The following is a 57,671-nucleotide window of genomic DNA, read 5'->3' as shown; positions in this document are numbered from 1 at the left end:
TATTCCCGATATCGCCAATTCCGCTTCCGTCGATATACACGTTACCTGATGGAATTTTGCCAGCGACACTCGCTTCGTCACCTTTTAGTGCAAGTACTTCACCGTTATCCATGATAAAGCAGTTTTCCTCAGGAATTCCGCAATCATTCGCAAGTTTAATATGCGTTTTTTGCATGCGGTATTCACCGTGAATCGGCATAAAGAATTTTGGTTTAATTAAACGGAGCATCAGCTTTTGTTCTTCTTGTCCGCCATGACCAGATGTATGAATATTATTAAGTGAGCCATGAATAACCTCAGCGCCAGCACGGTACAGCTGGTTAATGGTGCGGCTTACGCTAATATTGTTACCTGGAATCGGTGAAGAAGAGAAGACAACAGTGTCTCCAGGATTAATCGAAATCTGGCGGTGAGTGCCGTTTGCAATACGAGAAAGAGCAGCCATCGGCTCACCTTGGCTCCCAGTACAAAGAATAGTCACTTTGTTTGCTGGTAGACGGTTGATTTCATTATGTTCAATGAACGTGTTTTTTGGACATTTAATGTAGCCAAGATCTTGTCCAATATCAATGGCAGACTCCATACTTCGTCCAAACACCGCAACTTTTCGGCCGTTGGCAACAGCGGACTCGATCACTTGCTGAAGTCTGTGAATGTTTGAAGCAAACGTAGCAAAGATAATACGTCCGTCGACTTTTCTAAAGATGTCATCAATGCTTTCGCCTACGCGTCTTTCAGACATCGTAAATTCTGGAATTTCACTGTTTGTACTATCGGATAAAAGACATAGAACGCCTTCTTTCCCGATTTCAGCCATTTTTGTTAAGTTGGCAGGTTCGCCAACAGGCGTAAAGTCAAACTTGAAATCACCTGTATGTACGATGTTACCAGGAGGTGTCTTCACGACAATTCCATAAGAATCTGGAATACTGTGTGTAGTTCTAAAGAAAGACACAGCTGTTTTTCTGAATTTAATGGTATCTTCCTCTTCATAAATGTGAAGTTTTGTTTGTCTCAAGAGACCGTGCTCTTCCAATTTATTACGAAGTAGGCCGATTGCGAGTTTGCCGCCGTAAACTGGAATATTCACTTGCTTGAGAAGGTAAGGGATACCGCCGATGTGGTCTTCATGTCCGTGAGTGATGAAAAGACCTTTGATTTTATCTTCGTTTTTAACTAAGTACGTATAGTCAGGGATGACGTAGTCAATTCCAAGAAGCTCATCTTCAGGGAACTTAATACCAGCATCAATTAAAATGATTTCATCTTGAAATTGAACGCCATACGTGTTTTTACCGATCTCGCCTAAACCGCCGAGCGCAAAAACTGCCGCCTGATCGTTTTTTACAAATTTCATTCCTCTCATAGCTCCAATACTTTAAAATTTTCACTTTCTCGTTCATAGTCTAAAAAAGCACCGTCTACAGGCTGAATGAATTCAATGTTGTAGCTATGTTTTTTCAACTTATCACGTACGTCTCTTTCAGAAACTGCTTCAACGTATAGTGAATCTGTGTGTTCTCTTACAGGTACCTCAGTAGTACTTGCCTGAAAAAATACCTTATATATCATCCAAATCTCTCCTTAAATACCGTATGTTACACTCGCTATTTCTATTATATTAAAAAAACGCGCATAAGAAAAGTCTCTGAGAAAAAAGGACCTTCAGCAAATGTGCGGAAGATCCTTTTAAGCGATCGATTTTTTACGAAGCATGTCCTTCCATTGTCTTCTAATTTTCTTGCGCAGACGACGAAGCATCGCAGGTCGCCTCCTTTCGAATTGAAGTGAGATTAGACCTTGTATTCCGTTCTCTCTTTATACTTGTATTATATGACGTTTCCATTGAATGTTACATGGTTATATGTGGGAAATGGGCGTTTTCATAGGAATTGGTTTCGAAAGCAGAAATCTTTCTGTATGATGAAAGGGAGTGGGTATACATAACAAGAGACAGGAGACGGGATATGAATAAAAAAGTCATCTTCTTTGATATCGACGGTACTTTATATGATCATGATAAAAAAATACCTGAATCAACGAAGCGAGCGGTTCGTTTATTAAAAGAAAAAGGCCATCATCTCTTCATTGCATCTGGGCGTTCGCCTTTTTTAATTAAGCCTATTTTAGAGGAATTGGGGCTTGACTCCTTTATAGCTTATAACGGTCAGTATGTCATGTATGAGGGAGAAGTCATTTACGGCAATCCGCTTAAACTGGAGCTAATGGAGCAAATTTATGAAACAGCGGATCATCATGATCATCCGCTTGTTTTCATGGGGGAAAAAACGATGAAGGCTTCTGTGCCAAATCATCCGTTTATCCATGAGGGGATTGGGACTTTAAAAACAGAGCATCCTGAACATGATTTGTCTTACTTTAAAGAAAACGAGATTTTTCAAATGCTGTTATTCTGTAAGGCAGAAGAGGAAGTCCAATACGAGGCGTTCCGCGAAGAAGTTGATCTTGTCAGATGGCACGAGCTGTCAACAGATGTCTTGCCAAAAGGCGGATCAAAGGCTGAAGGCATTAAACGAGTTATCGAAAGACTGCCTTACGAGCAAAAGGATACCGTTGCCTTTGGAGACGGTCTGAACGATCGAGAGATGATTTCGTTTGCTGGTACAGGCGTCGCCATGGGAAATGCTGTGAATGAACTAAAAAATTTGGCTGATTTTGTGACAAAGCCAGTAGATGAAGACGGCATATTCCATGCAGTGACTCATTTAGGCCTGATTGAAGAATAAAAAAAGAAGACCCTTAGATTATTGGGTCTTCTTTTTATTTTATGATCTGCCGATCGCAACAGAGTTGTCAGGCTCAGCGAATGGCTGATCCTTTTGAATATGATCATAAAACATAATGCCGTTTAAATGGTCGATTTCATGCTGAAACACAATGGCCGGAAACCCTTTTAGGCGAATATCAATGTCTTCTCCTTCAAGCGTTGTACCCTTCACCCTGATCTTTTGATATCGAGGGACAAATCCAGGAATGGCTTCATCAACAGATAAGCAGCCTTCACCAGTCGTTAAATAAGCTCTTTTGACGGAATGACTGACAATGCGCGGGTTGAAAAGGGCATAGCTGTATTCCACTCCATCTTCATCCTCACAGTGAACAGCGATCATTCGTTTACTGACATTAATTTGCGGAGCCGCGAGTCCAACGCCTGGTCTGAGTCCATACTTTTCAGCCATGTCAGCATCCTGACTATTTTTAACGAATTCAATCATGTCAGCTAATTGCTGTTTTTCCTCTTCTGTAGGCGGGAGCTCGACCGCTTCAGCTGTTTGTCTTAAGACGGGATGTCCGTCCCGTACGATATCTTCCATGGTAATCACAAATCTTCACTCCTATTTCCTTTGTATGTAAAGTATATAAAATGATACACAACATATGCAATGAAATAAAGAAGACCGGTCCTATGAGACCGGTCAGAGGCTTAAACAGCCATTAGCAGCAGCCGCCACCGCCGCCTAAGAATGCTGCGCCAACGATGATTAATAGGATGAAAAGGACAACGATTAAAGCGAATGTCCGTCCACCGCCGTATCCGTAGCCACCGCCATAACTTGGGTAACAACAGCCACCGCCATATCCACCACCGTATCCATACCCGTAACCGCCGTATCCACCATACATACTTCCATGACTATAATTAGACATACTTTTGACCTCCTTTGGAAATACACTCGGCCTCTCATAAGTGAAGGCGAAGCGTGTAATATAAACTATGTATGAATGCACTATTTGTATAGTCATGCGCCTATCACTTGAAAAAAATCTTCTTCGGCTCCTCAAAATGACCTCTTTCCTTGTCACAAACGCCTATAAAAATTATAGTGGTATGTGGAGATGTAAAGGGGGAACCTTGTGATGAGACAGATAAGAAGAAGCATGAAAGCAGGTGCTGCTTTAGCGGGGATATGTACCCTTTTGCTGGCGGGGTGCGGAGGTCAAAGTCCATTTCATGATATGCAAGATGCGATGACGAAAATGAGCGAAAAAGAGGCATCCTTTGAAAAAGAGCAAGGCGCACTGCAAAGCTATGAGAAAAAAGAGCAGCAGCTCTATAAAAAAATGATTCAAACCACAAAGGATCACACTAAAACAGTGAAAAGCCTTTCTGATCAGGCGTTAGCATCTGCTGCGAAACGAGAAGAACATTTGAAAACAGAAAAAGACAGCATGGATGAATCGAAAAAAGAATTGAAAACGGTCAAGGAATCTGCGGGACGTATACAAGATACGAATTTAAAAGAAGAAGCAGATGAAACGGTCAAATCGCTTGAGAAAAGATATGCGTCGTATGACCAGCTTTACAAGGAATATCAAAAGGCGTTGAAACAAGATCAGCATTTATATCAATCTTTAAAGAAAAAGGACTTAGGATATAAAGAGCTAAAATCCAAGCTGAAGACGGTGAACCGTTCTTATAGCAAAGTCAGAAAAGAAGGTAAAAAGTTCAATCAATATACAAAGCAATTGAATGAGCATAAACAGGCTTTGTCTAAAGTGGCAGATCAAGAGTCCAAAAAGAGCTGAAAAAACAGCTCTTTTTTTATTTTTCGACAAAAACAAACATTTTCTATTGTAGTACAGTAGTACACACTATACTAGTACAGTTCGATGTGTTTGTTAAACAGATTGATACAGCTCACCATAAAAAGTAAAGCGAATACATTTATTTAAATAAAGCCGTTAAATCAATTGACGGACTATTTTTCTTGTTGTAAACTAGTCCTTGTTAACAGAAGTTGTATTAGTTATTTGTGAACTATCGTTAATACAGTTAGAAGAACTCAAAAACGAGCGATCATCTTATGTTTCGACAACGATCCTAGTGGCTATTAAATACAGGAGTCATATGTGTATTTTGGGTTATCCTATATCTGTATGTATAAATGGATTCACGACAAATTGACTGTTAAAAGAAAGGAAGAGGTGACTTTAGAATGGCTGCAAAAACAAAAAAAGCAATTGTTGATAGCAAAAAGCAATTTGATGCCATCAAAAAGCAGTTTGAAACGTTTCAAATTTTAAACGAAAAAGGCGAAGTCGTAAACGAAGCGGCAATGCCAGATCTCTCAGATGACCAATTAAAAGAATTAATGCGCCGTATGGTGTTTACACGAGTATTAGATCAACGTTCAATTTCATTGAACCGTCAAGGACGTCTTGGCTTCTATGCGCCAACAGCTGGACAAGAGGCTTCTCAGCTTGCAACTCACTTTGCACTTGAGAAAGAAGATTTCATTCTTCCAGGATATCGTGATGTACCACAATTAATCTGGCATGGCCTACCATTAACAAAAGCGTTCTTGTTCTCTCGTGGACACTTTGTTGGTAACCAAATGCCTGAAGATTTGAATGCACTTTCACCACAAATCATTATCGGTGCACAAATCATTCAAGCTGCTGGTGTAGCTCTTGGTTTGAAAAAGCGCGGTAAAAATGCTGTTGCAATCACTTACACTGGTGATGGCGGAGCTTCACAAGGTGATTTCTACGAAGGTATTAACTTTGCAGGGGCTTACAAAGCGCCAGCGATTTTTGTTGTCCAAAACAACAGATATGCGATCTCTACTCCTGTTGAGAAGCAATCTGCTGCGCAAACAATTGCACAAAAAGCGGCTGCAGCTGGTATCGTAGGCGTACAAGTTGACGGTATGGATGCATTAGCTGTATATGCAGCAACTGCTGAAGCTCGTGAGCGTGCTGTAAATGGCGAAGGTCCAACATTAATCGAAACTCTTACATTCCGTTACGGCCCACATACAATGGCTGGTGACGATCCAACAAGATATCGTACAAAAGAAGATGAAAACGAGTGGGAGCAAAAAGATCCATTGGTACGCTACCGCAAATTCTTGGAAAACAAAGGCCTATGGTCTGAAGAAGAAGAGAATAAAGTCATCGAAGATGCAAAAGAACAAATCAAACAAGCGATCAAAGAAGCTGACGAACAGCCTAAGCAAAAAGTCACTGACTTGATTGAAAATATGTACGATGTGAAACCATTCAACTTAGTTGAACAGCTTGAAATTTACAAACAGAAGGAGTCGAAGTAAGCCATGGCGCAAATGACAATGATTCAAGCGATCACTGATGCGTTACGCACAGAACTGAAAAATGACGAAAACGTTCTCGTTTTCGGAGAAGACGTTGGTAAAAACGGCGGCGTATTCCGTGCGACTGAAGGATTGCAAAAAGAGTTTGGTGAGGATCGTGTATTCGATACACCACTTGCTGAATCTGGTATTGGCGGTCTTGCAATTGGCCTTGGACTACAAGAATTCCGCCCAGTAATGGAAATTCAATTCTTCGGATTCGTTTACGAAGTATTAGATTCTGTTTCTGGACAAATGGCTCGTATGCGTTACCGTTCTGGCGGACGCTGGCATTCTCCAGTGACAATCCGTTCTCCATTCGGCGGGGGAGTTCACACACCTGAGCTTCACGCTGATAGCTTAGAAGGTCTTATCGCACAACAGCCTGGTATCAAGGTGGTCATTCCTTCAACACCTTACGATGCAAAAGGACTATTAATTTCTGCAATCCGCGACAATGATCCGGTTGTATTCCTTGAGCATATGAAACTTTATCGCTCTTTCCGTCAGGAAGTTCCTGAAGAAGAGTACACAATTGAAATCGGTAAAGCTGACGTGAAACGTGAAGGTTCTGACCTTTCAATCATCACTTACGGTGCAATGGTTCACGAATCACTTAAAGCTGCTGAAGAGCTTGAAAAAGAAGGCGTTTCTGCTGAAGTGATCGACCTTCGTACAGTAAGCCCGCTTGATATTGAAACAATCATCGCTTCTGTTGAAAAAACAGGTCGTGCGATCGTTGTTCAAGAAGCACAAAAACAAGCTGGTATTGCTGCAAACGTAGTAGCTGAAATCAATGACAGAGCAATCCTTAGCCTAGAAGCACCAGTACTTCGTGTAGCTGCACCTGATACTGTATTTGCTTTCTCTCAAGCTGAGACCGTATGGCTTCCAAACCATAAAGACGTGCTTGAAACAGCTAAGAAAGTTCTTGAATTTTAATTAAATGACTGAGGGGAAAAGAATTTATTTCTCTTCCCCTTTATCAATTACAAGACCGTGTAAACATACACAACAAGGATTCAACAAAATCTAGGAGGCGAAAAACAGTGGCATTTGAATTTAAACTTCCGGACATCGGAGAAGGTATCCACGAAGGTGAGATCGTTAAGTGGTTTGTAAAACCAAACGACGAAATTAATGAAGATGACGTTTTAGCAGAGGTACAAAACGATAAAGCAGTTGTAGAAATTCCTTCACCTGTTAAAGGAAAAGTATTAGAATTAAAAGTTGAAGAGGGAACAGTTGCAACTGTAGGACAAACAATCATTACGTTTGATGCACCTGGTTACGAAAATCTTCAATTTAAAGGCAGCGAAGAAGAAGGCGAAGCAAAAACTGAAGCTCAAGTACAAGGTACTGCTGAAGCTGGTAACGAGCCAGAGAAGAAAGAAGTGGCACAAGAAGAAGCGGCAGCAGCAACTGGTGCAGGCGCACAAGAGCAAGTAGATGCTGATCCAAACAAACGCGTTATCGCTATGCCATCTGTACGTAAATATGCTCGCGAAAAAGGCATTGAAATTTACAAAGTTGCAGGTTCTGGTAAAAACGGACGTGTGTTAAAAGAAGATATCGACAGCTTCGTTAATGGTGGTTCTGCAGCTCAAGAAGCAGCGCCTCAAGCAGCTGAAAGTGCGAAAGAAGAAGCAGCTCCTAAAGCGGCAGCAGCTCCAGTTCTTGAAGGGGAATTCCCAGAAACTCGCGAGAAAATGAGCGGAATCCGCAAAGCAATCGCGAAAGCAATGGTAAACTCTAAGCATACAGCTCCTCACGTAACATTAATGGATGAAGTTGATGTAACGAACCTTGTTGCACATCGTAAACAATTCAAACAAGTTGCAGCTGATCAAGGAATCAAGTTAACTTACTTGCCTTACGTTGTAAAAGCTCTTACTTCTGCTTTGAAAAAGTACCCAGTACTTAACACTTCTATCGATGATAAAACAGATGAAGTTGTTCAAAAGCATTACTACAACATCGGAATTGCAGCTGATACTGAAAAAGGCCTGCTCGTTCCAGTTGTGAAAAATGCAGATCGCAAAGCTATTTTTGAAGTGTCTAACGAAATCAACGAGCTTGCAACAAAAGCACGTGATGGTAAATTGGCTCCAGCTGAAATGAAAGGTGCATCTTGCACAATCACAAACATCGGTTCTGCTGGTGGACAATGGTTTACTCCAGTCATCAACCACCCAGAAGTAGCGATCCTTGGTATTGGCCGTATCGCTGAAAAAGCGGTTGTTCGTGATGGCGAAATCGTTGCAGCTCCAGTCTTAGCTCTTTCCCTAAGCTTTGACCACCGTATGATCGACGGAGCTACTGCGCAAAATGCCCTTAACCACATCAAGCGTTTATTGAATGATCCACAATTAATTTTAATGGAGGCGTAATGTCATGGTAGTAGGAGATTTCCCAATCGAAACAGATACTCTTGTCATCGGTGCAGGTCCTGGCGGATATGTAGCTGCTATTCGTGCTGCACAGCTTGGACAAAAAGTAACAATCGTTGAAAAAGGAACACTTGGCGGTGTATGTCTAAACGTTGGTTGTATTCCTTCAAAAGCATTAATCAATGCTGGCCATCGTTTCGAAAATGCTAAGCATTCTGAAGACATGGGTATCAAAGCTGAAAACGTAACAGTTGATTTCACAAAAGTTCAAGAGTGGAAAGCTTCTGTTGTAAACAAATTAACAGGTGGAGTTCAAGGTCTTCTTAAAGGAAATAAAGTAGACATCGTTAAAGGTGAAGCTTATTTCGTAGACAGCAACTCTGTACGTGTAATGGATGAAAATTCAGCACAGACGTACACTTTCAAAAATGCAATTCTTGCCACTGGATCTCGTCCAATTGAATTGCCTACTTTTAAATACACAGACCGCGTGATCAACTCAACTGGTGCTTTAGCGCTTAAAGAAGTACCTAAGAAGTTAGTTGTTATCGGTGGTGGATATATCGGTACTGAGCTTGGTACTGCTTATGCAAACTTTGGAACAGAAGTTGTCATCCTTGAAGGTGGAGACGAAATCCTTCCAGGTTTCGAAAAGCAAATGAGCTCATTGGTTAAACGTAACCTGAAGAAAAAAGGAAACGTTGAAATCCATACAAACGCTCTTGCAAAAGGCGTTGAAGAAAAATCTGATGGTGTCACTGTTACTTTCGAAGTAAAAGGTGAAGAAAAAACAGTTGATGCTGATTACGTACTTGTTACTGTTGGTCGTCGTCCAAACACAGATGAGCTTGGTCTTGAGCAAGTTGGTGTTGAATTGACTGACCGCGGAGTTGTCAAAACAGACAAACAATGCCGTACAAGCGTATCTAACATCTATGCAATTGGTGACATCGTTGATGGACCACCACTTGCACACAAAGCTTCTTACGAAGGTAAAATTGCAGCTGAAGCAATCGCTGGAGAGCCAGCTGAAATTGATTACCTTGGTATTCCTGCTGTTGTATTCTCAGAGCCAGAACTTGCAACTGTTGGATACACTGAAGCAGAAGCAAAAGAAGAAGGAATCGACATCGTTGCAGCGAAATTCCCATTCGCAGCAAACGGACGTGCACTTTCTCTTGACGCAACTGATGGCTTCATGAAAATGATCACTCGTAAAGAGGATGGTCTTGTGATTGGTGCACAAATCGCAGGTGTTGGCGCTTCTGATATGATTTCAGAGCTTAGCCTTGCAATCGAAGCTGGAGTGACTGCTGAAGATATCGCAATGACAATTCACGCTCACCCAACTTTAGGTGAAATTACAATGGAAACGGCTGAAGTAGCAATTGGAAGCCCAATCCATATCGTAAAATAATGAACTTATTAAAACCCTCTCCATCAAGGAGAGGGTTTTTTTGAGCGCTGCATGAGAAAAACCCCTCATTTCATGAGGGGGCTATTTCATATGGATATATAAGTGCAAGGTGAAGCCATTAATTTGTATTCACGCGGTCTAAAGCGTGGCATAAAGGCGATAAAATATCCTCTTTGCTGCTGACATTTCCTTCAACCTTCACTATGACTTTTTCATTATTTACAAGTAAAATAGCCGGCAATTCGTCTACTTCATTTTTCCAGCCTTTACGATCTTCTTTCACAATCATCTTTGACATTTCCTTCGGGTATTCATTCTTTAAATCGAGGACTGCATCATAATAAGGACTTTCTTTATCAAGATTTTCTGCATCTGTAAAAAAGAGAATTCTTGGTTTTTGAATATGACTGACTTGGTCTGTCTGATTCGGTATGATATACGCAAATGAGCATGAACTAAGTACAAAGAGCATGGGGAATATAATGAGAAGTGTCCTCATAAAATTCAATCTATTCACCTCAAAATCCTTTGGGGTTGTCCCAACATTTTTAGGAGCTGGTTACCTGTTAGTCACTCTAGTGTATCATGTCCTTTTTGACAATTTTCGATTGTTACTCAATTGTTACAGAATTGATATGAAGCAAAATACAATTGAAACGTTCCCTCAATATGATGAGAAAATAGCACATATTCATAAAAAATAATTAAATGTGTCATACAATTAACCGTTGACAACTTAAATGTGACATCATATTATAGAAGTATGAAATAGATTAAACGCTTTCAAATATTGAATGAAGAAAAGGGGAATGTACGTGGGTACAATTATTTGTCAAGATTGCAATGAGACCATTGATCAATTTGAAAATGAAAAAGTGACAACACTATACGGAACGTGTGGTCACTGTCATTGCTGTGATGAAGCCTCTGAATAAATAAAAAAGCATGCAGCTCCATTTGGGGCTGCATGTTTCTTTTTTATAAAATTGGTTTCTGTTCTTTAATCACGCGGATCATCTCTAGCGTTGAATCTTCTGGTCCTTGGACAGGGAGACCAATTTCAATGTTTTTAAAGATATAGGAGATATTTTCTTCTGTGATAATCTCTCCTGGTATAAAAATAGGTATGCCTGGCGGGTACACCATAACAAACTCTGCGATGATGCGGCCTGTTGCTTCTTTAAACGGAACCACTTCTGTTGTGGCGTAAAAGGCATCACGCGGCGTCATGGCAAGCGATGGAATCTCAGGAAGCAGGACTTCAGTTACCGCTTGTGTGCCGCTCTCACTTGTAGAGGTTGCGGCAATGTCTTTCATAGCCATTATAAGCGTATCGATTGTTTCATCAGAATCTCCAGGGGTCACAATACATAAAATGTTGTAAAGGTCAGAAAGCTCCACTTCAATCCGGTAGCTTTCTCTCAACCATTTTTCGACATCATGGCCATTTAGGCCAAGGTCTTTAATTGAAATAATTAATTTCGTTGGATCATAATCATACGTAGAAGCTGAACTGAGTATTTCCTTGCCAATACACGTAATGCCATCAATTTGATTCAAACGGTTTCTCGCTGATTCAGCTAAACGGATGGCTTCATCTGCTAGTGCCTTTCCTTCAGTGGCTAATCGCTTTCGAGCGACATCAAGTGACGCCAAGAGCAAATAAGAAGTAGACGTTGTTGTCAGCATGCTTAAAATCGATTGCACGCGATCTTTTGAGATAAGCCCTTCCTTCATATTTAAAATAGAGCTTTGGGTCAGGGAACCGCCGAGTTTGTGGACACTTGTTGCTGCCATGTCGGCACCTGCCTGCATGGCAGATAGCGGGAGCTTATCGTGAAAATGAATATGCACGCCGTGTGCTTCATCGACAAGGACAGGCACATGAAATGAATGGGCAATGTCTACAATCGATTTTAAGTCTGCTGAAACGCCAAAATACGTCGGATTAATCACAAGCAGACCTTTTGCATCTGGGTGCTCCGTGAGTGCCTTTTTCGCTGATTCTGGTGTAATGCCGTGAGAGATGCCAAGCTCTTTGTCTATTTCTGGGTGAATAAAAACAGGAACTGCGCCAGAAAATACAATCGCGGACATAATCGATTTATGGACGTTACGCGGAACGATGATTTTATCTCCAGGTCCGCATACGGTCATCACCATTGTCATGATGGCGCCGCTTGTTCCTTGGATACAGAAAAACGTATGGTCAGCACCGAAGGCTTCAGCAGCTAGATCTTGTGCTTCTTTTATCATTCCTCGAGGTGAGTGTAAATCATCAAGAGGTTCTATATTAATGAGATCAATGCTTAATGCATTGTCGCCAATGAATGCTCTAAATTCAGGGTCCATTCCGGCTCCTTTTTTATGGCCAGGAATGTGAAATTGAACTGGATTGGTTGCTGCGTGTTTTTTTAGTCCAGTGTATAAGGGTGTATCATGTTGTGACAATTGCTTTCCCACCTTCATCGAAATACCTGCTATTATTGTGCCAATAACGACAGATTTCATTGCATAAAACAAAAGAATTATATTATGAACTGATCGGAATGTAAAGCATAAAATCAATCGGTTTCTGATCGAACAGATGCTATAATAAAAGTTCAAATAAGAAATGAGTGTAAAAGTGAGGGACAAGTAAATGGAATATCAATATCCAATGGACGTCGACTGGACGACAGAGGAAAAGATTGCGGTTATTTCGTTTTTTCAAGCTGTTGAAAAAGCCTATGAAAAAGGAATAGCGAAGCAGGAGTTATTAGATACTTATAAACGCTTTAAAGAGATTGTGCCATCAAAAGCAGAAGAAAAGACGCATTGTGCAGCGTTTGAAAAGGAAAGCGGGTATTCTCCTTATCGTACAGTGAAAACGGCAAGAGAAGCAGAAGAGTCCGCCATTATACGTATGTAAGAAAAAACGAGCCTAGGTGGGCTCGTTTTTTTATACAGATTGTTTTTGTGTAAAGCGGTATAGATAAGTTAACGTGCGGAAGGCATCTTCGATTTTTGATAAAAATTCTTCATTATTCATTTGAACGACTTCTTCTCTAGGCAGCTGAATGCCGCAAAGGAGCTCGGCTTTTTTCACCGTTTGCACACGTTCAAACAGCGTTTTCAGCTGTTCTGCATCGAGCTCGCTGTGACGCATGACATCTGGTTTCATATGATCTTTAGACCAAACAAAATCTTGCGGTATTTTCTTCTGAATGGTGTCTAGTTCTTTTTCAAATAGCTGACCATATTCGCCTTTCACAGGAGATTCATAAATAAGAGCAAACCATACAAAGACATGTGTTTTCCAAAGCCCAATTTGAAAATGAGGGAGTTTTTTATACCCACGCTTGCTGTTTGCAAAAGCAACCCACGTATCATTTGGCGGATTGACTGATCTTCTAGCATGCTTTGCGACGTGTACAAACATTTCGTCACCTGTAATAGAAGAAAGAAGTGGTGCAAAGTGTTCTCCAAGTGCTTCAAGCTTTGGACGGACTCTTTCTTTTAATACGGTCATTCGTTCATCTAAACCGTCAACTGTAAATGTCTCAAAATCTTCATCTCTAAAACGCATTTCACTCATAGTATGCCTCCTGTATTCTTTCGCTGATCATATTTTATCATAGCTTGGGTTAAGCTCAAAAAAAGATGCACCGTCATGTCAAAGATTGTAGAGGAAGTAGGGCAGCGTTTAAAAACAACGATTTTGTGGTACATAACAAATAGGTAAAAACACAATTTTCAGAATGTCGTTGCGGTTATGCGATCGCTTCATACGATATAAGCAAGAACCAATTCTCTTATCGATTGAATTTTTTATCAATGAAAACTGACAAGGAATGAATCATTCTCTGGAAGGGGCGTTGACCAAATGAAGCAAATCGTGAAGCAGGGGTATAGACAGGAGAAGAAGAATCGCATCGCTGTGTGGAGATTAGAGGTGGACTATGAGCTTTCTACGCTTCATGAAGCCATCGAGCAAAAAGATGACATCCAAATCGAACGCAGCAAACGAAAGCTTGAGCGCCTAAGAAAAGAATGGGAGCAGCTTAAAGGGTAAAACAAGGTGAGGTAAAAACGAACCAATTCATCGGTTCGTTTTTGTATGAAGCTGCTTTTTTCTTGCTTTTACGCACATAATATCAGTATGCTATTACAAATAGGTATTACATAGAAAAGAGGTTTACAGTCTGATGACAAACTGGGTGGAAATTGACCGTCTTGCAAAGCTTTGGGTAAAAGAAGCAGGAAGCCGTATTAAAGCATCCATGCAGGAAGGTCTATCAATTGAAACAAAATCAAATCCAAATGATCTTGTCACAAATATCGATAAAGAAACAGAACGTTTTTTCATTGAAAAGATACAATCGACATTTTCAGATCATCATATTTTAGGTGAAGAGGGACAAGGGGAAGAGGTGACCTCACTTGATGGGATCGTGTGGATCATTGATCCAATCGATGGCACAATGAACTTTGTCCATCAAAAACGCAACTTTGCCATTTCAATCGGGATATTTGAAAATGGCATAGGGAAAATCGGTCTCATATATGACGTCATTCATGACGAGCTTTACCATGCGGTCAAAGGAGAAGGGGCTTATATGAACGATATCCTTCTCCCGCCATTAAAAGATGTAGCGATTGAAAAAGCCATTGTTGGCATTAACCCGACCTGGGCGATCGAAAGCCCTTATTTTGATGCTAAACCGTTCGCCCGTCTTGTGCGTGATGTGAGAGGGACGAGAACGATTGGATCAGCTGCACTTGAGCTCGCTTATATCGCAAGCGGCAGAAGTGACGCATACGTCACGTTAAGGCTTGCGCCGTGGGATTATGCAGCAGGCTGTGTGCTTTTGGATGAAGTAGGGGCAGTCTACTCAAATATACACGGAGAACACCTAACGTTTCTAGACAAAAACAGTATCGTCGCCGGAAATCGATCCGTTTGTGAAAAAATCTTGCACGATTACATAAAAGGCAGTGGAAATAAAAAATAAACCAAATCACTTCATTCTCATGAAGTGATTTGGTTTATTTGATGAAACTTTTTAATGAAGCACAACTGGCTATCGATATGAAAAAGCCAGATGATCATTCTTTATTGGCTGAAATAAAAAACCCCCATCTGGGCGATCCAGGTGGGGGTTTTCGAGCTTAGCTTAATTTTTCTTTAGCAATTTGAATGGCATCATAGACCGATTTTAATTGCTCTTGAGGAATTTTCTTCAGCATTTGGTTAAAAACAAGTAATTCAGTAGAGCTGAATCCAATACCTTTTGCGATTTTTGAATCAATGACAACATTACCTTTTTTGTCTAGAACAAGTGCATCACCAGCAAGGTCAGCAATTCTGATCACTGATTTCAACAGTTTTTCAAATTTAGCTGCTTCTTCTTTTGTAAGACCAAGTTCAACAGCTTTCGCTGCATCAAAAACCAATTTTCCTTTTTCGTTTTTAGTGATGCTTTCACTGAAAACGATTGTCAGAACAGCTGCGCGATCTAAGAATTTCTCAGCAGTCGCCGCTTCTTCTTCAGTTAGTCCGAGCTCAACAGCTTTTTTCACATCAAATGTGTAGTTGTTGTCTTCCTCAACAAATGAGTTGATGAGAATGTTGATGACACGCTCGTTTTTCTCCAATAATTCTTTAATGACTTGCTGCTGCTCGAAAGGAATCCCTTTGAAAGTTGCAGCGCTTGCTTGCCCAGGAGCTACTGTTGTGAAAGTAAGAATAATAGCTAAAGCGAAAAATACAACAGAGCTGAGCGATTTGCTCAAAATCTTCTTCATGCTTCTTTTCTCTCCCTTTTCTGTTAAATTTTGTTGCAAGAACAGCATACCATGAGAAAGTTTGTGGAAGAATAGGAAAATTGTAACTTTGTGTTTGATTTTGGAGAACTATAAAAATTCTTGTCGAAAAATGAAGAGGTTCAGATTGCTTATATTTGCCAAGTCTACATGCTATTTTCAGTCTGATTACTCGGGTTTTCATAGGTGGTTGGTCTTGTTTTTACTCGAAATAAAAAGCCTTCTACATGTAGAATGTAAAAGGCTTTTGAGAAATTTTATGATTGCACGTTTAATTTTCTTTTTAATGTAAATCCTGTACCCATGAAAATCATGGCAAACACAATACTTAGACAAATACCCAGCACGTTTTTTTCTGCAAGAGTTACCCCAATAAACGCCATACTGACAACCGCAAGTAATGCACATAATAATAGAAGCCATTTGATTTGTTTCATTTGTCTCCATCCCTTTTTTTTAGAGTTAATATAAGTTTACAGAAAAACGATCGGCATTTAAAGGGGATTGTGATATAATATGAAAGTTATCTAATTATTTTAGGAGATGAAAATGTGAAACTTCGAAAAGATCTTCGCAACATCGCAATTATTGCCCACGTTGACCATGGTAAAACGACGCTTGTTGACCAATTGCTCCATCAAGCTGGTACTTTCCGTGCGAATGAAAATATCGCTGAGAGAGCCATGGATTCAAATGATTTAGAGCGAGAGCGCGGTATTACGATTTTAGCTAAAAATACTGCGATCCATTATAAAGATACACGCATTAATATTTTAGATACACCAGGACACGCCGATTTCGGTGGTGAGGTTGAGCGTATCATGAAAATGGTAGATGGTGTACTTCTCGTTGTGGATGCTTATGAAGGCTGTATGCCTCAAACACGCTTTGTGCTGAAAAAAGCACTTGAGCAAAACTTAACACCAATCGTTGTTGTCAACAAAATTGACCGCGACTTTGCTCGTCCGGCTGAAGTAGTCGATGAAGTAATCGACTTGTTCATTGAATTGGATGCAACAGAAGAACAGCTTGAATTCCCAGTTGTCTATGCATCAGCAATCAATGGTACAGCAAGTAACGATGCGAGCAAGCAAGATGAAAACATGGAATCTTTGTTTGAAGCCATTGTTAACCATATCCCTTGCCCAGTTGATAACCATGAAGAGCCGCTTCAATTCCAAGTGGCACTACTTGATTACAATGATTATGTTGGAAGAATTGGGATCGGCCGTGTATTCAGAGGAACAATGCAAGTAGGACAGCAAGTAGCCTTAATGAAAGTTGACGGCAGTGTGAAACAATTCCGTGTGACGAAGATTTTTGGTTTCCAAGGGTTAAAACGAGTGGAAATCAACGAAGCGAAAGCAGGAGATCTTGTTGCTGTTTCTGGAATGGAAGACATCAACGTAGGTGAAACGGTTTGTCCGGTTGAACACCAAGAGGCTTTGCCAATCCTTCGTATTGATGAGCCGACACTTCAAATGACGTTTGTTGTTAACAACAGCCCATTTGCAGGCCGTGAAGGGAAATACGTAACATCACGTAAAATTGAAGAGCGCTTAGAGCAGCAGCTTCAAACAGATGTCAGTCTTCGTGTTGATCCAACTGCTTCACCTGATGCGTGGGTTGTATCTGGACGCGGAGAGCTTCACTTATCCATTCTTATTGAGAATATGAGACGTGAAGGATTTGAATTACAAGTATCGAAGCCAGAAGTTATTGTAAAAGAAGTTGACGGTGTTCGATGTGAGCCTGTTGAACGCGTTCAAATTGATGTACCAGAAGAGCACACTGGCTCTATCATGGAATCAATGGGCGCACGAAAAGGTGAAATGATTGACATGATCAATAATGGTAATGGTCAAGTTCGCCTGATCTTTACAGTGCCTTCACGTGGTTTAATCGGATATACAACTGAATTTCTTTCATTAACTCGTGGTTTTGGTATTTTGAACCATACGTTTGACAGCTACCAGCCAATGCAGTCTGGTCAAGTCGGCGGACGCCGTCAAGGAGTTCTTGTTTCAATGGAAACAGGTAAAGCGACTGCTTACGGAATCCAAGGCGTTGAAGAGCGCGGCGTGATCTTCGTTGAGCCGGGTGTTGAAGTATACCAAGGAATGATTGTTGGTGAGCATAACCGTGAGAACGATCTTGTTGTCAACGTAAGCCGTATGAAACAACAAACAAACGTGCGTTCAGCGACGAAAGATCAAACGGTGAGCATGAAAAAACCACGTATTATGTCACTTGAGGAATCTCTTGAGTACTTGAATGAGGACGAATACTGTGAGGTTACACCTGAATCAATTCGTTTAAGAAAGAAAATTTTAGATAAAAACGAACGTGAGAAATCAGCGAAGAAGAAAAAGCTAGCAGGATTATCTTAATTCCATGAAGAATTAAAGAGATAGAACCCTGAAAGATAAGGGGAGGGAATCTTTTTGAATGATCAGGAAGTAAGTGAAAATCTATCCTTTTTCGCGATGCTGTTTCGTGTCGATGAAAATCCGCAAACAGGGATGTGGCTCCTATATGGCACCATCCTTGTTTTAGCGATTATTGTTTTTAAGCTCGGCTTTGCTAGACGTTTACCGATTTTAAAAGCGCTCGTGATTTACTTGTTTTTGATTTTTGGTTGCACGTTTCTCACATTTCTAGGAATCTTCCTGCCAGTAGCGGAAGGCCTAGTTGTGGCAGCTGCCATTTTGATTATTTATAAAATACGGCTGCATCGTGCGAAAAAAGAAGGAACAGTGAATACGTAAAAAAAGACCTGAACATGTGTCAGGTCTTTTTTTATGTCTTTTGTTCTTTTTTTCCTTTTTTCTTCTTTTTCTCTTTCGTCGCAGGATCTTGATAAAGAGAGAATCTGCCAGTCTTGATGCGTGCTTCTGTCTTTACTTTAATACGTTCCTGACAGTCATCGCACATATATGTATGAATCGGTCGATTTCTTAACCGCTTAGCAACGAGTGTATCATCATCAATGGTTTCAAGCTTCTCACATATTGAGCACTTCACTCTCATCCTTTTCACCTCACTTATTGCATTTATTATAGCATGTTTTCCAGCTACTTAAAATCAGCGTATAAAACGGCTTATATCACAGGAGATATAAGCCGTTCTCTTTATTTCTTCTGATTCATATGATGGTTTGATTGATCGTTTTGATGTTCGTCTAACTGCTTTTGATCATTTTGTTTGAGCTGATCATTCGGCTCATTTGTCGGATCTGTTTCGTGGCGATCAATTTCATTTCTCGGCATCTCTGGCATCACGCGGCCGACGATGGCGGCTAGTTCATCCATAATCCCACTGACAGGACGGCCTGCTTGTATTTCTTTGCCCATTTCTTTTAACCGGCTGACTGTATCCGGATCAGCGACCACAACAGCATTCGCACCTTCTGGATCATTTTTCAGTGCTTTTGCAACTGAATATTTAATGTTTTCTACTTTGCTTCTATCTAAATCATCTTTTACATCAATACCAACAACAGCATAGCGGCCGATGACGATCGCCGTTGCATCATTGACATCTGCTACGTGCTCTGTCACTTTGACAAGATGCTGCGCAACATCTGTAGATGACCGGGCTTGATTGGTCTTTTTCTTCGTTGAGTCTGACACCCGTACTACGTGCTGGCGTCCATCTTGCTTGTCTAGTGCCTCTGGCTTTTCTTGCTGCTGACAAGCGCCCAACAGAATGATGGCTTGAATCATGAATAATGTCAAAAATAGTCGCATCTGTATTCCCTCCTTCACAAACTGCATGATTTATTTTATTGTTGAATTAACCTTCTAACTTTATTCATGAAAACATATATTTTAACAATCGTTTTGGGAAAGACAAGGATGAATGAAACCCCGATCAGGAGGCGAAGGACCTGAGTAAAATTTATGTATTAGACACAAATGTGTTATTACAGGATCCGAATTCAATCTTTTCATTTGAAGACAACGAGGTCGTCATACCAGCCGTTGTGTTAGAAGAAGTAGACTCAAAAAAGAGATATATGGACGAGGTTGGACAAAATGCCCGGCGCGTCTCACGCCTAATCGACGGTTTAAGATCGAAAGGGAAACTGCATGAAAAAATTACACTAGAGTCAAAAGGGACGCTACGCATTGAACTGAATCACCGCTCTTTTCATGAGCTTCAAGAAATTTTTATTGAAAAAACGAACGATAATCGAATTTTGGCAGTCGCGAAAAATTTAAGCTTAGAGGAAGAAACAAAGCCTCATGGCAGGCCTGTTATTTTGGTCAGCAAGGATGTGTTAGTGCGGGTAAAGGCGGATGCTATAGGGCTTCAAGCAGAAGACTTCTTAAGTGACCGTGTTTTGCAAAATGAGGACATCGATAATGGCTATCATGAGCTCTACATTCCGACTGAGCAATTGAATACATTTTATAAGCAAAATCAATTACCAATAAAAGAGGTCACAAGCGCACCATTCAACCCTCATCAATTTGTCATCATGAAGGGAAATGAAGGTGGTTCTGCTTTAGGAATGCTTGATCAAAAGGCAGAGCATGTAAAACGTCTCGTTTATGATCAAGAGCATATTTGGGGAATCCGTCCAAAGAATGTCCAGCAGACGATGGCACTCGAGCTGCTTTTGCGCCGTGACATTCCGCTCGTGACACTGATTGGAAAAGCGGGGACTGGTAAAACATTGCTTGCACTTGCTGCCGGATTAATGCAGACAGAGGACCTCGGTATGTTTAAAAAGTTGATCGTGGCGCGCTCCATTGTGCCTGTCGGGAAAGATATAGGATATTTGCCTGGAGAAAAGGAAGAAAAGCTCAGACCATGGATGCAGCCGATCTATGACAACCTAGAGTTTTTATTTAATACAAAAAAGCCGGGCGAGCTTGATGCGATTTTGTCGGGAATTGGATCTATTCAAGTCGAAGCATTGACGTATATTCGGGGAAGAAGTATACCTGATCAATTTATTATCATTGATGAGGCGCAGAATTTAACAAAGCACGAGGTGAAAACATTATTAACGCGAGTCGGAGAGGGAAGTAAAATTGTGCTCATGGGAGATCCAGAGCAGATTGATCACCCTTATTTAGACAGCTTAAATAATGGGCTTACGTATGTGATCGAGCGGTTCAAAGGGCAGCAAATATCTGGACATGTCAAGCTTGTCAAAGGAGAAAGGTCTGGACTTGCACAGCTTGCCGCTGATTTGCTATAGTCCAGACCATCTGTTCTTATGTAATGATCAGCTCTTTGACACCTTTTATCGGCTGAGTGAGGTTGGACTGATCCGCGAAATAGACGTGGATGGGTCCTTCTTCTGTGATTGGCTTACCATGTTGGCTGAAATGAGCAATGCTTTCCATTGCCTGAGAAAGCGGCACAGCAATTGTACCTGTCTCTGTGACAAATTCGCATGTATCCGCATGTTCAAGCGGCTCAGCATTTTTTAGCATATCGCCAAGCTTCATCCCGAAGCTGCCTGTGACGAGTCTTTCCTTTTCGTACTTCTTCTCTGTTTTTAACGTAGGTGGAAGAGTTTGACCTTCTCTTATGACCCGCTCTTGGTCAAGCTCCTGATCTAGCTGCTTCTCTTCACTTGCTGCATTTTTTTCAAAGAATGAATCCATTAAAAATTTGCGGTCATCAAAAATCCATACACTTGGATCAATGGTGATCTTGTACTGTACGTTCCCCTTGATTTGAATGATGCTCATGTTCAAGACAACCCCTTTCCAACATAAATTATAGAAGTTTTCTCCCGCTTTGTCACTTTCATAAACATGCTGCACCTTGTACACACTAATCATACATGAAAGATAGGGAGTGTATGAGCATGGCATGTCGCGACAATGAAGAGCTTCAGCGATTTGTAGAAGAAGCAAAAAAAGTGGCCAAAGATGGTCAAGTAGCATCCTATATTCCCGCTCTCGGCAAAGCGGATCAGACGGATTTATCTGTGGCAGTGTATCATGTGAGTAATACGTGCCACTCAGCTGGAGATGTAGATAAACGATTTACGCTTCAAAGCATTTCAAAAGTATTAGCACTGGCGCTTGTGCTCTCAGAAGAAGGGCCAAAAAAAGTCTTTCAATTTGTTGGACAAGAACCAACAGGTGACCCGTTTAATTCAATGATCAAACTGGAAACAGCGAGTCCGAATAAACCGCTGAATCCAATGATTAATGCAGGGGCGCTCGCAGTCACGAGTTTAATCAGAGGAGCGACTCCGCAAGATCAGCTGGGCCGGTTGCTCAGCTTCATTAGAGAGCTTGCAAATGACAAAAGCATTACATACTGCAAGGAAACAGCTGCCTCCGAATTTGAGACATCGATGATTAACCGGGCAATGTGCTATTATATGAAGCAATATCATATTATTAGAGGGAACGTAGAGGAAGTCATGGACGTCTATACGAAACAATGTGCCATCATGATGAACAGCTTGGATTTGGCGAAAATTGCTTGTGTTTTTTCATTAGACGGCAGACATCCAGAAACGGGGAAGCGAATTCTTTCAAAAGATGTCGCTAGAATTTGTAAAACCTTTATGGTGACGTGCGGCATGTACAATGCGAGCGGAGAATTTGCCATTAACATCGGAATTCCTGCAAAAAGCGGTGTCTCAGGCGGGATTATGGGAGTTGCACCATATGATTTTGGAATTGGTATCTTCGGTCCGGCTTTGGATGAAAAAGGGAATAGTATTGCTGGGATTAAGCTGCTTGAGCTGATGAGTGAAAAATACGAGATGAGTATCTTTTAATGAAGGAGGGCTTCTTTTTATTTTTACAAAGCGAACTGTACAAATCTGCTTGCAATTTTGGGCGTTTCGCTTTATGATAAATAGAAGAATTAGGTACTCGCCTGGGGAACGGAGGGATACTTTTGGCGTCAGAAATTTTAGTCGATCATCGGCAAAAAGCACTGTCTTTATTAAAATTGGATGCAGATAAAATTTTAAAATTGATCCAAGTGCAAATGGACAACTTAACGATGCCGCAATGTCCTCTTTATGAAGAGGTTTTAGATACTCAAATGTTCGGATTATCGAGAGAAATTGATTTTGCTGTCCGGCTTGGATTAGTTGATCAACATGAAGGTAAGAAACTACTCGATAAACTTGAGAGAGAGCTTTCCGCACTTCATGATGCGTTCACAAAAAAATAATGATTGAAAACTCAAACTTCCTTAACATAAGTTTGAGTTTTTTTGTCCTCTATTTTCTTTTCATTGTTTCATGTCAAACGGACTTGATTCATTCATGAATGACGAACAATATAAAAGAGGTAAAACGAGATCAAACGGAGAAAATGTAGTAGAATAAAAACAGCTAAGAGGATATCAAGCAGTAGAAACAGACGTTAGGAAGAGGATTATATGTTAAAGAGAATGCTAAAATCGTATGACTACTCATTATTGTTCGCCATTATTTTAATTAGCGCATTCGGTTTGGTCATGGTGTATAGCTCAAGTATGATTACATCTGTGATTAGATACGATGCCGCGCCAGATAATTTTTTTAAGAAACAGCTTTTATTTATGATCGTTGGAGCCGTCATCTTGCTCTTTACAGCATTAGTTCCATATCAGCTGTTTTCAAATAAGAAATTTCAAATCGGTATGCTGCTGCTATCCGTTTTTTCCCTCATCTATGTGTACTTTGGCGGTCATATTGCAGGGAACGCAAGAAGCTGGATTAAAGTAGGCCCATTCAGTCTTCAGCCAGCGGAATTTGTGAAGATTGTCGTTATTATTTATCTTGCTGCTGTTTATGCAAAAAAGCAGCATTATATTGATCATATTTTACGAGGAGTCACACCTCCAATCGTGATTGTTTCGATCTTATGCGGATTTATCATTTTGCAGCCAGACTATGGGACAGCCTTTATCATTGGCATGATTGCTCTTGCGATGATTTTATGCTCAGGGTTTAGCGGGAAAACACTTGCGAAGCTGCTGGCGTTATTTAGTGCCGTGATGGTCATCGTAACCCCATTTATTATTCTGTTCTGGGATAAAATATTCACGCAAAATCGCCTCGGGCGTTTTGAGAGTTTCCAAGATCCCTTTAAAGATGCAGGGGATACTGGACATCAATTGATTAATTCCTATTACGCCATTGGATCAGGCGGCTTTTTTGGACTGGGTCTAGGAGAAAGCGTTCAAAAGTACGGGTATCTTCCAGAGCCGCACACAGATTTTATCATGGCAATCATTTCAGAAGAGCTTGGCTTTTTCGGAGTATTTTTTGTACTCGCTCTCCTTGGCTTCATCGTCGTGAAAGGTTTTTATATTGCAAGAAAGTGTGAAGATCCATTTGGAAGTTTGCTTGCAATAGGAATTTCCTCCATGATTGCGATCCAAACATGCATTAATTTAGGCGGTGTTTCAGGTCTGATTCCGATTACTGGGGTCACTCTTCCATTTATTAGCTACGGGGGATCGTCCATCATTTTACTGAGCGGTTGTATGGGAATATTGCTGAATATCAGCATGTTTACTGAATATAAAGAGCGTTACAAAAAGAAAAAATCAATGAGCAAGCCATCAGTTCAAAAAAATGGATTGCAGAAAACTTTGAATCTTTAGAAAACAAAAGTGTACAGTTTTCATTTCTTCCTTTATTATAGAGTACATATAAAATTTTAAGGGATATGGAGGAGTGAGAAATGTCACAGAGAACAATTCAAAAGGTTCTAGTTGCAAACAGAGGGGAAATTGCTATCAGAGTCTTCAGGGCCTGTACGGAGCTCAATTTACGTACAGTAGCCATTTATTCCAAAGAAGACTCGGGCTCTTATCATCGCTATAAAGCAGATGAAGCATATCTAGTTGGAGAAGGAAAAAAACCGATTGATGCCTACCTTGATATCGAGGGGATCATCGAAATTGCAAAACGAAATGATGTGGATGCGATCCATCCAGGTTACGGATTTTTATCTGAAAATATTCATTTTGCAAGACGATGCGAAGAGGAAGGCATTCAATTTATCGGTCCAACTTCTCAACATTTAGATATGTTTGGAGATAAAGTAAAGGCAAGAGAAGAAGCGAAAAAAGCTGGGATTCCAGTCATTCCAGGAAGTGACGGACCAGTTGACTCGGCCGAAGAAGTCGAAAAATTCGGTGAAGAATACGGTTACCCGTTTATTATTAAAGCTTCACTAGGCGGCGGCGGCCGGGGTATGCGGATTGTCAGAACGAAAGAGGAGCTGAAGGAAGCCTATGACCGTGCGAAGTCAGAGGCAAAAGCGGCTTTTGGAAATGACGAAGTATACGTTGAAAAACTGATTGAAAATCCGAAACACATTGAGGTGCAGGTGATTGGTGACAATCACGGCAATATCATTCATTTATATGAGCGTGACTGCTCTGTTCAAAGGCGGCATCAAAAAGTTATTGAAGTGGCGCCAAGTGTGTCTCTTACAGATCAACTGCGTGAAGACATTTGCGAAGCGGCTGTTCAGCTGGCTCGGAATGTATCATATATCAATGCAGGAACTGTAGAATTCCTTGTTGCAAATGGAGAGTTTTACTTTATTGAAGTCAATCCAAGGGTACAGGTAGAACACACGATTACTGAAATGATCACTGGTGTCGATATCGTCCAAACCCAAATTCTTGTCGCAAAGGGCTATGACCTTCACAGCAAGGAAGTCGGTATACCAAAGCAAGAAGATATTTTCACACATGGTTTTGCCATTCAATCAAGGGTTACAACAGAAGATCCTTTAAATGATTTTATGCCAGACACAGGGAAAATTATGGCCTACCGTTCAGGCGGGGGATTTGGTGTACGACTTGATACAGGGAACAGCTTTCAAGGTGCAGTCATTACACCTTATTACGATTCACTATTGGTCAAGCTGTCCACATGGGCGCTCACATTTGACCAAGCGGCTGCTAAAATGGTTCGAAACTTACAGGAATTCAGGATTCGCGGAATTAAAACAAACATTCCGTTTCTTGAAAACGTGGCAAAGCATGAGAAGTTTCTAAAAGGGGAATACGATACGTCGTTTATCGATTCAACGCCAGAGCTATTTAATTTCCCTAAGCAAAAAGACCGTGGAACGAAGATGCTGACTTATATTGGTAACGTGACCATTAATGGATTCCCTGGTATTGCGGAGAAAAAGAAGCCTCATTTTGATAAGCCTGTTGTACCGAAGCTTCCGCTCAAGCAAGAGATGCCATCTGGGACTAAACAATTGTTAGATGCGCATGGACCTGAGGGCCTTGCCAATTGGGTGAAAGAACAAAAGAGCGTCCTTTTAACAGATACAACCTTTAGGGACGCGCATCAGTCTCTGCTTGCGACCCGCTTCAGAACTCATGATTTAAAGAAAGTAGCCCAGCCGACAGCAGGTTTATGGCCAGAGCTGTTTAGTATGGAAATGTGGGGCGGTGCTACATTTGATGTTGCGTACCGTTTCTTAAAAGAAGATCCTTGGCAGCGATTAAAAGAGCTTCGCCAAGAAGTGCCAAACACGTTGTTCCAAATGCTTTTAAGATCATCAAACGCTGTCGGATATACAAACTATGCGGATAATGTGATTAAAGCATTTGTAAAGGAATCTGCCGAGGCAGGCATTGACGTGTTCCGTATTTTCGATAGCTTAAACTGGGTCAAAGGCATGACACTTGCCATTGATTCTGTTCGTGAATCAGGCAAAGTGGCAGAGGCAGCCATTTGTTATACGGGGGACATTCTCGATCCATCTCGTCCGAAATATGATCTTAAGTACTATGTATCTCTTGCGAAAGAGCTTGAATCTGCCGGTGCACATATTTTAGGTATTAAAGATATGGCGGGATTATTAAAGCCGCAGGCAGCTTATGAGTTAGTCTCTGCTTTAAAAGATGAACTCACAATCCCTATCCATCTTCATACACATGACACGAGTGGAAATGGACTGTTCACCTATGCAAGGGCAATTGATGCAGGTGTTGATATTGTCGATGTGGCCGTCAGCTCTATGGCAGGACTCACATCGCAGCCAAGCGCAAGCTCACTGTACTATGCTTTAGATGGGCATGAAAGAAAGCCAGACATGAACGTCCAATCGGTCGAACACCTTTCTCAATATTGGGATTCTGTTAGAAAATACTACCGTGAATTCGAAAGTGGCATGAATTCACCTCATACAGAAATTTATGAGCATGAAATGCCTGGCGGACAGTATAGTAACTTGCAGCAGCAGGCGAAAGGTGTCGGACTTGGAGACCGCTGGAACGAAGTAAAAGAAATGTACAGACGTGTGAATGACATGTTTGGTGATATTGTGAAGGTGACACCTTCCTCTAAAGTAGTCGGAGACATGGCACTTTATATGGTGCAAAATGATTTAACAGAGGAAGATGTCTATGAAAAAGGAGCAACTTTAGACTTCCCTGATTCTGTTGTGGAGCTATTTAAAGGCTATTTAGGCCAGCCGCATGGCGGGTTCCCTGAAAAATTGCAAAAGCTGATTTTAAAAGGAGAAGAACCGCTCACTGTCAGACCTGGTGAAAAGCTGAAGCCAGTTGACTTTGAAGCTATTCAGCAGCAGTTCAAAGAATCTCATGACCTGACGCTGACAGAGCAAGACGCGATTGCGTATGCCTTATATCCGAAAGTCTTTTCTGAATTTGTCCAAACAGCAGAAAGCTACGGAGACATCTCTGTTCTTGACACACCAACTTTCTTCTACGGGATGAGGCTTGGTGAAGAGATCGAGGTAGAAATCGAAAAAGGAAAAACCCTCATTGTTAAACTCGTGTCAATTGGAGAACCGAATCCAGATGCCACAAGAGTTCTTTACTTTGAGCTAAATGGACAGCCGCGTGAAGTCGTGATTAAGGATGAAAGCATCAAATCATCCGTTCAAGAAAAAATGAAGGCGGACCGCTCAAATCCAAATCACATTGCCGCATCAATGCCAGGCACTGTCATCAAAGTGCTCGTGGAAAAAGGACAGAAAATCTCGCAAGGTGAGCATTTGATGATCAATGAAGCCATGAAAATGGAGACGACTGTACAAGCCCCATTCACTGCGGTCGTAGATGAAATACATGTGACAAATGGAGAACCGATTCAAACCGGAGATCTGCTGATTGTTTTAAAGCCTGAATAATAAGTGAGACACATCCATCGTGATGTGTTTCAGCGTGTAGACAAACCCTCGCATTCTTTGTCAGGTCTGCGCTTCGGTGCTCACGAATGTCAAATTCGCTCCGCTCCGGTGCTCGCCCTTCCTAGACTGCAAAGGTTTTCTATCACGCTGAAAAGAAGACAAAGGGCTAAAATAAAAATCATTTTAGCCCTTTGTCTACAATCTGAGACACATCCATCGTGATGTGTCTTTTTTTGAGCGCATTAAAATGTGCAGCAGCCTGCGAGAGTGATTACACTATAGAGTGAGGTGAAGAAAGTTGGAAATTGTCGTGATTTGGTTTCGCCGAGATATGCGATTAGATGATCATATCGCCTTGTCAAAAGCGATCACTTATGCAAAAAAACACGAGTACAAATTATTGGCTCTTTATCATCTAGATCCATTCTTTACTGAAATGGAAATAGATATAAATAACGAACATTTCTTTCAAAACTTGGCGCATTTCGTCAAGGAAGCGAGAGAATCTCAAGTGTATGTTCACCTTCTCCATGATGATGTCCTGCGCGCCTTTCAGCAGGTCATGGAAGTGTATGACATCAAAGCCGTCTTTTTTAACGAAGATGAGGTGGGTATCGGTCAAAGGCGTGACAAGCAAGTAACCGATTTTTTAGAAAAGAAGGGCATTCATGTGTCAACATGGCAAGATACACACCTTCACGGTGCGCGAGATATTTTAAAAGCAGATGGGTCACATTATCAAGTGTTTACCCCATACTATCAATCATGGCGTAAGCAAGAAAAGCAGCCTGTGATAAAAGTTGACAAATCATTTTTTAGCAGCGAGCATACGATTTGTGATGAGCCACTTTCGCAAAAAGGAAATGATAAACTGCGAGAATTGATAAAGGGCTGCTCAAGGAAGTTTGATCAAATTGGCTCAGACAAAGCGATGAACACGCTTCATCAATTTATCCAAAAAAGATTAACGCGTTACCATGAGAAACGAGATATTCCGTCTGTTTTTGGAACGAGCAAGCTGTCGCGGTTCTTAAAAACAGGCACTATTTCGATTCGAACGATCTTTCATGCGATATATGAAGAAGCACTCTATGAAGACGAGGGCAGAGAGACTTTTATCAAAGAGCTGGCATGGCGTGATTTTTATCATATGATTTATGCGCATTATCCTGAGATGAAAGAAAAAGAAATCAATTCGGCGTTTCAAGGAATGGAATGGAATGAAGATGAGACGCTGTTTGAAGCTTGGTGTAAAGGAGAAACAGGTTTTCCGCTCGTTGATGCAGGGATGAGACAGTTAAATGAGGAGGGCTGGATGCATAACCGCTTGCGGATGGTTACAGCTTCATTTTTAACAAAGGATTATTTGATTGATTGGAGAAAGGGCGAATCGTATTTTGCAAAAAAACTTGTGGATTATGATGAGGCGTCAAATATCGGGGGATTTCAGTGGGCAGCCTCCGTCGGAACAGATGCGGTGCCGTACTTCCGTATTTTCAATCCGACCACTCAGTCAAAGCGATTTGATCCGAGCGGGGAATTGATTAGAAAATATGTACCAGAGCTAGAGCGTGTCGATGAAAAATGGATTCATGAACCAAGTAAAATGCCGATTGATGAGCAATTGAAATCGGGCTGTGTGCTAGGTGATACATATCCGCTGCCGGCAGTTGACCACCAGGAAAGACGCAAAAAAGCCATTTCGCTATTTGAAGAAGCAAAACAACAATAAAACAAATCCCCCATTCCATATGGAAGGGGGATACAAATTCTTATTTGAATGGTTCTTTGCTTTCATATTTAAACCGTGCAATGAGTAGACAGAAGTAACAGAGTACTCCAAACAAACAGGAAATAAAGAATGAATGAGCCAGCGCATAACCTAGTGCGAGCTGAGAATACACAGACATCACACCTGAAATCGCTTGAAGTGTAATGAGAATGGCTGAAATGATCCATCCATAATACAGCTGCTTCTGTTCTTTATAATGTTTCATGGCATGGAACATCGCAACAAATATCCAGACGAATAAAAGAAGTGCTGCTGCTCGGTGAGACATTTGCACCCACTGATTAAAGTATGCTGGAAGTGCACCGTCTTTTGAACAAAACGGGAAAACAGAGCAAGCAAGGCTTGACTTTGTATGCCTCACATAAGCACCCGTGTACACCACGATATACGTATAGGTGATCAAACCATAAATATGAAACTGCATTTTTTTGCCGATATGAAGCGGCTTCACAAGCTTTGTTTCAGATCGGGTTGCCTCAAATACAAGAAGCGCAAGCAATAACACTGAAGCAAAAGAAATGAGTGAAATACCGAAGTGCAGTGCCATGACAAGTGCGTTGGAACCAAACACGACGGCAAGAGCCCCTAACAGCGCTTGTAGCAGTAAGAATATAATCGACATGATGACCAAAAATTTGGTTTCACGGAATACTGGACTAATCTTTTTCCAGCATAAGACCGCCAGTGCCAAGACAAGAATGGTTGAAACCCCTGTTGACATGCGGTGACTCCATTCGATGATGGAAGCAGGGTTCATTTCAGGGAAGAAACGACCGTGGCAAAGGGGCCACTGCCTGCCGCAGCCAAGACCCGAGCCGGTTTTCGTCACAAGCGCACCGCCAATCAAAACGATCAGCATCACAAACGTTGTGATCACGCTCAATAACCTTAAAGCAAATTTCATCAAATTATTTCACCTTCTCTAAAAAACTTCTGATCTAATTGAAAAACCTCACATGCTCTCAAGTTTAAGCCAAATGCGTGTTCTGTTGCAATTCATAATGACCAAAGTTCACAAAAAAATGATATGTTAGTTCACAAAGTTTACAGATTTAGAGTGCTTGATCTTTCTTTCACAGTCTGATAGAAATAGAGGAGAGAATATTTCATTTTGCACCGCCTTCTGAAACACAGATAAATCCTAATAAATTCACTAAAAGTTCACAAATAACTTCGAGATTGTCGTTTATTATTTAATAGGATGTTTTTTTACAGCTGTTTATCTTGTATGATAGAGTTGTAACGAATTTACGTTTCATTGTTTGTTTGAAGGTTTGGGCAAGGGAGGTTATACACATTGGCAAATTCCAAAACAGCCGCGGAAGCAGCTATTCATGGACAAATAGAAGAAACAACAGCTTGGAAAGATTTTCTTGCTCTGATTAAAATGGGCATCGTCAATTCCAACTTCATTACAACATTTACTGGAATGTGGCTTGCTTTTTATTTTACAGGGATGAGTTTCCTTGGGAATCTTGATATTGTGCTGTTAACAATGATTGGTTCTTCTCTTATTATTGCCGGTTCATGCGCCATTAATAATGCGTTTGACCGTGATATTGATATATTAATGGAAAGAACAAAAACAAGACCGACGGTTACAGGTAAGATTCAGCCGGGGCAAGCGTATGCATTTGGTATTTTGCTTGTTGTACTTGGACTCATCATGCTTCTGATGACAACTATCACATCAGCAGTGATTGGATTTATCGGAGTCTTTACTTATGCGGTTCTTTACACCATGTGGTCTAAACGCCATTACACCATTAATACCGTTATTGGAAGTGTATCTGGTGCGGTGCCGCCATTAATCGGCTGGACAGCTGTCACAGGTACAATCGACACAACGGCTTGGGTTTTGTTTATGATTATGTTCATTTGGCAAATCCCGCACTTCCTGTCACTTGCGATTAAGAAAACGGAAGATTACCGTAAGGCAGGTATTCCAATGCTGCCAGTCGTTTATGGCTTTGAAGTCACGAAGCGCCAAATCATCATTTGGACAGCATGTCTTCTCCCGCTTCCATTTTTCTTAGGTGGATTAGGATGGCCGATTGTAGCACTTGGCACATTGCTGAATATTGGATGGCTCGTCATTGGCCTTATGGGCTTTAAAATGAAAGACGTCATGAAGTGGTCAACGCTCATGTTCGTTTATTCATTAAACTACTTAACCATCTTTTTCGTCGCGATGATTATTATTACACTATTCTAGAGTAAAATACACTTTGATCACATCAAAACAAGGCTATATCTTATAACACAACATTTTCTAACAACTATGAAAGCCGCCTGATATTCAGTTCTATTTAGGCGGCTTTCTGTTTATACATAGATGGTATTTTGAGTAAAAACATCATTTTTTTATGAAAACAGGAAATGTAAGTGCTTTTATAAGAGGCGGGGGTTATGGATGGGTGAAAAGTGATTTTATAAATAAGAGGTAAAAAGCGAAAGGCAAAGGAGATCAAGCAAAAGGGGTTGGGACAAATTATGATAAGAAAATGGCGTGTTTATTCACTGTTTCTCTTATTGACGCTCGTTTTGGCGGGCTGTGGTGAACCATACTTATCAACACTCAAACCAGTTGGGGAAGTAGCAGATAAACAATTTTTCCTAACGGTACTGAGTACACTCATTATGGTTCTTGTCGTCATTGTTGTATCGATCATTTTCTTTTACGTCATCATTAAATTCAAACGTTCTAAAGTTGGAGAAGATACGATTCCAAAGCAGGTGGAAGGGAACCGTAACCTAGAAATTACGTGGACAGCGATTCCGATTCTTCTCCTCATTATTCTCGTTGTGCCTGTTGTGGCATACACGCTTGAGCTTGGGGATACAAGCGCTATGGATAAGAAAAAACGAGATCCTGAAAAGACACTTGTTGTCAATGTAAGAGCCAGTTTATATTGGTGGGAATTCGAATACCCTGATTATGGGATTGTCACGAGTCAGGAATTGATTGTACCGACAGATCAAAAGGTCTACTTCAAGCTGAAAGCATCTGATGTGAAACACTCTTTCTGGGTTCCATCGGCTGGCGGTAAAATTGATACAAACACAGATAATGAAAACAAGTTTTATTTAACCTTTGATTCAAAACGAACGAAAGATGCAGGAGAATATTTCTACGGGAAATGTGCGGAGCTTTGCGGTCCCTCGCATGCTTTAATGGACTTTAAAGTTAAAACGCTTTCTCAAGATGAGTTTTTAGGATGGACGAAAAAAATGGCTGATTACAAGAAGCCTACATCCACAAAAGATCTTGCCCTTGAAGGTGAAAAATTATTTAAAGAGAAAAACTGCTTGAGCTGTCACGCAGTAGAGCCTGGGGACGAACGGCCGGAAGCAGCAAGGACAGCACCAAACCTTGCAACCTTCGGAGAGCGAACGAAAGTAGCTGGAATTAAAGACATGAACAAAGAAAACGTGAAAGCATGGCTGAAAGATCCAGAGAGCTTTAAACCAGGAAATAAAATGACAGGGACGTACCCTAAATTAAATGACTCAGAAGCAGATGCACTTTATGAGTATTTAAAAGGACTTAAAATCGAGTAATTTCTAATAGGAATGTGTAAGAGGGTATGTAATCGATGTGAAGTTTTTGTTAAGAGCTCCCGAATATGTCTCTACAACCAAGAAGTAGCCATCTGTCAGACACAGTCTGTGTAAAGTTAAAACATCTATATGAAAAGGGGCAAATGGGAGATAAGAGGGGGATTTCATGGTGAGTACTATAGCTAAAAAGCGGGGGTTTGGCGCTGTCTTATGGGATTACTTGACGACGGTTGACCACAAAAAAATTGCCATACTATATTTAGTGGCAGGGGGATTTTTCTTTTTAATTGGCGGCCTGGAAGCGATGATAATCCGTATTCAGCTAGCCATCCCTGAAAATGATTTTGTAAGTGCAGGGTTTTACAATGAAGTCATGACGATGCATGGAACAACGATGATTTTCCTTGCAGCAATGCCGCTTTTATTTGCATTAATGAATGCGGTTGTACCTATTCAAATTGGTGCACGTGACGTAGCGTTTCCATTTGTGAATTCACTTGGTTTTTGGCTGTTCTTTTTCGGAGGAATTTTCTTAAATCTTGGATGGTTTATGGGCGGGGCACCTGATGCAGGCTGGACTGCATACGCTTCGCTCACGCTGAATTCGGAAGGACACGGCATGGATTTCTATATTTTAGGGTTGCAGATAGCGGGTATTGGTACGCTAATTGCCGGAATCAACTTTCTTGCAACGATTATTAATATGAGAACGCCTGGTATGACGTATATGAGAATGCCGCTCTTTACTTGGACGACATTTGTCGCCTCAGCACTGATTTTATTCGCATTCCCGCCGCTTACTGCAGGGCTTGCGATGCTGATGCTTGATAGAATGTTTGATACGAGCTTTTTTAATCCAGAGCTCGGCGGAAATACAATCATCTGGGAGCATTTGTTCTGGATTTTCGGACACCCAGAAGTTTATATCTTAATCCTGCCAGCATTCGGAATATTTTCTGAAATCATTCCAGTGTTTGCAAGAAAAAGGCTGTTTGGGTATTCGTCGATGGTGTTTGCGACTGTATTGATTGGTTTCCTTGGATTCATGGTGTGGGCGCATCACATGTTCACAACTGGACTTGGTCCGATTGCCAATGCCATCTTTGCTGTAGCCACAATGGCGATTGCGGTGCCGACAGGAATTAAAGTATTTAACTGGCTGCTCACTATATGGGGCGGTAATGTGAAGTTTACAACGCCAATGCTGTATTCCGTTGCCTTTATACCGTCGTTTTTACTTGGCGGGGTAACCGGAGTCATGCTTGCAGCAGCTGCAGCAGATTATCAGTTCCATGATACGTACTTTGTTGTGGCGCATTTCCACTACGTCATTATCGGCGGGGTTGTATTCGGTATTTTAGCTGGTGTGCATTACTGGTGGCCGAAGATGTTTGGAAAAATACTGAATGAGAAGCTTGGGAAAATTGGCTTTGTGCTGTTTTTCGTCGGTTTCCATTTAACCTTCTTTATCCAGCATTTTCTCGGTCTTTGGGGCATGCCGCGCCGAGTCTTTACATTCTTGCCGGGTCAGGGGCTAGACCTTGGGAACTTGGTCAGTACGATTGGGGCACTGTTCATGTTTGTAGCTGTTGTCATCATGCTGATTAATATCATCTGGACGACAGCAAAAGGGGAGCGTGTATCGGGCGATCCTTGGGGAGATGGAAGAACGCTTGAATGGGCAGTGTCTTCACCTCCGCCAGAATATAACTTTAAACAGCTTCCGCTTGTCAGAGGACTAGATCCATTATGGATTGAAAAAATGGATGGTAAAAAAGGAATGACAGCATCTGAACCGCTCGATGATATTCACATGCCGAATAATTCCATCTTACCTGTCATTATCTCATTCGGTCTATTTGTGTCAGCGTTTGGCTTCATGTATCGTCAAGAGCATAGCTGGGGGCTTCCAGTGATTCTCATTGGTCTTGGCATTACATTTGCGACCATGCTGGTTCGCTCTCTTAAAGACGATCATGGGTACCATATTCACAAAGAAGATTTGACCGATGACGATGATAAAGGGGTGAAAGCATAATGGAACCACAAAAAATGACAGCAGAAACTTTTCCGGCTTCTCCTGAGAAAGCCACGTTAGAAGGAAAGAATAAGTTCGTCGGGTTCTGGTTGTTTCTTGGGGGAGAAACCGTTCTGTTTGCATCGCTCTTTGCCACGTATTTGGCGCTGAAAAACTCTAATGCAGGCGGAGCAAAAACAACTGATATGTTTGATCTCACGCTTGTCTTTATTGCCACGATGCTACTACTAACGAGCAGTTTAACGAGTGTGTATGCAATGTATCATATGAAAAACTTTTCCTTTAAAAAGATGCAGCTTTGGCTTGGTGTGACTGTGCTATTAGGTGCTTCATTTTTAGGGGTTGAGATTTATGAGTTCTATCATTATGTGCATGCGTATGATTTTACCATTACCAGTTCAGCTCTTGGTTCCTCCTTCTATACACTTGTAGGAACTCACGGGGCTCACGTCGCCTTTGGACTTTGCTGGATTACCGCTCTTATGATTCGAAATATGAGACGCGGACTCGATTTATACAATGCGCCGAAATATTATGTGGCAAGTCTGTATTGGCACTTCATTGATGTTGTGTGGGTCTTCATCTTTACCGTTGTATATTTAATGGGAATGGTGGGATAAGAATGGGAAATAAAAACACAAATCAGTCTAAAGTCGATCTTGTATACCGTAAAAAGAAAAATGCCGAAGAAATGAAGCATCAGCTCATTTCTTTCGGCTTGATGATTGGATTAACCTTTGTTGCCTTTTTAACAATCGCTTCTGAAGACGTAGGAAACTGGTTCGCAGTACCATTTATTTTACTGCTTGCCGTTATTCAGGTGGCTTTTCAGCTTTATTATTTTATGCACATGAACCAAAAAGGGCATGAAACACCCGCATTGTTTCTTTACTCAGGTGTGTTTGTCGCGTTTATTACCGTATTAGCCTTTTTGACCATTATTTGGTGGTAAGCCCGCTTTGCCCTTGAAGGAGGCGCAGCAATGGAGAACTTAGAAATATTCGGATTTCGGGCATTATGGAGCCCTTACTATTTGACTAGTATTGTCATAGCAGCTGCTCTTTATCTGCTTCTTGTGACAAAGGGGAAGCATCGTGCGACGGTAAAAGAGAAAACGTTGTTTCTGACGGGGCTTGTTCTGTTATACGCCGTAAAAGGAAGCCCAATTGATTTAATGGGGCATATTATGTTTAGCGCACATATGGCGCAAATGGCGGTGCTCTATTTAGTCATTCCGCCTCTCCTTATTACAGGATTACCTGCGGCCATTTGGGAGCGGATCATACAAACACCAGGCATTCAGCAGATGTTTCGTTTGTTTTCCAAGCCTTTAATTGCATTGCTTGGGTTTAACGGCTTGTTTTCGATGTACCATATTCCGCTTGTGTTTGACTTTGTGAAAACAGATCCGTTTTATCATGCGCTGATGACAGTGGTCATTTTTATCGCTGCCTTTTTCATGTGGTGGCCGCTCGTTCATAAAGTCCAAAGTCAGCCTCAGATTACAGGCATTTTAAAGCTTGGTTATATCATGGCAGACGGGATATTAATGACTCCTGCGTGTGCACTCATCATGTTTAGTGAGGCGCCGATCTATGCAACCTATTCTGATGCTGGTGCTTGGATACAGGCGCTGCATCTATGCGTACCAAGTGATACGCTGGCAGGTCTTGCGCTCACAGGTCCTGAAATGTTCCATACCTTGCCGCTGCTAGAAGACCAGCAGCTAGGCGCGATTTTGATGAAAATTATTCAGGAGATTGTGTACGGCTCGATCCTTGCTGTTGTCTTCTTTGACTGGGCAAGAAAAGAAAGAGCGAAAGATGCCGTACCAGATGCCCTGATTCCGAAATATGAATGAAAAAAGCACAGCCGGATGGCTGTGCTTTCGTTTATGCTTCTGCAGTCATTGCTTCTAGTTTTTCTTTCAGCTGTTCAAGTGTTTTTTTGCTTGATTGGATGAGAGACTTAGGGAAATCTTCGCCTTCGCCGTATTCAACACCGTGCGGATAATAATGTTTTCCGAGTAAAGGTGTGAGAAGCTGTATGTGTGCTCTTTTTGAACCTACATCTCCTTCGGTGGCGTAGCCGGAAATGCGTAAATAAAAGGTTCCCTCTACCATGTTAAACTTTCTGTCGTACGTCACACGCTCATAATCCCATTGATCGGCTCGTACAAATCCTTCACTTTCCATGATGAAATCTAATTTATTTAAGTCAGCTGCTACCTTTTCAATCCCCGTACCTTCAAACTTCACCCAAAACCCCTCCTTATAAAAATTCCCTTTACTGACAATCATAGTATGAAAGCGTTAAACTTTCAACTGTGAAAGGTATGTTCTTTTATAACCTGGTTACAGTAATAAAGAAAATAACAGATGGAGGAATCAACGTGAAAACAAAAAAAATCAAAGATATTATGACAAAAAAAGTAGTGACATGTCAGCAAGATGACAATACGTATGAAGCGGCAGTCAAAATGAGAGAAGCAGACATTGGAGCCATTCCCGTGGTTAACGGAGATCAGCTCGTTGGTATCGTGACAGACCGTGACCTTGTACTCAGAGGCATTGCAGAAAAAAAGCCAAACTCACACGAAGTAGGCTCGCTGATGACGAAGGAAGTACTGACAGCAGAAGAAGATGCAACGCTTGAAGAAATTGTCCGGCTGATGTCAGAGCACCAGCTTCGCCGCATTCCTGTTGTGAAGAACGGTGCATTAACAGGGATTGTCGCTCTTGGAGATTTATCCGTCGAAGATTTATCGAATGATCGCGCAGGAGATGCACTGACAGAAATCTCTCAGCAGGATCAAGATCATGGGCAAGGATTTCTTCATTAAGAGGGGCATATTTTAAATTCGTGTTAAATAGGCTGTATTGTCGTTGATAAATAGAGCGAGTTTTGTTTAAATGACAGTAGAAGGTACTTTTTGTACCTTGCCAATTTAACGGAGGTGTTTATTTGAAAACTGTGCTCAAAACACTCCTCATCCTCCTGATTATATCTGGAACGTATGTTCTGTTTATTCAATATGGATCTTCACCAGAAAAAGAAAACAGCAATGAACCGAAGGTGTCTAATGAAGAAACATCTAGCGATAAGCCGATCAACATCCCTAAAAAGGGGCTCATGTCCTTTATGGGGAAATCTTCAAACGAAGTGCTTAAACAGCTGGGAGAACCAGATCGCATTGATCCTTCCGCATATGATTATGACTGGTGGATATACAATCAATCGAAGAAGCACTATATTCAAGTAGGGGTAAAGGATAGTAAAGTGGTGACATTGTTTGCAACAGGAGACGGGCTCAATGTTGAACCGTTTAAAATCGGTCAAGCCACAAGTGAGGTATTTAAAAAAACACAAATTGCACCTTACATTCATGTAGAGGATGAACAAAATTCATACCGCTTTGAATTCTCAGAAGATGATATGAATACAAGACCTACCGTGAAAGTGGACGATGATGTATATGTTCAGCTTTACATGGATAAGTTTGAAAGCACCCTTTCAAGTATCAGGGCGTTTAACGCAGATACATTTGTGAAACAAAAGCCATACGAAGTCGTCTATCGTGGTCAATTGATAGAACCAGAGGCAATATCGGGTGAAAAATGGAAAGAGATCGAAGCTTCCAGTCAAAAACAAATTTTTGATATGACCAATATTATTCGTCATAAGTACAAACTGCCGATCTTAAAGTGGGATGATGAAACCTCTGAAGTGGCATTCATGCATAGTGAGGACATGAAAGAGAATCATTATTTCTCCCATGAATCTAAAAAATACGGTACGCTGAAAGACCGATTAGAAAGAGGCGAGGTGGCATTTCAGCTCGCAGGTGAAAACATTGCCTATAATTATGTAGATGGACCTGCAGCGGTAGAAGGCTGGCTCAATAGTGAAGGTCATAGAAAGGCGTTATTAAATAAAGATTACACACACCTTGGCGTCGGTGTGAAAGAAAAATACTACACCCAAAACTTCATTAAAAAAACATCTTAAACGAAAGCAGCTGCACCATCGCAGCTGTTTTTTTGATTGAAAAAGAGGCTCACCAAAATAACTGCTGATGTATATAGTATAGTAGGCATTTGTATGGGGGGTGAGGATATGACAAACAAGCAAAAACAAACATCCATTGATGAATTTAAACAATTCGTCAGACGCCATCCGAAGTTAATTCAAGAAGTGCAAACGCAAGAAAAAAGCTGGCAAAGTGTATACGAAAATTGGGTCATGTTTGGTGAGGAAGATGAGATGTGGTCTCCTTACCGGCAAACGCAATCTGGAGACGTGAAAGAAGAAAAAGACTCTAAGCCAAGTGAAGCGGGAAAAGCCGATTTTATGTCTAAAATGGTTTCTGCTGTGAAAAAAATGGACGCTGATCAAATGAATGAACAAATCAACAAAATGAGCCAGTCTATTTCCTCTTTACAAAGCTTACTCGGACAATTTTCATCAAATGGCTCAAAGAAAGGTTCATCTGGAGGCAGTCAGCACCCATTCTCCTTCAGGAAAGATTAAGTGAAAGGGGATGCTTTTGGTGCGAAAAGAAGTACTGGAGTTTGTCATGGCCGAAGAGGATCGAATCAAATTCATCAGACAGCGTCCTCTCTGGTACAGACAGCTGACTCGACATCCTGATAAGCTATCGTCCTTTGAATTAGATAAAATGAATTTTTACGAAAAAACCATTCCTCATCGTGTGAGTCAGTTGAGTAACAGTGTCCAAATGGCTGAAATGATGATTCAAATGTTCCAAGCAATGCGCAATCAAAATGGAGCCGGATGAGGCTTTTTTGAGTTGATTAAGATGTCTATTTCCTGAGCATCCTATAAAAGTAGATGAAAGGAGAATCAGATGATGAAATGGATGCTGTCAATATGCGCATTGCTTTTTCTTGTCACCGGGTGTCAAAGTCAACATGAAGAGAAGCAAGTCATAAAGCAAGATCCAGCTGTACATGTGATGCAGCAAGCCCAAAGCGAAATGAAGCAGCAAGGTTTTTTAAAATACAAAGTGCAGGGGTCTTCTGTTTATATAGAAAGTACACTGCAAGATTTTCATCTTGAGCCTACGCGACTAAAAAAGGATGAGAAGGCGGGATATTTTACAGTGTATGTAGACGGAAAACGTGCAGGCAATGAATATACTGCTGCATTTGTGGTCAAGCATCTCTCAAAAGGAAAGCATAAAATGACCGTTGTGCTCAATTCTCGTCATCCAGAATATAGGCAGAAAAGAGAGACATGGGATGTATTTGTGACGTAAAAGCATTTTCTGATCCATAGGTTTCGTGGTAAACTATGAATTGGAGGTGCATCATTTATGTATGCGACAATCGAATCTGTGGAGCTCCAAGAGGAAGCGAATCAATTGGCTGCCATGATTCTTCAGTCGGAGGAGGCTGAACATTACCGCAACTGCTTTAAGCGTCTCCAGCAAGACGAAGAAGCCCAACAAATTATTGCCCATTTTACAAAAGTAAAAGAGCAATATGAGGATGTGCAGCGGTTCGGCAAATACCATCCGGACTATAGAACGATCTCAAAGGAAATGCGTGAGGTCAAAAGAAAGTTAGATCTTCACGATACAGTGGTTGATTTCAAAAAAGCAGAAACAGCGATTCAATCCATCTTAGATGAGATTAGTATTGAAATCGGTCAAGCTGTATCAGCATATATCAAAGTTCCAACAGGGAACCCATATTTTGATGGTCTATCATCATGCGGCGGTGGCTGTGGATCTGGTGGCAGCTGTGGCTGTAAAGTATCTTGACGAGACTTGAATGTCTCGTCTTTTACATAATGACTGAAAAGAATTGAAAAAGCGGCAGGTGAAAAGATGGAAACCAAACGTCAAGGGATGGTCGTTTGGCTGCATTCGTTAAAGCAGTCAAAGGCGCTAAGAAAATTTGGAAATGTTCACTATATTTCACGGAAAATGAAATATGCAGTGATCTATTGTGATATGAATGATCTCGAGCGCCATATGGCTAAGCTCAGCTCATTGCCATTTGTGAAACGTGTTGAGCCTTCATATAAACCCTTTATTAAATTAGAGTACGAATCCAAATTGGACAAAGCAAAAGAGTATGATTATAAAGTGGGCTTTTAAAGACACAAAAAAACCCCCGCGGCATCACCCGCGGGGTCCTTCTATTCTTAATGATTCATTAAGGAGAAGGCAAAGGGAGAGGAGAAACCGGAGGAAGAACTTATGGGGAAACGTAAGTCTTCTCCGCGGTTGGCAACAGCACCACATCAGATGCTGTTATAAGTAGTATGACCCCGCTTTCCTTGATCTATACATAGTAAATGAATGAAAGTCCGCGCATTGTCCCCTGCGGAGTGTTGTGGTAAGATAATGTTGGATTTTTTGTCATACACAATAACCAATAGAAGCAAGCAGAAAAAGTGGTGGAAAAATGAGAGTCATCTCTGGAACGAGAAAAGGCCGCACACTTAAAGCGGTACCAGGTCAATCAACAAGACCGACGACAGATAAAGTAAAAGAATCGATATTTAATATGATCGGCCCGTATTTTGATGGCGGATGGGCCCTTGATTTATTTGCGGGAAGCGGTGGTTTAGGGATTGAAGCGCTTTCTAGAGGATTCGATCATTGCATATTCGTTGATCGAGATATGAAGGCGATTCAAACGATCAAAGGAAACCTCAATCAATTGGAGCTGATTGATCAAAGTGAAGTGTTTCGAAACGAGGCAAAGCGTGCACTTGCAGCCGTTGTGAAACGAGAGGAATCCTTTCAAGCGATCTTTCTTGATCCGCCTTACAAAGATCAACAGCTAAAAGCACTTCTTGACATGATTGACGAGCATGCCTTATTAACAGATGACGGCGTGATCGTGTGTGAGCATGATAAGGACGTTATACTGCCAGAGGAAGCTGGACAGCTTTACATATCAAGACAGGAACTGTACGGGTTGACTGGTATTACGATCTATAGAAAGCGGGGAAATTAAAGCATGGGGAACATAGCCGTTTGTCCGGGTAGCTTCGATCCAGTCACATTGGGCCATTTGGATATCATCAAAAGAGGTGCAAAGATCTTTGATGAAGTGTATGTATGTGTACTAAATAACTCATCCAAGAAACCGTTATTTACCGTTGAAGAACGGTGTGAGCTCATTCGCCAAGCGACGAAGGATCTGCCAAATATCAAAGTCGAATCCTTTCACGGTCTGCTTGTTGATTATGCGAAACAAAAAGAAGCCAAAGTCATTTTACGCGGATTAAGAGCTGTGACAGACTTTGAATATGAAATGCAGGGCACATCAATGAATAAAGTGTTAAATGATGACATTGAAACGTTTTTCATGATGACCAACAATCAGTATTCCTTCTTAAGCTCAAGCATTGTCAAAGAAGTAGCGAAATATGATGGTTCAGTCAAAGACCTTGTGCCAAAAGAGGTAGAAGAAGCGCTGATAGAAAAATTTAAAGGATGAGTGCACTGTGCACTCATCCTTTTTTTAATTTCTGATAGTATAGCGCCGTATACAAGATCAAGCTGCATAGCGTGATCAAAGGGCCAGCTGTCACAAGCTGATTCCAAAGCACACTGCTGTACATGACGACCTGCTGGCTTGCTTCAAAGGCACCTGCTGGGAGAGCCATGTCAGATCGAGAGACATAAAGAGGCTTGAACAATAAGAAGGCAAAAACAGCTGCATAAATCCCGTGAAGCAAACGAGCGAAGAAAAACGGTTTAAAGCGTATATCTGTTGCCGCCAGAATGCCAGCGACCTGAGCTTGAACAGAAAACCCGCTGAATCCTAATATAAAGCTGACGACAATCGTTTTAGCAAGAAGGGTGACTTCCTGTGACCCTGTCAGCTGACTTCCTAATGTGATTTCAAATAAACCGGCAATCATCGCAAGATCTAATTCTGGCGGAAGGTGCATCGTTTGCAGCATATATCCGATCCCTATGGATAAGAGATCCGTCACATGAACAACTGACAGCATTTTGCTAAACACAGAAAATAAGATAATAAAGCCGCCAATCATAAAGAGTGTTTGGACTGATGACATGACCGCATCACTTAAAATTTGGCCGAGCGGTCTTTTCTCTGCGAGTCTTGCTGTATGAAGAGCGCTGAATGCCTCTTGAAACGGTGGGAATAAAATTTGCTTACGGCTTCTCAGATGTGCATCATGCCGTGCTTTATATCCTCGCATCGTCACCCCAACAGCGAGATTCCCTAAATAATGTGCGCAGGCCAAAACAATTCCTAAAGCTGGATGATGAAAAAAACCAACAGCCACCGCACCGAAAATAAACAATGGGTTCGATGAATTTGTAAAAGAAACGAGGCGCTCTGCTTCGATTTGTGTCAGTTGTCCTTCTTGCCTGAGTCTTGTGGTTAATTTCGCACCAGAAGGAAAGCCTGATGCCATTCCCATCGCTAGGACAAATCCGCCTACACCAGGCACTCGAAAGATGGGGCGCATAAATGGCTCTAATAATACCCCGACAAATCTGACAATCCCGAAACTAATTAATAGCTCGGACAAAATAAAAAAAGGAAGCAATGATGGAAATACAACCTCCCACCACATTGCAAGTCCATTTTTAGACGCTTGCAAAGAGGCTTGTGGATGTGTAATCACAGTGGCTGTTAAAAAGATAAAAAAAGCAGCGATGAACAGAGTGTTCCATTTTTTCATGGAGATTTCGCCCCTTGCCGTTATGATCTATTGGCGAGCTCGTGATCAAAAAAGAAAGAAACTAGCCGAGCCTGTCTTCTATTACTATACGAGCAGAAGGGGCATGTTTAGACCAATAGATTCGTATATATGCATAGAAAAGAGGAGGGTGGATTTTCATGAGGCGACCAGTCATCGGGCTTGCGTTAGGCTCTGGGGGTGCGAGGGGAATGGCACATATCGGAGTTTTATCTAGTCTTGAGAAACAAGGTATTCAGGTAGATATGATTGCTGGCAGCAGTATTGGCGCACTTGTTGGGAGCTTTTATGCGGCAGGACAGGACGTAGAAAAAATGAAAAAACTTGCACTTGTCTTCAGAAAAAAGTATTATGCTGACTATACACTGCCAAAAATCGGTCTTTTAAAAGGAAATCGAATTTTGCAGCTGATTCACACGTTTACATATGGGAAAAAATTCGAAGAATTAAAAATGCCCCTTGCAGTGGTTGCCTGTGACCTCGAGACAGGGGAGAAGGTCGTGTTTAAAAAAGGGTCTGTCTCACAAGCAGTCAGAGCAAGCATCAGCATTCCGGGCGTGTTTGTTCCTCATGAAATGGGCGGCAGACAGCTAGTGGATGGAGCGGTTGTGGACCGCATTCCTGTGTCTGTTTTAAAAGATATGGGCGCAGACCTCATTATCGCCTCTGATGTATCAAGGGTGAAAAAAACAGAAAAGGCGACGAGATTATCGGATGTGATTATGCAAAGTTTGGACATCCTTCAAAATGAATTGGTCCGTCATCAAACCATTCACGCTGATGTCATGATCCGGCCGAGGCTTGAAACATTTAGCTCGAGTGCGTTCGTGCAGGTGCAGGAGATGATTGAAGCAGGTGAGCTTGCCGCAGATCAACTAACAGGTACACTGAAAGATGTCATTGATAAATGGGAGTGTTAATCGAATGAAAAAATTAAATATTCGCTGGCTCAGCTTTTTTGTCGTTATCCTTGTATTATGTGGCTTAACCTTTGTCAAACTGCCATATTACGTGACAAAGCCGGGTGATGCAACCGAGATTGCTCCCCACATTCAAGTAGACGGCGGATATGGCGAGAAGGGCAGCTTCTCTCTTATGACAATTAAAGTAGGTCCAGCCAATCCGTATACGTATTTGCTTGCGAAAATGAATAAATATGATGAAATCGTCCCAGAAGAAAATATTAAAGCGGACGGGGAGTCGGATCAAGATTATATGAAACGGCAGCTGCAGCTGATGAAAAGCTCGCAAGAAAATGCCATGATTGCAGCATATACAAAAGCAGGTAAAAAAGTAGATTATACGTTTAACGGCGTATATGCAAGCTACGTGATGAAAGGAATGCCTGCTTACGGCAAAATTGAAGTGGGCGACCGAATTAAAAGCGTTGATGGCAAGACCTATGATTCTGCTGATAAAATGGTTTCGTATATCAGCAGCAAAAAAGCAGGTACATCTGTCCGTTTTGTCCTTGAACGAAATGGCAAAGACATGACGGAGAAAGTGACGTTAAAACCATTTAAAGAAGAGCCGAATCGAGTTGGAATTGGCGTATCATTATTTACAGACCGAAATGTGAAAGTCTCACCTTCTATTAAGGTGGATATCGAAAATATCGGCGGCCCATCAGCAGGTCTTATGATGTCACTTGAAATTTATAACCAGCTGACAAAAGAAGACGAAACACATGGCTATGCGATTGCAGGAACGGGAACGATTGACGCCGATGGAACGGTCGGTCCAATTGGCGGAATCGATCAAAAGGTCGTGGCGGCAGATAAAGCAGGAAAAGATATATTCTTTGCACCGAATGATAAAGGTGATCCAAATTCAGACTATAGAAATGCTGTCAAAACAGCGAAAGATATTAAAAGTGATATGAAAATTGTGCCTGTAGATACAATGCAAGATGCCCTGAACTATTTAAACAAATTAAAAGAGAAAGCATCTTAATCAAAAAAGAGCAGCCTTCCGCAAGGCTGCTTTTTTTGCTAAGACTGGAAGAGACCAGTCTCTTCATCATATCGGATCGGTGACGTTTTAAATTCCGCTTCCGTTAAGTTCGTTTGCATCGGCTCACTAACGGGCAGGCTGAAGACGCGGGATGCGCGAATATCAAGATCAAGTGCGGGATGTGAAAAGGCAGACAGCTTACTGACGAGCGGCACGTCCAATTCTTTTTTCACAAGAGATAAATATTGCTGCCCTTTCTTTGACATACCAAGTAAACGAATATAAGGCGCTTTTTTCTCTTTCAGCAGCTCATGCATGGCACTCTTTTTCACCCTCATTAAGAGATGTGTGTTCATCCGTTGCAGCCTTGTCCACGTATAGCGTTTTGTTTTAACAAGTGATAGATATTCCTCGTAGGAGGACGCATGTGTAATCGCCTTTTGCATGCGGTGTTCGATGCCTTCTTCGATTTCATAGATGCCTTCTAGTTCTGCCGTATCCATTGTGTGAAAAACGTGTTTTAAGAAGCTAAAGTAGGCTTCTTGTGTATGTAGAAGACCATATGAAGAATGATAGTCATGTAATTGCTTGAGCGTAGCTTCTGGGAGATAAGGGGCGACTGTTTCAAATGTACCATGATCTTTTAACGCTTTTCGTATACTTGTTGCGCTTGCGATTTTCTGATTTTCAGGTAGTTCTTCATCATGATAACCAGATGAAATCCTTTGAGAGGTAAAGGGCTGCATGTGAGGGGATCTCTCCAAGATGGCTTTGACATAATGGAAACCTAAAATGTTATTGGGCAGAGACAGATTCAGTAAGTGCTTAGGATCAATCACCTCTTGAAACGCAGCAGCAGCAGCAGTTGGATAACTAAGGCCCTCTTTTACTTTTCCTTTTGTGAAAAGGTCAATTTCTTCTTTTTTCTCATGCCAAGCACGAGCTGTTCGCTCGAATGCTTTGATGTCACCATCCTCGCTGCCGAAAAAAAGGGAGCGGCATTTTAAAGCATCTAGAATCGCCACAGCACCGTTTGCAAAGGTTTCTGCCTTTTGCACTGCGTATATGTATGGAAGCTCACACACAATGTCTACACCGTTTTGCAGTGCCATTTTTGTCCGCGCCCATTTTGAGACGATGGCAGGCTCACCGCGCTGGAGGAAGGAACCGCTCATGACGGCAATGGCAACATCTGAGGAGGTATGTGTTTTCGCCTGACGAACATGATAGGCATGTCCATAATGAAATGGATTATACTCGACAACGACTCCTGTTGCTTTCAATAGATGTTCCGCCTTTCTTGCTATGGTTAAATGGTCTATGCTACAGTAGCATAAGGGAAAAATGAAGCCCATTTTTTTCAGTGTAGGCATTCCGAGAACTGATGTCAAACAACGCTCTGACATCACAAAGGACTGTAAAGAAAAAATATTGACAAATAACATGAGGAAAGCTATAATCATGTTTGTTGCTCTTAGAGGTGATACAATTGAAATGGACAGTTTATCAGTTACATCAAAAAGCTAAAAACAGCTTCGATTTTCATGAGACGGTTGACTTAAATGAACTTACTAGCCTTCATTCAGATATACGTCGCATTTCACCGGTAGAGGTGAAAGGGACTGGAGTGATCGAATCAAAGCAAGTCGCATTTGATTTAACCATCACAGGTGAAATGACATTGCCTTGTTCAAGAACGCTTGTTGATGTAAATTATCCATTTGCGATTTCAACGAAAGAACTATTTGTACTTCATAAGACAGACGACATAGAAGATGAAGACGTTTCTATTGTAGAAGACGACATCATCGACTTAACGCCTTTAGTCAAGGAAGAAATTCTTCTTGAAGTGCCGATGCAAATCTTTTGCGACCAAACGGACGTAAAAGGTGCTGCACCACAAGAAGGGAATGACTGGGCGGTCATTTCGGAAGATGCACATCAAAACCGAATTGATCCGCGTCTGGAAGGCTTGAAGAAGCTCTTAGAAGAAAATAATGAATCTTAACTTAACTCTTTAAGGAGGTGGGAATAATGGCTGTACCTTTTAGAAGAACTTCTAAAATGAAAAAAAGATTGCGTCGTACGCATTTCAAACTACAAGTACCTGGTATGGTAGCTTGCCCAGAATGCGGTGAAATGAAAATTTCTCATCGTGTCTGCAAATCTTGCGGAACATACAAAGGCAAAGACGTAAAAAGCAACTAATGCTTGATAAAAAAACGTGAGGGAATTCTTCCCTTGCGTTTTTTTATTTGTCTATTTTTTAGGTTTCTCCCCTGCAAATAGTCTATCTACTCTAGTAGGCGCATATGATGTGGTATTCAGATTCAGGGGGGATGATCAATTGACGATTACAAGGCAGGACGCATGGACACAGGATGAAGATTTACTTTTAGCAGAAGTTGTCTTAAGGCACATTCGAGACGGAGGAACGCAGCTTTCCGCATTTGAGGAAGTCGGGAAAGCATTGTCAAGAACAGCGGCAGCATGTGGTTTCAGGTGGAACTCATACGTTAGAAAACAATATCAGGCAGGCATAGAGCTGGCAAAAAAACAGCGGAAAGAATTGCGCAAAAAAATAGGTATTCATTCCTCTGGTTTACCACAGCATGCGTTAACCATAGAAGAGAAGACTACTTCAAATCAGGCTGAATTGACCCTTCGAGAAGTGATTCAGTTTTTAGAGCAGCTTGAAAAAGAACCTGATGGACCTACTCATTTACGCGAAGAACTGGCAGATGCACAGCATCAATTGAAGTCACTTACAGAAGAAAATGAACACTTAAAGCGGCAATTAAAAATGACAGAAGAAGATTACCGGGCACTCATAGGTATTGTTGAAAGAGTCAAACAGAATATCAGCTTAAAAGAATATGCTAAATAAAGAGACGCCCCTCACAGAGAAAGGAGGGGCGTTTTGTGATCAGCCTTTAAGCGGATTCACCTGTATTTTTTTGAATATGTGCGGGCTCCCAGATGAGTGGATTTTCACCCTTATCGCGCTCCATATCATATTTGACTGCTTCAAAGCCCATTTTATCCCAAAAACCAGCAGATTTGACGCGCGGATTGGTCCGAATTGGCAATCCGAACGATTTAGCGAATTCAACAAGTGCTTCGCCGTACCCTTTGCGCTGATACCCAGGAAGCACTTCCAGCTTCCACAGCTCTAAATAATCATGGTTGTGGTTAAAATACGTTGTCGTTGAGCCGTCCACTTGATAAAGGCTCATACGTGCCACTAGCTTATCTCCAAAATAAATCCCATAAAATGGAGAGTTGCTGTCATTTTCAATCATATTGCTTTCAAGGTCTTCGAGCATGGATAGCTCTTGTATGCCGTATTCCTTAAATTGTTTAAATTCCTCTAACGTTTTGTAATTAATTAGAAGTCGTTTTACTTGTGCCATATGATCTTCCCCCTTACACACATAATGTCGACAGTGATGTCATTGAAGGCGTTTTCATCCCACCCGCCTCAAAAAGTTTTTACACTTATTATTATAGTTTTTAAATTAAAAAAATTCAATCATAGCGCGCCATCTGCTTTTTGCATCACGACATGAACCTGTTAAAATAGTTGATATCATGAAGTAAACGAAAAAGGGATGTGCGGCAGTTGAATATTGGAATCATTGGCGGCGGTGCGATTGGTCTGCTTTGTGCTAGTTATTTAACGCAGCATCATGACGTCACAGTCTTTACAAGAAGAAACGAACAGGCAGAAGAGATTCGAGCAGTAGGCATTGAGCGAACAGTAAAAGGAGAAACATGCCAGGTGGCTGTTCATGCACAGACAGGAATAACAGGAGAATTTGATTTGCTCATCGTGACAGTGAAATATCATCATTTGCAAGATGTACTTGGTGAACTATCGACATTACCTCCTCATCGTATCTTATTCTTACAGAACGGAATGGCTCACTTATTAGATTTGGAGAATTGGAAAACGGGACATTCATTATACATAGGTGTGGTAGAGCACGGAGCTATGAAGATGTCAGATCATGCAGTGAACCATACAGGTATCGGTGTCATCAAGTGGGGGGCATTTCAGCATGAGGAAGCAGCTGATATAAAAAAAGCATTGAATGAGACATCATCTCATTTTCAGATGATCTATACGGATGAATGGAAAAAGGTGTTGGAGGAAAAACTGCTTGTCAATGTCTGTATTAATCCACTCACGGCTTTGCTGCATGTGAGAAACGGGGAATTGATCGCAAACCCTTCATATGAATACATGATGAAATGTGCATTCGAAGAAGCAGTTTCCATCTTGGGCTTACATGAAAAAGAGCGGCTCTGGTCTTATGTAGTCTCTGTTTGTGAGAAAACGGCTGAGAATCAGTCGTCTATGCTTCAAGATATAGTGAAAGGCCGCCAAACCGAAAGAAAAGCCATCCTTGGCTATCTTTTAAAAAAGGCTCAAGCTCACAGCGTTGCGGCGCCACATCTCACTTTCTTTGATCGAAGCTTGGAAGTATTGGAAAAAAAGCAAACAAAATCTTTTGAGTGAGCTCATTTACATGCTATACTTTTTTCGGGAAACTAACTATTTATTGAAGAAAGGAAGTTCTAAACATGCAATTGACTGAACTTTCCATCCGAAGTCAGAATTTATTCATACGTGATTATATAGAAGAAAAAAAAGAGATGACGACTTTTTTTGATTATGATATACATTCTGAGCACACATGGAAAAAGAGATACGACGATCTCATGGAAATGAGCTTCCCGCGCGAGGCTTTAGCGGATTATATGAGCGCGTACCACGCAAAGTTTGAATCGAAAGCGATGCGCCAGAACATTGAAAAGATCCGTGATGAACGGAGTGTCATGGTGGTCGGAGGACAGCAGGCTGGTCTATTAACAGGACCGCTTTATACCATACATAAAATCATATCCATCATTCAGTTTGCAAAAGAAAAAGAAACAGAGCTTGGCGTCCCGGTGATTCCGGTCTTTTGGGTAGCCGGTGAGGATCATGACGTAGATGAAATTAATTTTGTGTACACATCTGGCGAAAAAGGGCCAGTGAAACAAAAGCTGTCATTACATAACGTCAAAAAAGCGGCTGCGAAAAGAATCCCGCTTGATCAAGAAAAAACCGAGACATGGCTCCGTGATGTGTTTTCAACGTATGAAGAATCTGCATACACCAATGACTTGTTTGATCAGCTTCTTCGATGTTTACGCAAATCACAAACGTTTACTGATTTCTTTGAATGGATTGTATGTGACCTCTTTGAAGAGGATGGACTGCTTTTATTTAATTCGGGTGACTTAGGTGTCAAACCACTCGAGCGTGCGTTATTCAAGCACATTGTCGAGACAAATGATGCAGTTACTGCTCGCTTAAATGAATCGCAGGCTGCTATGAAACGAGCAGGATATCAGCCAATTATTGAAGCTGGTGACAATCAGGCGAATCTGTTTTACGAATATGATGAGGAACGTTTCCTGATTGAAAAAGAGAACGGCCGGTTTTCTATATCAGAAGTGGGGCTTACGTGGACGAAGGAAGAGCTTTTGCAGGAAGTGGAGGAGCACCCAGAACGTTTTAGCAACAATGTGGTGACGCGTCCCTTGATGCAGGAAACCCTTCTCCCGACACTTGCCTTTATGGCAGGACACGGTGAGGTTAACTATTGGGGGGAGCTGAAAGGAATCTTTGAGCATTTTAAATTAAAGATGGCGCCTGTTCTTCCAAGACTGCATGTAACCCTTCTTGAAAGGCACATCGACAAGAAACTGTCAGTTAGAGAACTGTCGGTAGAAGAAGTGCTGACAAATGGAGTGAAAGAAAAGAAAGAAGCGCACTTTCAGCAAAGTCTTCCAGACAGCTTTGTTCAAGCGGTTCAACACGCCAAACGTGAATTAGCAAATGCTCATGACGTGATGAGACAAGAAGCACTGGAGATTGAGCCAAACTTCGAGCAGCTGCTAGATAAAAATGCCAAATTTATTGAAGACCAGCTTCAATTTGTTTATCAAAAGGTTGCGCAGCGTGTGGAAGAGAAGGAAGGATATATCCTTCGGGACTTTGAACGGATTGAAAATAGTTTAAAACCACTAGATGCTCCGCAAGAAAGAATTTGGAATATCATGTACTTTTTAAACAAATATGGTCCAGAATTCTTCAAAACATTCAAAAATATGCCATTTTCATTTCAAAACAAGCAACAAATTGTCAAACTTTGAAATAAAGTTTTAATGAACCCTGACTAGTTCAGGGTTTTTTTTTATGTAGAAACAGTGTAGAATAAGTTTTGTGGAGAGAAGTGGTGGATAGTGGAGAGTATGGGTGAGAAAGTGGGGCTCTGATTATCATGTTCATGGGTGAATACCAACATACGATTGATACAAAAGGGCGCATGATCATCCCTGCTAAATTTAGAGACGGTCTCGGAGAACAGTTTGTGCTGACGAGAGGGCTTGATCAATGTTTATTTGGCTACCCTATGAGTGAGTGGAAACTAATCGAAGAGAAACTCAAAGCACTACCGCTAACGAAAAAAGATGCACGTGCGTTTACCCGGTTCTTCTTCTCTGGCGCAGTCGAATGCGATCTGGACAAGCAGGGGCGTATTAACATCGCATCAAACCTACTCCAATATGCAAAACTCGAAAAAGAATGTGTGGTCATCGGCGTTTCAAATCGAATTGAGTTGTGGAGTAAGTCGATCTGGGAACAATATACAGAAGAGCAAGAAGATTCTTTTGCTGAAATTGCTGAAAACATGATTGGATTTGATATATAATAATCCCTTGTGCAGCAAGCTTTCTACACATTCATTTCTATTTGAAAAAGGTGGGACCATAACATCATGTTTCAACATGAGACAGTATTATTAAAAGAAACAGTTGACGGTTTAAACGTAAAAGAAGACGGTACATATGTGGACTGCACGCTAGGCGGAGCAGGTCATAGCTCATATTTACTATCTCAATTATCAGAAAAAGGAACATTGATTGGATTTGACCAAGACGATGCTGCACTGGATCATGCACGAGAGAAGCTCGCGGATTCTAAAGCGAACATTCTTTTCATAAAAAGCAACTTCCGATATTTAAAAGAACGTCTGAATGAACAAGGTATTACAAGCGTAGACGGTGTGATTTTTGACCTTGGGGTATCATCTCCTCAGCTCGACACACCAGAGAGAGGCTTTAGTTATCACCATGATGCACCTCTTGACATGCGAATGGATCAATCAGCCGCATTGTCGGCAAAAAAAGTGGTGAATGAATGGCCATTTGAAGATCTAGTTCGGATTTTCTACAAATATGGGGAAGAAAAGTTCAGCAAGCAAATCGCACGCAAAATTGAAGAAGCAAGAAAAAAAGCGCCAATTGAAACAACGGGTGAGCTTGTCGACATTATCAAAGAAGGAATTCCGGCACCTGCAAGACGAACTGGCGGACATCCAGCGAAAAGAGTGTTTCAAGCGATCCGAATTGCCGTAAATGATGAATTGAAAGTATTTGAAGAAGCACTAGAACAAGCAATAGAGTTACTCAATCCGAAGGGGAGAATTTCTGTCATTACATTCCATTCACTTGAAGACCGGATTTGTAAAAGTACATTTAGAGAAATGTCTTCTCTTCCAGAACTTCCGCACGGACTACCAGTGATTCCAGAAGGACTTGAACCAAAGCTGAAGCTGATCACGAGAAAACCGATCGTTGCATCAGAACAAGAGCTGGAACATAACAACCGTGCCCGTTCAGCGAAGCTCCGAATTGCAGAAAAAAAGTAAAACGACACCATAGATGATGATAAAAAGGAGGTTTCTTATGAGTAATTTGGCTTATCAAAGAGAAGTGAAGCAACATCAAACAGAGCAGCAAGGCCAATCGGTTGTCATTAAAAGAAGAGGTTCTATCACACTTGGTGAAAAAATCTTACTTGTCATGTTTGTCATGGCTCTTATGTGCAGCTCGATTCTCATCATTTCTAAAGCTTTTGCTGTCTATCACGCCAATATCGAAGTGCAGAAGCTAGAACAGCAAGTATCTTTAGAATCGAAGAAGATCACTGAGCTACAAAAGGAAAAAGACTTGCTGAGTGAACCAGAAAGAATCATTGATGCCGCAAAAAAAGCAGGCTTAACTATTTCGAAAGATGTTAAGAAGGTCGATTAACATGGCGATGCCTAAAAAGAATAAAATGATGAACAGAGGCGCGGCAATTGCGAGTATTTGCTTCGCCCTGTTTTTCTTTATCATCCTAGCACGTTTTATCTATATTCAAATTACAGGAACGGTTGATGGACAAGTATTGGCTGCCAAGGCAAATGAACAATATCAATCGAAGAAAACACTTGAAGCAAAAAGAGGATCTATTTTAGACCGGAATGGAAATGTGATCGCTGAGGATACATCTGTGTATAAGCTCATTGCAGTCATGAGCAAGAAAATGACAGTTGACCCTAAGCATCCAATGCATGTCGTCGATAAAGAAAAGACGGCAAAAGAGCTCTCGAAAGTCATCGATATGAGTGAAAGCGAAATTTTAAAGCGTCTCAATACAAAAGATGCATTCCAAGTGGAGTTTGGTAAAGCGGGGAAGGATATTAGTTTTTCAACGAAGGAAAAAATTGAAAAGCTAAAGCTTCCAGGTGTTGCTTTTGAAAAAGACACGAAGCGATATTATCCTAACGGCATGTTTGCTTCTAACCTAATCGGTTATGCCAGATTAAATGAGGCGACAAAGGACATGTCAGGTGCAATGGGACTTGAGAAGGCACTGAACAAATTTTTAAAAGAAAAAGACGGCTATGTGACATATAACAGTGACAGAAGCGGATGGGCCTTACCGAATAGTAAAGAAGACATTGTCGCCCCGAAAGACGGGAAAAATGTCACGCTGACCATCGATCAGAAAATTCAAGCGTTTCTTGAAGAAAGTATGACGCAGGTTGCCAAAAAGTATAAGCCGAAGAAAATCATTGCCACAGTCGTTGATCCGAAAACTGGGAAGGTTCTCGCGATGGGGCAGCGGCCAAGCTTTAATTTAAATGAACTAGACATTACGAATTATAACAATGATGTGATTTCATATGCGTTTGAACCAGGTTCAACGATGAAGATCTTTACCCTCGCTGCGGCGATCCAAGAAGGGGTCTACCAAGGCAATGACAAATATCAATCTGGTACTTATAAAGTAGGCGGCGGCCTTGTGCGAGACCACAACAACGGAAATGGCTGGGGGAAAATTGACTTTCATCAAGGAGTTCTTCGCTCGTCAAATGTGGCCTTTGCAAAGCTTGCAAAAGAAAAACTAGGCTTCACACGCTACGAACAATATTTGCAGAAGTTCCATTTCTATGACAAAACGGGGATTGACTTGCCGAACGAAGCGTCTAGTAAAATCAATTATAGATATGAATATGACAAAGCATCGACAGCTTATGGTCAAGCATCAGCCATCACACCGATTCAACAAATCGAAGCAGCCACTGCGATAGCAAACGGCGGAACAATGATGAAGCCATATGTCATTGACCATATTACAGACCCGAACACAAACAAAACGATTTTGCAGCACGAACCAACAGCGGCAGGAAAACCGATTTCATCTGATACAGCGAAGCAAGTTCGTGACATTTTAGGTGAGGTTGTTTCCTCGAAAATTGGAACAGGTCAGCCTTATCAAATCAAAGGCTTCGACGTTGCTGGAAAAACAGGAACGGGACAAATTGGCGGTGCCGGCGGTTACCTCCAAGGAAGAAACGATTACGTCTTTTCATTTATGGGAATGGCGCCAAAAGATGATCCGAAGCTACTTGTTTATGTGGCTGTCCAGCAGCCGCAGCTGTCTGAAACAGAAACGGGGTCAGCTCCGGTTTCTCAAATCTTTAACCCTGTCATGAAAAATAGTTTGCTATATTTAAATATTGCACCAACAAAAACAGACGATAAGAAATCAGGCGAACAAAAAGTGAAACAAGAAACGATGCCTTCATTCCTGGACTTAGAAGTGAAGCAGGCAGAAACAGAAGTCAAAAATAAACAATTAACACCTGTTGTCATCGGCGACGGTCTGTCCATTAAACGCCAGTGGCCGAGTGCGGGCTCTGAATTCTCTGAAAGCCAGAAAGTCTTCTTGAAAACAGCAGGGAAAACCATTAAGATGCCTGATATGACAGGCTGGTCCAGAAGAGAAGTCCTTCAATATGCTTCGATTGCCGGTGTGCATATAGAAACAAATGGACAAGGCTATGCTGTGAAACAAAGTGTCAAAAGTGGAGCGGAGATTTCAGACAAAGTCGTCACTGTGACATTTAAAAGCCCAAATTAACTGTAAACCTAGCAAATCACTTGCTAGGTTTTTTCTTTTGCTCCAGCAGAATATCACGGTGCGTTCTACAAAAGGACGGGCCTGCATATGATGAAAACAAGCCATATGTAAGGAGTGAACCGGGCGTGCGAGTGTCGAGTGTAACAGTGAGAAAACGATTGCTTTTCGTGCTGCTGTTTGGGGTGATCATTTTTTTCATCATAGATACTAGATTAGGATATGTGCAGTTTATTATGGGTGAGAAGCTGACAAGCTTAGCAAAAGATTCATGGAGCCGAAACCTCCCATTCGAACCAGAACGAGGAGATATTTTGGACCGGAATGGGGTAGAGCTTGCGACGAACAAAAGTGCTCCATCTATTTTGGTCGTCCCTCGGCAAATTAAAGATCCCGCAGAAACAAGCAAGAAATTGGCAGCTGTGCTGAATATGTCTGAAGAAAAAGCGTACAAGCACGTCACGAAAAAAACATCAATTGAACGAATTTCTCCTGAGGGCAGAAAGGTATCACATGAAAAAGCAAAAGAAGTAAGAGAGCTTGATTTAGAAGGCGTGTATGTAGCAGAAGACAGCATCAGACATTATCCGTTTGGCAGCTTTCTTTCACATGTACTCGGCTTTGCTGGAATCGATAATCAAGGCTTACTTGGACTTGAAGCCTACTATGACGATGACCTAAAAGGCGAAAAAGGGTCTGTGAAGTTTTATTCTGATGCAAAAGGGCAGAAAATGCCAGATGAAGCAGACGATTATACACCGCCTAAAGATGGTCTTGATATGAAATTAACAGTCGATGCAAAAGTACAAACCATCATAGAACGGGAATTAGACAACGCGCAGGCAAAGTATAATCCAGATGGTATGATTGCGATTGCGATGAATCCGAAAAATGGTGAAGTGCTAGGAATGTCAAGCAGACCAGATTTTGATCCAGCTGACTATCAATCAGTTGACTCAAAAGTGTTTAACCGAAATCTTCCGGTGTGGAGCACATATGAGCCGGGTTCGACATTTAAAATTATTACACTTGCAGCAGCATTAGAAGAGAAGAAAGTGAATTTAAAACGCGATTCATTTTTTGACAGCGGATCTGTGACAGTTGATGGTGCAAGACTCAGGTGCTGGAAAAAAGGCGGGCACGGATCACAGTCATTCTTGGAAGTAGTTCAAAATTCCTGTAACCCCGGCTTTGTAGAGCTAGGAGACCGTCTTGGTAAAGAAAAATTATTTTCTTATATCAAAAATTTCGGATTTGGCCAAAAAACCGGAATTGACCTTCAAGGAGAAGGGCGGGGAATTTTGTTCCCGCTTGATCGTGTAGGTCCTGTAGAGCAGGCGACCACCGCCTTTGGTCAAGGTGTATCTGTTACGCCAATTCAACAAGTAGCTGCAGTAGCAGCTGCAGTAAATGGCGGGACACTTTACACGCCTTATATTGCAAAAGAATGGATAGATCCAATCAC

Annotated in this window: 62 protein-coding genes (2 of these 62 running past the window's edge); 45 read left to right on the top strand and 17 right to left on the bottom strand. The window is 41.4% G+C overall.

Annotation, left to right across the window (positions count from 1 at the left end; translation table 11 throughout):
- Together rnjA and MHH40_RS03470 are read right to left on the bottom strand one after the other, a co-directional pair.
- Positions 1-1,357, bottom strand: partial view of a ribonuclease J1 gene (rnjA, locus tag MHH40_RS03475; protein ID WP_003212511.1) — the 5' portion only. Its footprint begins 311 nt before the window's first position; only the first 1,357 of its 1,668 coding nucleotides appear in the window; the start codon lies at positions 1,355-1,357; its stop codon lies off the left edge, out of view.
- A gap of 5 nt (positions 1,358-1,362) precedes the next feature.
- Positions 1,363-1,572, bottom strand: coding sequence for a DNA-dependent RNA polymerase subunit epsilon (locus MHH40_RS03470; RefSeq protein WP_003211882.1), 210 nt, complete (start codon positions 1,570-1,572; stop codon positions 1,363-1,365).
- Between the two features lie 395 nt (positions 1,573-1,967).
- Here MHH40_RS03470 and MHH40_RS03465 point away from each other — a divergent pair, with 395 nt between their 5' ends.
- On the top strand, positions 1,968-2,747 hold the full coding sequence (locus MHH40_RS03465) for a Cof-type HAD-IIB family hydrolase (RefSeq protein ID WP_340900634.1): 780 nt from the start codon (positions 1,968-1,970) through the stop codon (positions 2,745-2,747).
- Between the two features lie 39 nt (positions 2,748-2,786).
- Here MHH40_RS03465 and def read toward each other — a convergent pair whose 3' ends face one another.
- Positions 2,787-3,344, bottom strand: coding sequence for a peptide deformylase (gene def / locus MHH40_RS03460; RefSeq protein ID WP_003210923.1), 558 nt, complete (start codon positions 3,342-3,344; stop codon positions 2,787-2,789).
- A 112-nt stretch (positions 3,345-3,456) separates the two neighbouring features.
- A complete protein-coding gene (locus tag MHH40_RS03455) occupies positions 3,457-3,645 on the bottom strand; it encodes a YjcZ family sporulation protein (protein WP_041816227.1) in 189 nt (62 codons plus the stop codon).
- Positions 3,646-3,879: 234 nt separating this feature from the next.
- On the opposite strand from MHH40_RS03455, the gene MHH40_RS03450 reads away from it, so the two are divergent.
- The 5 genes from MHH40_RS03450 to lpdA all read left to right on the top strand — a co-directional run bounded on the left by MHH40_RS03450 (position 3,880) and on the right by lpdA (position 9,920).
- Positions 3,880-4,548 (top strand): YkyA family protein, encoded by a 669-nt coding sequence (locus MHH40_RS03450; protein ID WP_268458729.1) that lies wholly within the window; start codon positions 3,880-3,882, stop codon positions 4,546-4,548.
- Positions 4,549-4,958: 410 nt separating this feature from the next.
- Positions 4,959-6,074: a pyruvate dehydrogenase (acetyl-transferring) E1 component subunit alpha gene (pdhA, locus tag MHH40_RS03445; protein WP_003211678.1), complete on the top strand. Its 1,116-nt coding sequence runs from the start codon at positions 4,959-4,961 to the stop codon at positions 6,072-6,074.
- Positions 6,075-6,077: 3 nt separating this feature from the next.
- Complete coding sequence (gene pdhB, locus MHH40_RS03440; RefSeq protein ID WP_003211433.1) at positions 6,078-7,055, top strand: pyruvate dehydrogenase complex E1 component subunit beta; 978 nt, start codon at positions 6,078-6,080, stop codon at positions 7,053-7,055.
- Positions 7,056-7,162: 107 nt separating this feature from the next.
- Positions 7,163-8,503 carry a dihydrolipoamide acetyltransferase family protein gene (locus tag MHH40_RS03435; RefSeq protein ID WP_003211261.1) on the top strand — a complete coding sequence of 447 codons (1,341 nt, stop codon included), beginning with the start codon at positions 7,163-7,165 and terminating at the stop codon, positions 8,501-8,503.
- 4 nt (positions 8,504-8,507) lie between these two features.
- Complete coding sequence (lpdA, locus tag MHH40_RS03430; protein WP_003211097.1) at positions 8,508-9,920, top strand: dihydrolipoyl dehydrogenase; 1,413 nt, start codon at positions 8,508-8,510, stop codon at positions 9,918-9,920.
- A gap of 118 nt (positions 9,921-10,038) precedes the next feature.
- Here lpdA and MHH40_RS03425 read toward each other — a convergent pair whose 3' ends face one another.
- Positions 10,039-10,419 carry a hypothetical protein gene (locus MHH40_RS03425; protein ID WP_223250645.1) on the bottom strand — a complete coding sequence of 127 codons (381 nt, stop codon included), beginning with the start codon at positions 10,417-10,419 and terminating at the stop codon, positions 10,039-10,041.
- Between the two features lie 316 nt (positions 10,420-10,735).
- Here MHH40_RS03425 and MHH40_RS03420 point away from each other — a divergent pair, with 316 nt between their 5' ends.
- Positions 10,736-10,855: a GapA-binding peptide SR1P gene (locus MHH40_RS03420; RefSeq protein ID WP_003212464.1), complete on the top strand. Its 120-nt coding sequence runs from the start codon at positions 10,736-10,738 to the stop codon at positions 10,853-10,855.
- A 43-nt stretch (positions 10,856-10,898) separates the two neighbouring features.
- On the opposite strand, the gene MHH40_RS03415 is transcribed toward MHH40_RS03420, so the two are convergent.
- Positions 10,899-12,371, bottom strand: coding sequence for an aminotransferase class I/II-fold pyridoxal phosphate-dependent enzyme (locus tag MHH40_RS03415; RefSeq protein ID WP_106032469.1), 1,473 nt, complete (start codon positions 12,369-12,371; stop codon positions 10,899-10,901).
- A gap of 190 nt (positions 12,372-12,561) precedes the next feature.
- On the opposite strand from MHH40_RS03415, the gene MHH40_RS03410 reads away from it, so the two are divergent.
- Positions 12,562-12,831, top strand: a complete 270-nt coding sequence (locus MHH40_RS03410; protein ID WP_050945118.1) for a UPF0223 family protein — start codon at positions 12,562-12,564, stop codon at positions 12,829-12,831.
- 30 nt (positions 12,832-12,861) lie between these two features.
- On the opposite strand, the gene MHH40_RS03405 is transcribed toward MHH40_RS03410, so the two are convergent.
- Entirely contained in the window at positions 12,862-13,497 is a 636-nt protein-coding gene (locus tag MHH40_RS03405) for a DUF1054 domain-containing protein (protein ID WP_050945117.1), read from the bottom strand.
- 288 nt (positions 13,498-13,785) lie between these two features.
- On the opposite strand from MHH40_RS03405, the gene MHH40_RS03400 reads away from it, so the two are divergent.
- Positions 13,786-13,974 (top strand): hypothetical protein, encoded by a 189-nt coding sequence (locus tag MHH40_RS03400; RefSeq protein ID WP_003211901.1) that lies wholly within the window; start codon positions 13,786-13,788, stop codon positions 13,972-13,974.
- A gap of 133 nt (positions 13,975-14,107) precedes the next feature.
- A complete protein-coding gene (locus tag MHH40_RS03395) occupies positions 14,108-14,914 on the top strand; it encodes an inositol monophosphatase family protein (RefSeq protein WP_050945116.1) in 807 nt (268 codons plus the stop codon).
- Positions 14,915-15,071: 157 nt separating this feature from the next.
- On the opposite strand, the gene MHH40_RS03390 is transcribed toward MHH40_RS03395, so the two are convergent.
- On the bottom strand, positions 15,072-15,707 hold the full coding sequence (locus MHH40_RS03390) for a hypothetical protein (protein WP_044142020.1): 636 nt from the start codon (positions 15,705-15,707) through the stop codon (positions 15,072-15,074).
- Positions 15,708-15,982: 275 nt separating this feature from the next.
- Complete coding sequence (locus MHH40_RS03385; RefSeq protein ID WP_003211596.1) at positions 15,983-16,162, bottom strand: DUF5325 family protein; 180 nt, start codon at positions 16,160-16,162, stop codon at positions 15,983-15,985.
- 114 nt (positions 16,163-16,276) lie between these two features.
- Between MHH40_RS03385 and typA the strand changes: the two genes are divergently transcribed.
- Both typA and MHH40_RS03375 read left to right on the top strand, forming a co-directional pair.
- Positions 16,277-18,115, top strand: a complete 1,839-nt coding sequence (gene typA / locus MHH40_RS03380) for a translational GTPase TypA (protein ID WP_003212439.1) — start codon at positions 16,277-16,279, stop codon at positions 18,113-18,115.
- A gap of 96 nt (positions 18,116-18,211) precedes the next feature.
- Positions 18,212-18,493 carry a YlaH-like family protein gene (locus MHH40_RS03375; RefSeq protein WP_044334035.1) on the top strand — a complete coding sequence of 94 codons (282 nt, stop codon included), beginning with the start codon at positions 18,212-18,214 and terminating at the stop codon, positions 18,491-18,493.
- A gap of 31 nt (positions 18,494-18,524) precedes the next feature.
- On the opposite strand, the gene MHH40_RS03370 is transcribed toward MHH40_RS03375, so the two are convergent.
- A complete protein-coding gene (locus MHH40_RS03370; RefSeq protein WP_003210787.1) occupies positions 18,525-18,755 on the bottom strand; it encodes a YlaI family protein in 231 nt (76 codons plus the stop codon).
- A 101-nt stretch (positions 18,756-18,856) separates the two neighbouring features.
- Entirely contained in the window at positions 18,857-19,474 is a 618-nt protein-coding gene (locus tag MHH40_RS03365) for a YhcN/YlaJ family sporulation lipoprotein (RefSeq protein WP_050945115.1), read from the bottom strand.
- Between the two features lie 140 nt (positions 19,475-19,614).
- On the opposite strand from MHH40_RS03365, the gene MHH40_RS03360 reads away from it, so the two are divergent.
- Positions 19,615-20,937 carry a PhoH family protein gene (locus MHH40_RS03360; protein WP_050945114.1) on the top strand — a complete coding sequence of 441 codons (1,323 nt, stop codon included), beginning with the start codon at positions 19,615-19,617 and terminating at the stop codon, positions 20,935-20,937.
- A gap of 16 nt (positions 20,938-20,953) precedes the next feature.
- On the opposite strand, the gene MHH40_RS03355 is transcribed toward MHH40_RS03360, so the two are convergent.
- Complete coding sequence (locus MHH40_RS03355) at positions 20,954-21,436, bottom strand: hypothetical protein (RefSeq protein WP_050945113.1); 483 nt, start codon at positions 21,434-21,436, stop codon at positions 20,954-20,956.
- 119 nt (positions 21,437-21,555) lie between these two features.
- On the opposite strand from MHH40_RS03355, the gene glsA reads away from it, so the two are divergent.
- From glsA to MHH40_RS03330, 5 genes are all read left to right on the top strand, one after another.
- Positions 21,556-22,485: a glutaminase A gene (glsA, locus tag MHH40_RS03350; protein ID WP_050945112.1), complete on the top strand. Its 930-nt coding sequence runs from the start codon at positions 21,556-21,558 to the stop codon at positions 22,483-22,485.
- Positions 22,486-22,607: 122 nt separating this feature from the next.
- Positions 22,608-22,889, top strand: a complete 282-nt coding sequence (locus MHH40_RS03345; protein WP_034318078.1) for a YlaN family protein — start codon at positions 22,608-22,610, stop codon at positions 22,887-22,889.
- 210 nt (positions 22,890-23,099) lie between these two features.
- A complete protein-coding gene (ftsW, locus tag MHH40_RS03340; protein ID WP_044142014.1) occupies positions 23,100-24,311 on the top strand; it encodes a putative lipid II flippase FtsW in 1,212 nt (403 codons plus the stop codon).
- An 80-nt stretch (positions 24,312-24,391) separates the two neighbouring features.
- Complete coding sequence (pyc, locus tag MHH40_RS03335; protein WP_050945111.1) at positions 24,392-27,838, top strand: pyruvate carboxylase; 3,447 nt, start codon at positions 24,392-24,394, stop codon at positions 27,836-27,838.
- 298 nt (positions 27,839-28,136) lie between these two features.
- Positions 28,137-29,570: a cryptochrome/photolyase family protein gene (locus tag MHH40_RS03330; protein WP_050945110.1), complete on the top strand. Its 1,434-nt coding sequence runs from the start codon at positions 28,137-28,139 to the stop codon at positions 29,568-29,570.
- 40 nt (positions 29,571-29,610) lie between these two features.
- Here MHH40_RS03330 and MHH40_RS03325 read toward each other — a convergent pair whose 3' ends face one another.
- On the bottom strand, positions 29,611-30,534 hold the full coding sequence (locus tag MHH40_RS03325) for a COX15/CtaA family protein (RefSeq protein ID WP_003210766.1): 924 nt from the start codon (positions 30,532-30,534) through the stop codon (positions 29,611-29,613).
- A gap of 393 nt (positions 30,535-30,927) precedes the next feature.
- Between MHH40_RS03325 and cyoE the strand changes: the two genes are divergently transcribed.
- From cyoE to ctaG, 6 genes are all read left to right on the top strand, one after another.
- Entirely contained in the window at positions 30,928-31,845 is a 918-nt protein-coding gene (gene cyoE / locus MHH40_RS03320; RefSeq protein WP_003211774.1) for a heme o synthase, read from the top strand.
- Positions 31,846-32,123: 278 nt separating this feature from the next.
- On the top strand, positions 32,124-33,191 hold the full coding sequence (coxB, locus tag MHH40_RS03315; RefSeq protein WP_003212202.1) for a cytochrome c oxidase subunit II: 1,068 nt from the start codon (positions 32,124-32,126) through the stop codon (positions 33,189-33,191).
- A gap of 166 nt (positions 33,192-33,357) precedes the next feature.
- Positions 33,358-35,229 (top strand): cytochrome c oxidase subunit I, encoded by a 1,872-nt coding sequence (gene ctaD, locus MHH40_RS03310; RefSeq protein ID WP_050945109.1) that lies wholly within the window; start codon positions 33,358-33,360, stop codon positions 35,227-35,229.
- Complete coding sequence (ctaE, locus tag MHH40_RS03305; protein WP_445661688.1) at positions 35,229-35,849, top strand: cytochrome c oxidase subunit III; 621 nt, start codon at positions 35,229-35,231, stop codon at positions 35,847-35,849. The genes ctaD and ctaE overlap by 1 nt, the downstream gene beginning before the upstream one ends.
- A gap of 2 nt (positions 35,850-35,851) precedes the next feature.
- The gene (ctaF, locus tag MHH40_RS03300; protein WP_003211520.1) at positions 35,852-36,181 is read left to right on the top strand and encodes a cytochrome c oxidase subunit IVB; all 330 of its coding nucleotides are present in this window, start codon (positions 35,852-35,854) and stop codon (positions 36,179-36,181) included.
- A gap of 30 nt (positions 36,182-36,211) precedes the next feature.
- A complete protein-coding gene (gene ctaG / locus MHH40_RS03295) occupies positions 36,212-37,090 on the top strand; it encodes a cytochrome c oxidase assembly factor CtaG (RefSeq protein WP_012009845.1) in 879 nt (292 codons plus the stop codon).
- 31 nt (positions 37,091-37,121) lie between these two features.
- On the opposite strand, the gene MHH40_RS03290 is transcribed toward ctaG, so the two are convergent.
- The gene (locus MHH40_RS03290; protein WP_050945108.1) at positions 37,122-37,487 is read right to left on the bottom strand and encodes a YugN family protein; all 366 of its coding nucleotides are present in this window, start codon (positions 37,485-37,487) and stop codon (positions 37,122-37,124) included.
- A 161-nt stretch (positions 37,488-37,648) separates the two neighbouring features.
- Here MHH40_RS03290 and MHH40_RS03285 point away from each other — a divergent pair, with 161 nt between their 5' ends.
- The 9 genes from MHH40_RS03285 (at position 37,649) to coaD (ending at position 42,707) form a co-directional block, all read left to right on the top strand.
- Positions 37,649-38,071, top strand: coding sequence for a CBS domain-containing protein (locus tag MHH40_RS03285; RefSeq protein WP_050945467.1), 423 nt, complete (start codon positions 37,649-37,651; stop codon positions 38,069-38,071).
- 122 nt (positions 38,072-38,193) lie between these two features.
- Complete coding sequence (locus MHH40_RS03280) at positions 38,194-39,237, top strand: CAP domain-containing protein (protein WP_003212349.1); 1,044 nt, start codon at positions 38,194-38,196, stop codon at positions 39,235-39,237.
- A gap of 108 nt (positions 39,238-39,345) precedes the next feature.
- Positions 39,346-39,759 carry a YlbD family protein gene (locus MHH40_RS03275; protein ID WP_003212038.1) on the top strand — a complete coding sequence of 138 codons (414 nt, stop codon included), beginning with the start codon at positions 39,346-39,348 and terminating at the stop codon, positions 39,757-39,759.
- 19 nt (positions 39,760-39,778) lie between these two features.
- Positions 39,779-40,027: a YlbE-like family protein gene (locus tag MHH40_RS03270; RefSeq protein WP_034619936.1), complete on the top strand. Its 249-nt coding sequence runs from the start codon at positions 39,779-39,781 to the stop codon at positions 40,025-40,027.
- A 72-nt stretch (positions 40,028-40,099) separates the two neighbouring features.
- Entirely contained in the window at positions 40,100-40,507 is a 408-nt protein-coding gene (locus tag MHH40_RS03265) for a hypothetical protein (RefSeq protein ID WP_050945107.1), read from the top strand.
- A 57-nt stretch (positions 40,508-40,564) separates the two neighbouring features.
- Positions 40,565-41,014 carry a YlbF family regulator gene (locus MHH40_RS03260; RefSeq protein WP_007499807.1) on the top strand — a complete coding sequence of 150 codons (450 nt, stop codon included), beginning with the start codon at positions 40,565-40,567 and terminating at the stop codon, positions 41,012-41,014.
- 66 nt (positions 41,015-41,080) lie between these two features.
- Positions 41,081-41,353 (top strand): YlbG family protein, encoded by a 273-nt coding sequence (locus MHH40_RS03255; protein WP_003212137.1) that lies wholly within the window; start codon positions 41,081-41,083, stop codon positions 41,351-41,353.
- A 310-nt stretch (positions 41,354-41,663) separates the two neighbouring features.
- Positions 41,664-42,221 carry a 16S rRNA (guanine(966)-N(2))-methyltransferase RsmD gene (gene rsmD, locus MHH40_RS03250; protein WP_003211265.1) on the top strand — a complete coding sequence of 186 codons (558 nt, stop codon included), beginning with the start codon at positions 41,664-41,666 and terminating at the stop codon, positions 42,219-42,221.
- A gap of 3 nt (positions 42,222-42,224) precedes the next feature.
- The gene (coaD, locus tag MHH40_RS03245) at positions 42,225-42,707 is read left to right on the top strand and encodes a pantetheine-phosphate adenylyltransferase (protein WP_044142001.1); all 483 of its coding nucleotides are present in this window, start codon (positions 42,225-42,227) and stop codon (positions 42,705-42,707) included.
- 13 nt (positions 42,708-42,720) lie between these two features.
- Here coaD and ylbJ read toward each other — a convergent pair whose 3' ends face one another.
- On the bottom strand, positions 42,721-43,929 hold the full coding sequence (gene ylbJ, locus MHH40_RS03240) for a sporulation integral membrane protein YlbJ (protein ID WP_003211685.1): 1,209 nt from the start codon (positions 43,927-43,929) through the stop codon (positions 42,721-42,723).
- A 158-nt stretch (positions 43,930-44,087) separates the two neighbouring features.
- Between ylbJ and MHH40_RS03235 the strand changes: the two genes are divergently transcribed.
- Together MHH40_RS03235 and MHH40_RS03230 are read left to right on the top strand one after the other, a co-directional pair.
- Positions 44,088-44,867, top strand: coding sequence for a patatin-like phospholipase family protein (locus tag MHH40_RS03235; RefSeq protein WP_050945106.1), 780 nt, complete (start codon positions 44,088-44,090; stop codon positions 44,865-44,867).
- A gap of 4 nt (positions 44,868-44,871) precedes the next feature.
- Positions 44,872-45,900, top strand: coding sequence for a SepM family pheromone-processing serine protease (locus MHH40_RS03230; protein ID WP_050945105.1), 1,029 nt, complete (start codon positions 44,872-44,874; stop codon positions 45,898-45,900).
- Between the two features lie 38 nt (positions 45,901-45,938).
- Here the strand turns inward: MHH40_RS03230 and MHH40_RS03225 are convergent, their stop codons facing one another.
- The gene (locus tag MHH40_RS03225) at positions 45,939-47,183 is read right to left on the bottom strand and encodes a nucleotidyltransferase (RefSeq protein ID WP_340900633.1); all 1,245 of its coding nucleotides are present in this window, start codon (positions 47,181-47,183) and stop codon (positions 45,939-45,941) included.
- A gap of 206 nt (positions 47,184-47,389) precedes the next feature.
- On the opposite strand from MHH40_RS03225, the gene MHH40_RS03220 reads away from it, so the two are divergent.
- From MHH40_RS03220 to gerR, 3 genes are all read left to right on the top strand, one after another.
- Positions 47,390-47,908 carry a YceD family protein gene (locus MHH40_RS03220; protein WP_003210956.1) on the top strand — a complete coding sequence of 173 codons (519 nt, stop codon included), beginning with the start codon at positions 47,390-47,392 and terminating at the stop codon, positions 47,906-47,908.
- A 26-nt stretch (positions 47,909-47,934) separates the two neighbouring features.
- Positions 47,935-48,108, top strand: coding sequence for a 50S ribosomal protein L32 (gene rpmF / locus MHH40_RS03215; protein WP_008354700.1), 174 nt, complete (start codon positions 47,935-47,937; stop codon positions 48,106-48,108).
- A 139-nt stretch (positions 48,109-48,247) separates the two neighbouring features.
- Positions 48,248-48,787, top strand: a complete 540-nt coding sequence (gerR, locus tag MHH40_RS03210; protein ID WP_050945104.1) for a sporulation-specific transcriptional regulator GerR — start codon at positions 48,248-48,250, stop codon at positions 48,785-48,787.
- A gap of 46 nt (positions 48,788-48,833) precedes the next feature.
- On the opposite strand, the gene MHH40_RS03205 is transcribed toward gerR, so the two are convergent.
- Entirely contained in the window at positions 48,834-49,313 is a 480-nt protein-coding gene (locus tag MHH40_RS03205; RefSeq protein WP_003211702.1) for an N-acetyltransferase, read from the bottom strand.
- 209 nt (positions 49,314-49,522) lie between these two features.
- Here MHH40_RS03205 and MHH40_RS03200 point away from each other — a divergent pair, with 209 nt between their 5' ends.
- From MHH40_RS03200 to MHH40_RS03170, 7 genes are all read left to right on the top strand, one after another.
- Positions 49,523-50,422, top strand: coding sequence for a 2-dehydropantoate 2-reductase (locus tag MHH40_RS03200; protein ID WP_335353113.1), 900 nt, complete (start codon positions 49,523-49,525; stop codon positions 50,420-50,422).
- A 65-nt stretch (positions 50,423-50,487) separates the two neighbouring features.
- The gene (gene bshC, locus MHH40_RS03195) at positions 50,488-52,107 is read left to right on the top strand and encodes a bacillithiol biosynthesis cysteine-adding enzyme BshC (RefSeq protein ID WP_340900632.1); all 1,620 of its coding nucleotides are present in this window, start codon (positions 50,488-50,490) and stop codon (positions 52,105-52,107) included.
- A 128-nt stretch (positions 52,108-52,235) separates the two neighbouring features.
- Positions 52,236-52,667, top strand: coding sequence for a division/cell wall cluster transcriptional repressor MraZ (gene mraZ, locus MHH40_RS03190; RefSeq protein WP_003211163.1), 432 nt, complete (start codon positions 52,236-52,238; stop codon positions 52,665-52,667).
- A 66-nt stretch (positions 52,668-52,733) separates the two neighbouring features.
- Positions 52,734-53,666: a 16S rRNA (cytosine(1402)-N(4))-methyltransferase RsmH gene (gene rsmH, locus MHH40_RS03185; RefSeq protein ID WP_003210993.1), complete on the top strand. Its 933-nt coding sequence runs from the start codon at positions 52,734-52,736 to the stop codon at positions 53,664-53,666.
- A 37-nt stretch (positions 53,667-53,703) separates the two neighbouring features.
- Positions 53,704-54,051 (top strand): cell division protein FtsL, encoded by a 348-nt coding sequence (ftsL, locus tag MHH40_RS03180; protein ID WP_044141994.1) that lies wholly within the window; start codon positions 53,704-53,706, stop codon positions 54,049-54,051.
- Positions 54,052-54,058: 7 nt separating this feature from the next.
- Positions 54,059-56,209, top strand: a complete 2,151-nt coding sequence (locus MHH40_RS03175) for a penicillin-binding protein (protein WP_340901415.1) — start codon at positions 54,059-54,061, stop codon at positions 56,207-56,209.
- A gap of 125 nt (positions 56,210-56,334) precedes the next feature.
- Positions 56,335-57,671, top strand: partial view of a stage V sporulation protein D gene (locus tag MHH40_RS03170; protein WP_012009866.1) — the 5' portion only. 583 nt of this gene lie beyond the right edge of the window; 1,337 of the gene's 1,920 nt are visible here — the first part of the coding sequence; the start codon lies at positions 56,335-56,337; its stop codon lies beyond the right edge, outside the window.

Origin of the sequence: Bacillus sp. FSL K6-2431, assembly GCF_038005165.1 — a bacterium.
GTDB lineage: Bacteria > Bacillota > Bacilli > Bacillales > Bacillaceae > Bacillus > Bacillus pumilus.
This window is presented reverse-complemented; position numbering and strand designations above follow the sequence as displayed.

Bases quoted from the DNA above. Each gene is read 5' to 3' on its own strand.
- MHH40_RS03470 (WP_003211882.1), bottom strand. From the start codon at position 1,572: ATGATATATAAGGTATTTTTTCAGGCAAGTACTACTGAGGTACCTGTA.
- MHH40_RS03465 (WP_340900634.1), top strand. From the start codon at position 1,968: ATGAATAAAAAAGTCATCTTCTTTGATATCGACGGTACTTTATATGAT.
- MHH40_RS03455 (WP_041816227.1), bottom strand. From the start codon at position 3,645: ATGTATGGTGGATACGGCGGTTACGGGTATGGATACGGTGGTGGATAT.
- MHH40_RS03450 (WP_268458729.1), top strand. From the start codon at position 3,880: ATGAGACAGATAAGAAGAAGCATGAAAGCAGGTGCTGCTTTAGCGGGG.
- pdhA (WP_003211678.1), top strand. From the start codon at position 4,959: ATGGCTGCAAAAACAAAAAAAGCAATTGTTGATAGCAAAAAGCAATTT.
- pdhB (WP_003211433.1), top strand. From the start codon at position 6,078: ATGGCGCAAATGACAATGATTCAAGCGATCACTGATGCGTTACGCACA.
- lpdA (WP_003211097.1), top strand. From the start codon at position 8,508: ATGGTAGTAGGAGATTTCCCAATCGAAACAGATACTCTTGTCATCGGT.
- MHH40_RS03425 (WP_223250645.1), bottom strand. From the start codon at position 10,419: ATGAGGACACTTCTCATTATATTCCCCATGCTCTTTGTACTTAGTTCA.
- MHH40_RS03410 (WP_050945118.1), top strand. From the start codon at position 12,562: ATGGAATATCAATATCCAATGGACGTCGACTGGACGACAGAGGAAAAG.
- MHH40_RS03405 (WP_050945117.1), bottom strand. From the start codon at position 13,497: ATGAGTGAAATGCGTTTTAGAGATGAAGATTTTGAGACATTTACAGTT.
- MHH40_RS03400 (WP_003211901.1), top strand. From the start codon at position 13,786: ATGAAGCAAATCGTGAAGCAGGGGTATAGACAGGAGAAGAAGAATCGC.
- MHH40_RS03395 (WP_050945116.1), top strand. From the start codon at position 14,108: ATGACAAACTGGGTGGAAATTGACCGTCTTGCAAAGCTTTGGGTAAAA.
- MHH40_RS03390 (WP_044142020.1), bottom strand. From the start codon at position 15,707: ATGAAGAAGATTTTGAGCAAATCGCTCAGCTCTGTTGTATTTTTCGCT.
- MHH40_RS03385 (WP_003211596.1), bottom strand. From the start codon at position 16,162: ATGAAACAAATCAAATGGCTTCTATTATTATGTGCATTACTTGCGGTT.
- MHH40_RS03375 (WP_044334035.1), top strand. From the start codon at position 18,212: ATGCTGTTTCGTGTCGATGAAAATCCGCAAACAGGGATGTGGCTCCTA.
- MHH40_RS03370 (WP_003210787.1), bottom strand. From the start codon at position 18,755: ATGAGAGTGAAGTGCTCAATATGTGAGAAGCTTGAAACCATTGATGAT.
- MHH40_RS03365 (WP_050945115.1), bottom strand. From the start codon at position 19,474: ATGCGACTATTTTTGACATTATTCATGATTCAAGCCATCATTCTGTTG.
- MHH40_RS03355 (WP_050945113.1), bottom strand. From the start codon at position 21,436: ATGAGCATCATTCAAATCAAGGGGAACGTACAGTACAAGATCACCATT.
- glsA (WP_050945112.1), top strand. From the start codon at position 21,556: ATGGCATGTCGCGACAATGAAGAGCTTCAGCGATTTGTAGAAGAAGCA.
- ftsW (WP_044142014.1), top strand. From the start codon at position 23,100: ATGTTAAAGAGAATGCTAAAATCGTATGACTACTCATTATTGTTCGCC.
- pyc (WP_050945111.1), top strand. From the start codon at position 24,392: ATGTCACAGAGAACAATTCAAAAGGTTCTAGTTGCAAACAGAGGGGAA.
- MHH40_RS03325 (WP_003210766.1), bottom strand. From the start codon at position 30,534: ATGAAATTTGCTTTAAGGTTATTGAGCGTGATCACAACGTTTGTGATG.
- coxB (WP_003212202.1), top strand. From the start codon at position 32,124: ATGATAAGAAAATGGCGTGTTTATTCACTGTTTCTCTTATTGACGCTC.
- ctaD (WP_050945109.1), top strand. From the start codon at position 33,358: ATGGTGAGTACTATAGCTAAAAAGCGGGGGTTTGGCGCTGTCTTATGG.
- ctaE (WP_445661688.1), top strand. From the start codon at position 35,229: ATGGAACCACAAAAAATGACAGCAGAAACTTTTCCGGCTTCTCCTGAG.
- ctaF (WP_003211520.1), top strand. From the start codon at position 35,852: ATGGGAAATAAAAACACAAATCAGTCTAAAGTCGATCTTGTATACCGT.
- ctaG (WP_012009845.1), top strand. From the start codon at position 36,212: ATGGAGAACTTAGAAATATTCGGATTTCGGGCATTATGGAGCCCTTAC.
- MHH40_RS03285 (WP_050945467.1), top strand. From the start codon at position 37,649: ATGACAAAAAAAGTAGTGACATGTCAGCAAGATGACAATACGTATGAA.
- MHH40_RS03275 (WP_003212038.1), top strand. From the start codon at position 39,346: ATGACAAACAAGCAAAAACAAACATCCATTGATGAATTTAAACAATTC.
- MHH40_RS03265 (WP_050945107.1), top strand. From the start codon at position 40,100: ATGAAATGGATGCTGTCAATATGCGCATTGCTTTTTCTTGTCACCGGG.
- MHH40_RS03260 (WP_007499807.1), top strand. From the start codon at position 40,565: ATGTATGCGACAATCGAATCTGTGGAGCTCCAAGAGGAAGCGAATCAA.
- MHH40_RS03255 (WP_003212137.1), top strand. From the start codon at position 41,081: ATGGAAACCAAACGTCAAGGGATGGTCGTTTGGCTGCATTCGTTAAAG.
- rsmD (WP_003211265.1), top strand. From the start codon at position 41,664: ATGAGAGTCATCTCTGGAACGAGAAAAGGCCGCACACTTAAAGCGGTA.
- coaD (WP_044142001.1), top strand. From the start codon at position 42,225: ATGGGGAACATAGCCGTTTGTCCGGGTAGCTTCGATCCAGTCACATTG.
- ylbJ (WP_003211685.1), bottom strand. From the start codon at position 43,929: ATGAAAAAATGGAACACTCTGTTCATCGCTGCTTTTTTTATCTTTTTA.
- MHH40_RS03235 (WP_050945106.1), top strand. From the start codon at position 44,088: ATGAGGCGACCAGTCATCGGGCTTGCGTTAGGCTCTGGGGGTGCGAGG.
- MHH40_RS03230 (WP_050945105.1), top strand. From the start codon at position 44,872: ATGAAAAAATTAAATATTCGCTGGCTCAGCTTTTTTGTCGTTATCCTT.
- rpmF (WP_008354700.1), top strand. From the start codon at position 47,935: ATGGCTGTACCTTTTAGAAGAACTTCTAAAATGAAAAAAAGATTGCGT.
- MHH40_RS03205 (WP_003211702.1), bottom strand. From the start codon at position 49,313: ATGGCACAAGTAAAACGACTTCTAATTAATTACAAAACGTTAGAGGAA.
- bshC (WP_340900632.1), top strand. From the start codon at position 50,488: ATGCAATTGACTGAACTTTCCATCCGAAGTCAGAATTTATTCATACGT.
- mraZ (WP_003211163.1), top strand. From the start codon at position 52,236: ATGTTCATGGGTGAATACCAACATACGATTGATACAAAAGGGCGCATG.
- rsmH (WP_003210993.1), top strand. From the start codon at position 52,734: ATGTTTCAACATGAGACAGTATTATTAAAAGAAACAGTTGACGGTTTA.
- ftsL (WP_044141994.1), top strand. From the start codon at position 53,704: ATGAGTAATTTGGCTTATCAAAGAGAAGTGAAGCAACATCAAACAGAG.
- MHH40_RS03175 (WP_340901415.1), top strand. From the start codon at position 54,059: ATGCCTAAAAAGAATAAAATGATGAACAGAGGCGCGGCAATTGCGAGT.